This is a genomic window from Mycobacterium kyorinense, assembly GCF_001672775.1.
GTDB lineage: Bacteria > Actinomycetota > Actinomycetes > Mycobacteriales > Mycobacteriaceae > Mycobacterium > Mycobacterium kyorinense_A.
Genome location: NZ_LZKJ01000166.1, coordinates 1 through 57,206, shown reverse-complemented (window position 1 = coordinate 57,206; position 57,206 = coordinate 1). Strand labels below are relative to the sequence as shown.

Here is a 57,206-nt window from a genome sequence, read left to right as displayed (position 1 = left end):
AGCGACAGCCACCTGGCTGACGCTGGCCGTGTCGCTGGCGGCGGCCGCCGGCGCGGCGTTCGCGACGGTGGCGGCCGGTCAGCACATGGTGGTCACCTGGATCGGCGGCTGGTCCATGCAGGGCCACACCACAGTTGGAATTGCGCTCGCCGCGGACCCCCTGTCTGCGGGCCTGGCGACACTGGTGAGCCTGCTGATGGCCTGCGCGGCGCTCTACAGCCGGCTGGGGTTAGATGAGGCCGGTCCGCGCTTCGACGCGTTGATGCTGCTCTTCCTGGCCGCGATGAACGGCTTCGTGCTGGCAACCGACCTGTTCAACCTCTTCGTGTTTCTCGAGCTGATGGGCGCGGTGGCGTATGCGTTGACCGGCATCAAGATCGAAGACAAGTCGGCGATCCAGGGTGCGCTCAACTTCGGCATCATTCAATCGCTGTCGGCGTGCCTTTCGCTGGTGGGGATCGCGATTCTCTACGCGCAGACGGGCCAACTGGGCATGGCCCAGGCCGGGATGGCCCTGGCGCACGGGGCACCAACGACGGTCGCCGTCGCGGCCTTCGTGCTGATTCTCGCCGGTCTTCTGGTGAAGGCCGCCATTGTGCCGCTGCATTTCTGGTTGGCGGATGCGCACGCCGTCGCCCCCGCCGGGGTGTGTGTGCTGTTCTCCGGTGTCATGGTCGAACTCGGCCTGTACGGGATGTGGCGGGTGTATTGGGTGGTGTTCGCCGACGTGCTGCCGCGTAGTGCAGTGATGCACACGTTCATGGCGGTAGGCGTGCTGACTGCGGTGGTCGGTGCGGTGATGTGCCTGCTGCAACGCCATCTCAAGCGACTGCTGGCCTATTCGACGATCGGCCACATGGGCTTGTTTCTGGTGGCCGCCGCGACCCTGCGGCCCGACGCGGTCAGCGGCGCGGCAATCTACGTCGTGGGTCACGCCGGCGCGAAATCGGCGCTGTTTTTGATCGTGGGAATCTTGCTCGACCGCCACCAGACCGTCGACGAGCTGGAGTTGTCCGGCCGCGGACGCGGCCAGCATCTGTTGGCGGCGCTGTATTTGGTGGCGACGCTGGCGCTTGCCGGCCTGCCGCCGTTCGGTACCGCGCTGGGAAAGTCGTTGTGCGAGGACGCTGTTGGGGTCGGGTGGGGTTCGGTCCTGTTCCTGACGATTTCGGCGATGACCGGTGGTGCGGTGTTGCGCGCCGGAGTGCGGTGCTTCACGCGGTGGGGCGACGGCGCCGACGCGCCCCCCGACGCGTCGGAAGCAACCAAAGGCGAGGAGGAACCGGACACCGTGCTGGGTCGGATACCACCGAGCATGTATGTCCCGATCGGTGTGCTGTTGTCAGGCTGCCTCGCGGCTGGCGTCGTGCCCCGCGGCAGCGCGGCCGCAGACGCCGTCGGGCGACGATTCGTCGACACCGCCGGCTATGTCGCTGCGATCCTCGGACGCTCGACTGCCGGCGGGCCGACCGGCCCGGCGCCCGGCTGGTCGGCCACCGGTGTGACTCTCGCCTTCATCGGGGTACTGGCGACGGTCTGCGTGGCGGCTATCGCGTTGCGCGACAACAGCTCGGCACTGCAGCGGGCCACCGCGGCGGTGACCCGGCCGGCAGTCGTCGCACTGCGCAGAGCGCACTCCGGCCACGTCGGCGACTACGTCGCCTGGATGTTCGCGGCGCTGACCGTCTTGGCGGCGGTGCTGAGTGCGCAGTCGCGGTAGCTCACTCGCCAAAGCCTTCCGGCGACGATGCCAGCGGAACCGGGACGGGCGGGCCTGCGCCAAGGCGACTCGCGGCGAAAGCCGCTCCCTGGTCAATCATGCTTCCGTCATCTGCGTACGTTTTGTGGGCAGTGAAATTCATCCCGTCAGAGCAGACCGGGTCGTCGGTGGCGCACACCTTGATCGTCTTCCCCTGATACGCCGGACCGATGACAACCGGCGGCTCGCCGAGGAAGTTCATGGCCCGCACATTCGGCATTCCGAACAGAACGACCGAGGAGACGTGGTTGGCCACGGCGGGGTCCAGTGGTTTGGGGACGGTCGCCGGATCGACGCCGTCGGGGACTGCAGCCGAGGTGACGAAGCCCATCACGGCCGCGCCTTGGGAGTAACCGCCGAGCACCATCTTGGTCTGCGGGCAGGTGTTCGCGGTGGAGACGACGTGAGCACTGGCGTCTCTGATGCCGTCGACACCGGTGTCCCACTGCTCGCTGGCGGGGTAGTTGACGGGATATACGTCGAACGACCGTGCGCCGACCCGCTGGTGCAGGTTGTCGACGAACGCTTGCCCGACGGGGCCGACACCCGGGTCGTCCCCGGTGCCGCGGGCGAATACCACCTGTACATCGGGGCAGGGCTCGGCGGAGGCCGCCGGGAGGGCAGAGTCAGACAAGAACCAAGCGCTGAGGCCCCACCCGGCGAGTGCCGCGGGGCCGAGGAATCGGATGAGGTGACGTGCATTCATGGCGCGGGAGTTTCCCACCAAATCGCGCCCTCAAACCAGAAATTTCGGGCGCAATGCGCGTTCATTTCCGGGCTTTGGCCCGTAGCACGACACCGGCATGACGAGGACGGTTTCGGTTCTGTGTCAGCTCATCCGATTCGAGGAACCTGCGCTACGACGACGTCACGTCTGCGCCCCGCCGCCGGCTTCCAGCGTCCGCTGCATGTCGGGCTTCATGGCCGCCAACTGGCTACCCCAGTAACCCCAGCTGTGGACGCCGTTGCTGTCGATGTTGAACGTCGCGTTGTGTCCGCCGGCCGCTGTGTAGGCGTCTCGGAATGCATCATTGCTCTGCAGGATCACCTGCTCGATCACCTGACCGGGAACACTGCCCTCACCGATGTTTTCGCTAGGCGTGCCGTTGCCGCTGTAGATCCATAGCCGGGTGTTGTTACCGGCGAGCCGGCCGGCCTGCACGGTGGGGTCGTTGCGTTGCCAGCCGGGGCCACCGGCCGGTCCCCACATGTCCTCGGGGTTGAAGCCGCCTTCGTCGTTCATCGCGAACTTGATGAACGTCGGTCCGCTGCCCTGGGAGGGGTTCAGCAATGCCGAGAGTGAACCAGCGTAGGCGAACTGCCCGGGGTGGTAAGCCGCCAAGATCAACGCCGACGACCCGGACATCGAAACACCGACGACGGCGTTGCGGTTCGCCCGCACACCTCGACTCGAGAGGTAGCCGGGCAGCTCGTTGGTCAAGAAGGTTTCCCACTTGTAGGTCTGGCCATTCGCCGACCCGTACCAGTCGGAGTAGAAGCTGGAGCGCCCACCGACCGGCGCCACGACCGATATGCCCGAACCGGCGTAGTCGTTGAAGGCGTTGGTTTCGATATCCCAGCCGCTGCGGTCGTCCCGGGCGCGCAGCCCGTCAAGCAGGTAGACCGCCGGCGCTCCGCCGCCCTGAAACTCGACGGTGATGTCGTGGCCCATCGACGGTGACGGCACCGCAAGGAATTCGGGTGCAGCAGCTCGCGCGGTTGGCGGAGTCCCGACTAGCCCAATCAATCCCGGTAGTGCGGCGGCCGCAATTCCGGCGTTCATCAGTCGACGCATCCAGCGCCTGCTCTCCGCATCCATCTCTATCCTTCCGTCCGATCTGGGTCGTGTTTCAGCTCAACGAAATTCGCTCCCTGGTGTTGAGTGTGAAATCAGGGCGGCCTGAGGCGGCGGATTCCGCCAAGGATTCACACTCAAAGCCAAGGATTCACACCGACGCCAGTCAACAGTGCGCGCGACTAGGGGCCGGGAGAGTGCGATAACACGACTCATGGGCGTTCTTTTCCTAGCGCGGTGCCCCCGAGCGCCGTGATGAATAGTTGCCCGCGGTCTGAAAGACAGACAGCGACCTCTTTTTTCATAACAAAGAAGGGGCAATCTGTCTAGAAGGTTCTTCGGCACGCGGACTGTTGCCGCAGTGGGGTGAAGAGAAGCCCGCGGCTTTGCGGTGTCGGCGCTCGGTCAGCCACCGGTCGGGAATCGGCTCAACGCCCGCGGGATCGCTCCGTTCCGCTGCGTCGACCCGTTGCGCTGGGTCACCGCGAGCCGCGGCGTGTTATAGCTCGAGGGCGGCGAGAGCGCCCGAGAGTAGTAGCCGTTGGGTTGCAAGGCGCAACGCTCAGCGATTCGTACCGCGTGGTCGGCGAAGCGCTCATAGAGCCGACTTACCAGTGCCACGCCAACACCCGCGGCGACGTCGTAGGGCCATCGTGGGTCGATAAGTACGGCCAGCAACTGACGATGCAGTTCGCCGATCGCGCTTTCGCTCCGGCAAGCGCGCGGTGTGAGTTGTGGTTCGCGCGACAACAACACTTCTTGGGCAGTCCAGGCGAGCGCCACCGCTAATGCGCTCAGTTCGGCCACGCGTCCGCTCACCTCGGCGGGTACCGCATGACGGGGGTGGTGGCGGCGGGCGATTTCGGCCACGTTCACCGCCAGTTCGCCCATGCGTTCTGCATCTGCGGCGATCCGGATGGCGTTGACGGCCGCACGTAGTTCGGTGGCTGCCGGCGGCTGCAACGCAAGCAAGAGGAACGTGGTTTCCTCCGCGGTCGAACTCGTCGCGGCGATTTCCTTGTACCCGCCGATGACAGCTTCGGCCGTCCCCATGTCCGCCAGCAGCAATGCATGGGTGGCATGGTCCAACGCCTGAGCGGCCATGGCGCACATCTCGGCAAGTTGGGATCGAAGCGCCGTGGTCTCATACCCAACTGCGCTGTTCATAACCGTGAATCAGCCTGGGCGGCCCAAACTAAACCTCGCGGCCCCGCTTGTTACCGAAATGGGACATCGCTGTGCTGCCCGAGCAACTACCGGATGGCGGCGTGATCCTCGGCGATGCGCGACAGCAGCCTGCCGTATCTAACTGAACTGCGCACCAAGCAGATTCGACGGTACGCGGCTCAGTCGCCAAAGCCTCCGGTCCGAGACGCCGCCGGTGCCGACCCGCCGCCACTCGACTGCAGGCGGCTTGCCGCGAAGTCCGCTCCTTGATTGATCAGGTTGCCCTCGTCGACGTAGGTGTTGTGCGCGGCGAAGTTCATTCCGTCAGAGCAGACCGGGTCCTCCGGAACGCACAACTGGAGGGTCTTGGGCTGATACAACGGCCCGATCGTGAGGGGCGGTTCGTTGAGGAAGCTCATCGCGCGCACATTCGGGGTCCCGAACAGCACGACAGCGGCGACGTGGTTGGCGACGTCAGGCGACAGCGGTTTGGGCACCGTCGCCGGATCGACCCCGTCAGGCACCGTAGGCGAGGTGACGAAGCCCATCACGGCCGCGCCCTGAGAGTATCCGCCGAGCACCATTTTGGTGTTGGGGCAGGTGTTCGTCATCGATACGATGTGAGCGCCCGCGTCACGGACGCCGTCCACGCCGGTGGCCCACTCGTCGCTAGCGGGGTAGTTGACCGGATACACCCCTAGCGACTTCCCGCCGACGCGCTGGCCCAATGCATCGACGAATGCCTGACCGGTGGGACCGACGCCGGGCGGCTCACCTGTACCACGCGCAAACACCACCTCCGTATCGGGACATCCCGCGGCCGAGGCCGACGAAAGGGCCTGGCCAGAAAGGACGGTGGTGCTGAGACTGCATGCTGCGACCATTGCAGATCCGACGAGACGTGCCATCATGCCGCAGTAGGTGCCCATACGCTCACTTCCTTAAACGCAAACTTCCCGGCTCAGTTCATCCGCCGCGATTCCGGCCTGTCCGCGGCTGGTTGTCGGCACGCCTAGTGTAATGGGTGAGCTCTCGAATATGTTAAACCTCAGCTCTTTTCGATCCCGGTAGGAGCGCGGCGTGTCTGGTCAGCGGGTGAGCGGTTTGCAACGTGCTACGGGGATACCGACGAGCCGGAAGTCCTCGCTTGTATCGATCTGTGGGTCGACGCCTTTTTGGAACAGGATGATGATGTCGGAGCCGCCGAACTGGAAGTAGCCGAACTCTTCTCCTTTAGCCATGTGCTTGCCGGGGGTCGAGGTCAGCATCACCGACGAAACATGTGCCATCCCCACCGGGATTACCGCGACGATGCCGATGTCGCCTAAGTCGGACTGCGCGGTGTCGATGGTGACCACCCCGCGGGTCTGGGAGAACTCGTATCCGCTGGTGGAGCTGTCGCTGCCCTGCAGCTGATGCTCCTCGATGCCGACACGCATGAAGACTTTGCCGTTGATCCGGAAGGATTCTTTGACCAAGCCGCCGACTGGCAGGTGATAGCGGTGATAGGCCGTTACCGGGAGCATGTAGTGCACGAACGTGCCGTTGGCAAAGCTCTCGCTGTACTGACTGCCTTCGATGAGTTGTTTGATGTTGCCGTACTTTTCATTCTTGACGTTGGTGGCTGGAATGGCGGAGTCGTCGTCGATGTCGTAGAAACTCTTATACATGCAGTCGGCCGGCGAGGTGACGACCAAGTTGCTGGCCGGCTCGGCGATCGGGCGCAGCCCACCGTTGAGTTCGCGGGCGATGAATTGGTTGGCGGTCAACCAGCCGCTGGGTGCATTCGGCGCACCGTCGACCAGCGATTCGTGGATGCCGTACTGCGGCGCGTTGTCGATAAACGACTGCAAGGCTTCGGGGCTGAACGATTCCGGGCTGTCCAGAAAGTCACCCCATTCCCGGGCGAACTCGGTGACCCATTCCCGGAAGACGTCGGAGTTCTGCAGAATCTCGCCGTCGACCTTCTGCGAGAGCAAGAAGTAGAAATGCGCCTGCCGGTCGTCGACCTCTTGGGATTTCCCCTCTTGCTTCCACGCTTCCCCATCCGATTCGTGCGGCACCCACCGCACGAAGCGCTTGAGATAGTCCTCATACTGGCCGATGTCGGTGGGCCATTCCAGCGCCTCGAACAGCTCCGGGCTCAGGTCGGCTTCGGCCCATTGCCGGGCCGCCACCAATGATTGCTCGAGCCGAGCGGCGAGGCCTTCTTCTTTGTCGAGCGCGTCGTGCAGTTTTCGGATGATCGCGTCGGGTTCACTCATGTGCCTCTCCTTTTATTACCTCGACTGTCTCGGTCGCCTTGCACTCGTCGATGTCAGCCGCCCAGCGCCGGCCCGGCGATCGGAGGCAGGCCCATGGTCAGCGTGAGCAGCATTAGCAACAGCAAAAACCAACCCGCGCCCTGCCATGCCCACCAAGGCCTGCCCTCGCGCCACAACCGGAACGTCCGCACGAAGGCCCACACCCCTCCGCCGAACAGAATCACCGGTGCGCCGACTCCCAGCGCGATGCGTATTGCCGGCCCGCACGCCGTCGTGTCGGTATGCGTCGCGCCGTCGCAATTGGCAACCGACACAGCGGCGAGGACGAGGAACGCCACACCGACCGCCGCGATCACCAGAGCGAAAGTGACCGCCGGCCGAACGTTGCGGTCTTCGCGGCCGGGCTCGTCGGGGCGAGGCGGCAGCGGTGGTTCGGCCATTGTCACCGCTGCCGGTCGGAAAGCGTGTCGTCACCGGATTGCCGTGCGCAGTGCACGCAAACGCATGTTGCACAAATCGCCATGCCAGCCGAATCCCCGAATAACCGGGCCGGTAAACGCGGCCGTCGAGGTAGGCGCGGCGGCGATATGTCGTTTGCCCGCTGGGTCATCGCGCACTGCGCGCGCCGAAGCGAAGCCAGCTCAAAATGGCGAGTCGGTTAGAGCAAGGCTGATGAAGGCCACGACAAAACAACAAAGCGTGGTCAACGACGCGATACCCGCGCCAGCACATATGCACCATCGCGTGGCGCGACGCCGGCCGCGCTTGAACTTCGCCCGGCGTTCTTCCCGCATTACTTCGGTCGCGACCAGTGCGAAATTAACGTTCACTAGGTCGTCAGGACCTATCGACCTGCCCGCGGCAATTTCTTGAAGGTGTGCCGGCGGCATTTCGACGCCGACGGCAGCGAAGCGCTGGCTCATGCGCCGGGCTTGTCTGCAGCTGAGTACTTGATCCCGGGCATGTCGGCGGCGTGGCGGTGGTGGTCCCCATTCATCGACAAACGCGCTTGCACCGACGAGCGCTCGACGGTGTCGGCTGGCTGTGGCCATGTTTCACCTGCTTTGCAGCACGCTCAGTAAGGTCGGTGCGCTTGAATCTTGTGCCGACACAACCGCATTACCCCAAACGTCGAGGGGTAAACACGCAATGTCAGCGGCGTGTCGCCCGCGCGGAGTCGCGAACCTGCCGGCGTATGCAGGACCAATACCTCCCGCTCGGGGCGGTTAGCGGCCGGTTTGGTGGGCGCACCGTCGGGTACCTGTTGCCTATGGCGTTTGCACGGTACCAAAATGAGATTTACACGCAGGGGCAAAAGGGCGAAAACCCGTCGTTACCAATCACCTTCGCCGACTTGGAGGCTAACGCGTCCGCTGCGCTGCCCCAGTCGGTATGGGGATATGTCGTGGGCGGCGCCGGCGACGAGCACACCCAGCGCGCCAACTGTCAGGCATTCGAGCGCTGGGGCTTGATGCCGCGCATGCTCGTCGCGCCGACGGAACGTGACCTTGCGGTCGAAGTCTTCGGGGTGAAGTTTCCGGCTCCGGCGTTCATGGCGCCGATCGGCGTCATCGGAGTGTGCGCACAAGACGGGCATGGCGATTTGGCCTGCGCGCGAGCTGCGGCGCGGACCGGTATCCCGTTCATGGCGGGAACACTGTCAGCCGACCCGATGGAAGACGTCGCCGCCGCGATGGGCGATACCGCCGGATTTTTCCAGCTCTACACACCACCGGACCGCGAGATGGCCGCCAGCCTGGTACACCGCGCCGAGGCGGCTGGGTATAAGGGCATCGTCGTCACCCTCGATACCTGGGTGACCGGCTGGCGACCGCGCGACCTGAGCGCCGGCAACTACCCACAGGTGCCTAGTCGTTGTCTTGCCAACTACACCAGCGACCCGGTGTTCCTCGACAGCCTGAAACCCGGCGAGGACCCCACGGAGGCTGCGGTGGAGAAGCTTCCTATCTTCGGCGGGCCGTTCCGGTGGGAGGATCTGGACTGGCTGCGCTCAGAGACCAAGCTTCCGGTGATTCCGAAAGGCATCTGCCATCCTGACGACGCTCGACGCGCCAAAGACGCTGGCGTCGACGGCATCTACTGCTCCAACCACGGCGGCCGACAGGCCAACAGCGGCGTGCCGGCCCTCGACTGCCTGCCCGGAGTCCTCGAGGCCGTCGACGGGCTACCCGTGCTGTTCGACTCGGGAGTCCGCAGCGGGCCCGACATCATCAAGGCGCTCGCGATGGGCGCCGCCGCGGTCGGCATCGGCAGGCCCTACGCGTACGGCCTGGCGCTTGGCGGCGACGATGGCATCGTGCACGTGCTGCGCTCGTTGCTGGCCGAAGCCGACCTGCTGATGGCCGTCGACGGCTACCCGTCCCGCAAGGACCTCACACCCGAGGCGCTGCGGCAGGTCGGATAGCCAACCGTTATGTCGTGCTGGCCGTACCAGGTCGAGGAGCCTATCTGCCGTGAGCTCGTGCCAGTTAATCCTCCTTTGCGGCCCGCGTCAACGCTCGTTGCAGCGTCGGGTGGATGGGCAACAGCCAGCGCAGCCCGCAGGCGGCCGCGGTGCGCGCGACTATCGGCTTTTGGCTGACCAATCGGAGCGTCACACCGCGGCGCCGGCATCGTTCTGCCTCACGCGCCAGCACAGCGAACGCGCAGCAACCCATGAAGTCGAGCTCTCGAACGTCGACGACGACGGGTCCCGGTGGAGCGGCGGTTGCCGCCATCTCGGCGAGCAGGTAGCGCCAGTCGCCTTCATTGCTGGCATCTACTTCGCCGCTGACGGAGATGATCACCGCCGTACCGACGTGGCGGGTCTCCGCCCGCAGGGCGCGCGGCGCATCAGCGGGTTGTGTGCCCGAAATAGCTTGGGAGCGACAAAATTTGATCGTCGCAGCGCTCATGGATGCACTCCGAATCGTGCGCCGTAATCGGCGCATCGGCGGATGCCGGCCCTACGCTGCTGAAGACAGGGTGGTCAATACCCATTAGTAACCTCAACAGCTCGTTCTGTCCAGCGTTTTATGGGGATTTCCTGTGAAAGCCGGCTCAGGCCAGCGCGACCGCGCCGCGCGTTCTCAGCTGTGTCCTCAGAGAATTGGCCGACCGCCGGTGACGGCCACCCGCGCACCGGAGATATAGCTGGCGTCGTCGGAGGCCAATAGCACGTAGATCGACGCCAGCTCGGCGGGTTGACCAGCGCGCCCCAACGGCACGTTCTCGCCGAATGACTTCACCTTCTCGGCGGGCATGGTCGACGGGATAAGCGGCGTCCAGATCGGACCGGGAGCCACGCTGTTGACGCGAATCCCTTTGTCGCCCAACATTTGTGCCAGGCTCGCCGAGAAGTTGGCGATCGCGGCTTTCGTCGCCGCGTAGGGGGCCAGTGTGGGGTTAGGCGTGTCGGAGTTGACCGACGAGCTGCCGATGATCGAGGAGCCGGCGGGCATATGCGGCAACGCCGCCTTGGTGAGATAGAAGTAAGCGCCGACATTGAGCCGGAAGGTGTAGTCCCATTCCTCGTCGCTGACCTCATCGAGCGTTTCGTGCGTCATCTGATAAGCGGCGTTGTTGACCAGCACGTCAATGCCGCCGAACTCCTGGACCGCCCGATCCACCACGGCTCGGCAGTGCGCGGGATCGGACAGATCGCCGGGAACCAGGACGCATTTCCGGCCGGCGTCTTGCACATAGCGGGCGACGTCGCGAGCATCTTCGTCCTCGTTGAGGTAGGCGATCAACACGTCAGCGCCTTCTCTGGCGTAGGCGATCGCGACCGCCCGCCCGATCCCGCTGTCACCGCCGGTGATCACCGCCCGTTTACCGGTGAGCTTTCCGGAGCCGCGATAACTGTCTTCACCGCAATCAGGCACCGGGTCCATTCGTGCCTGTACACCAGGTACCGCTTGCTGCTGCTCGGGAAAACTCATCAGGTGCTCCTGCAAGTATCGAATCGGGTGATGGCGCAGGCGTTATCGCCCCGGCTACCCGGCCCAACCAGCGGCTAACCATTGATTCGGGGCGTTTACGGTGGCGTAAAAGATTGCTGTCAGGACAACATCATTCGCGTCGACCACGTTTGGCACCACCGCGGATGGGTATGGGGGACTGGGTGCGGTGACCTACCTGAGAACTCACCGCTCGAGCGGAAGGCTCGAACGACACGAAAGAGAGGAGATAGCGTGAAGTTCACCGCCACTACTGTGAAAACGGGAATCGGAGCCGCCGCAATTGCGGCCGCCAGTGTTTTCGGGGCGCCGATGGCCTCTGCTGCTCCGCCGAGCATCCAGGGATTCGGCACGAGCCAACAACTCGTCGACGGCCCGTTGGTCACCGATTACACGGTGAGCAATCTGCAGCCCAGCGACATGGTGATACCGGGCTACACCCCGAAGGGTCACCTGTACCAGGCGGACCTGACCGCAAAGTCGGACAGCGGGACTGTCACGCCGGTGGTCTCGGACTTCAACGCCCGGGCGGCCAACGGTGAAACCTACCGGGTGATCGACACGTCCCCGGTGCCGAACGGCATCAGCCCGGCGCCGATCGTTCAGGGTCAGCAATCCAGCGGCAAGGTCTACTTCGACGTGACCGGCGCGCCGCCCAACGGCGTCGTCTACAACGACGGCGTGCAGGATGTCCTGATCTGGACAAGCAACGCCTAACTGCCATAACAGGCAACACATCCTCCCCGCGTCAGCAATGACGCGGGGAGGTGTCGCTTTGTGACGCATTTTCGGGTCGGGCCGGATGGGGTACTAGAAGCGGTATGAGTGCAACCGATCACAGACCGGACGACGTTCGCGAACAAGCCTGCCAACAGGCCGAGCAAGCCCGCACGGCGATGGCAGACCGACGTGACGGGCAGCAGGGCGGGCTGAGCGGCTGGGTGGCCAGCCGGGCCGGCAGGTGGGATCTCAGCGGCCAGGACGAAGACACGCTGCAACGGCAGAAGTTCTTCTGGAATACGTTGGTCGACTACTGGTTCCGAATGGAAATCGACGGCTGGGAAAACATCCCCGAGCCACCGGTGTTATTGGTGGGCATCCACTCTGGCGCCCCGTTCGTGTGGGATGCCTGGACCGTCGGCTTGCAGTGGTGGCGGCGATTCGGCCCGGAGCGCACGCTGCATGGAACCGCGCACGATGCGTTGATGGCGATTCCCGGTTTCGGCCGCTACTTCCGTTCGATGGGTGTACTGCCCGCGGCACCGGACGCTATTGCGACGGCGCTGGCCGAAGGGCGCGACGTCGCGCTTTGGCCTGGCGGCGAAGTCGACTCCCTGCGGCCATGGAGTGAGCGCGACCGCGCCAACCTCGCTGGCCGAAAAGGCTTCGTGAAGATGGCAATTCGTGCTGGCGTGCCGATAGTGCCGATCGCCACGGTCGGCGGCGCGGACGCCATGCCGGTGCTGATCCGCGGCGACAAGCTCTCGCGGGTCTTGCGGTTGGACCGGCTGTTGCGGCTCAAAGTGTTCCCGGTGGCCGTCTCGCTGCCCTGGGGAATAGCGCCCGCCGCGCTGCCGCAGTTCCCGCTTCCCGCCAAGATCCGCACCCGCTTCATGCCCGCCGTCGAACTCGACCACGATGCCGAACGCGCCGACGACGACGACTATGTCGACAGTAAGTACCACGAAGTGCAGAACAGCATCCAACGCGGCATGGACGCCCTGGCGCGCAAGCGCGCCCTACCGCTGTTTGGTTGATCCCGGGCCCAGATAGCCGACAGGCCCGGTCCGTTGCGGACCGGGCCTGTCGATTGGATCGAGCTAATCCTGGTGCGATTGTTGGCGCTTTTCCGCGGCCTCAGCGCTGCCGCGTGCCGACTCGGCTTCGGCTTCCCGCTTGGCCGCATCGCGCTCAGCCTGAGCCTTGTCCTGCTGGGCCTTGCCCTCGCGGGCCATGTCGTCTTGGCCGAGAACGTTGCCTGCGGCTTCCTTGGCCTTGCCCTTCACGCCTTCGACAACGCCCCGAACGCCCTCTTCGGGCCCACTGTTCTTGTCGTCCGCCATGGAATCCTCCTAGTTGGCTGGTGTCACTGGCCGGTGTCTCGACCGGTTGCGGCGCGGCGCAGAGATTCGTTGGTCGCTTGCTCTCCCCGCCGCGTCTCGCGGATTCCCGGGGCACCGCGTGCTCAAACCTTCACGCCCGCCTCGCCCAGCCGCCGCACGGCACGGCCCGCCTTACCGCTGGTGACGCGTGGCGCGGACGCCGCTGTGACGCCGCACACCGGGGCGCCACCTGTTTCGTCGCCCCACGTCCGGGTATGTGGGAGCGATGATGAGATCGCTGTGGCTGGCTGACCGGAGCCGCCTAACTGCTCGAACAAGCCTGGGACCGCTGTCCGCCGACGTCGTGGTGGTGGGCGCCGGGATCACCGGGCTGATCACCGCGGTGCTGCTGGCCAGGGCCGGCAAGGACGTCGTGGTGCTGGAGGCCCGCAGCGCCGGCGCAGTGACCACCGGCAACACCACCGGGAAGGTCAGTCTGCTGCAGGGCACGATGTTGTCGCAGATCGTCGCCCGCCACGGTGCCGACCTGGCGCGCGACTACGTGCGCGGCAACCAAGAGGGCCAGGATTGGCTGCTGCGGTATTGCGAGGCCAACGGGGTTCCGGTTCAGCGGGAAGACGCCTACACCTATGCCCAATCGGCGGGAGAGGTGGCGTCGACGCGCGCGGAGTTGGCTGCGTGCCGGCTGGCAGGCCTCGACGTCGAATGGGACGACGACGCCGGCGCCCCATTCCCGTATCACGGCGGGGTACGGTTGGCCGACCAGGCGCAATTCGATCCAATGCCGTTGCTGGACAGCCTGATCGGCGAGTTGACCGAGCGGGGCGGCCGGCTCGTCGAAGGTGCGCGGGTGCATCGGCTGTCCCATCGCCGCGGTCGCCTGCGGCTGGGGGTGCGTACCTCTGATGGTGAGGTCGACGTCGACGCTGGGCAGTGCGTGCTGGCAACCGGTATGCCGATTCTGGATCGCGGCGGCTTCTTTGCTCGCGTGAAACCCACCAGGTCCTACGGCATGGCGTTCGACGTTCCAGGCACTATCACCCGGCCGATGTTCATCTCCGCGGGTTCACCGACAAGGTCGGTGCGCTACGCACCGGTCAACAGCGGCGAGCGACTCGTCGTCGCCGGCGCCAGCCACATTGTGGGCCGCAAGAGCCCGACCGCCGAATTGGACGAATTGTCGTCATGGGTGCGCGATCACTACCCGGGTGCCGAGATGACCCATCAATGGTCGGCCCAGGACTACACTCCCGCCGACCACCTGCCGTATGTCGGCCCCATCCTTCCCGGCGACGAAAAAGTCTTCACGGCAACGGGGTTCAATAAGTGGGGGCTTGCCGCGGGTGCGGCGGCGGCGCTTTTGCTCAGCGCGCGGATCCTCGGCGGCCGCATGGACTGGGGGCGCGCGTTCGCGGCGTGGAGCCCGCACGAGGTCACCGGCATTCCTACGGCCATGCAGGCCAACCTCGAGGTCGCATTCCACCTCGCCAAAGGGTGGGTGGCACCGATAACCCGGCTCGGCCGTGCCGCTCCAGAAGAAGGCGGGGTGGTCAGCGGCCCGCCGTGGAATTTGGAGGCCCGTTGCACCATTGACGGTGTGCAGCACCGGGTTTCGCCGGTATGTCCACATTTGGGTGGCATCGTGAACTGGAATGACGTCAGCAAGTCGTGGGAGTGTCCGCTGCACGGGTCACGCTTCGCGCCCGACGGAACGTTGCTGGAAGGACCGGCCACCCGGGGGTTGACAGCGTCGTCGTGAGCGCCGCCGCAAGGCCATGTTTGACGGTCAAAGTGCGGGGGAAGTATCTCCCGCATGCCGACTGCCTCGGCAGCAACGTTTTGCTATGACATGTGCACGGCGTTCGTTCGTATAAGGCCCGCATCGCCAACTCGTGCCGGTCAACGCTGACGGCCGCGGTCTGTCGGGTAGGCATTGGCGGGCAGTCACGATCTGCGCCGACTTGAGGCCGGTCGCTCGCCCACGTGACCGCCGACGAACCCCGCTTGGACAGCATCGATGCCGCTGGTCTGCCGGTGGCCACCGCCCGGGATCCCTACGTCGCAGCCCAGGACGCCGACGCCATCGTGGTACTTACGCAGTGGCCGGAATTCAGCGAGCTGGACTGGGAAACCGTTTCTCGCAGTGGCTGCACGGCAGCCGCAACTCGACATTAAGCTTTCACCTCGGACATGCGGGGGTGGGCATGAGGCAGGATGGAAAGTGCCGTGTCCGGGCGCACCGGAATGGCGCTCTTACGCGAGGAGTCTGATGACAGAACCGGAGCCGACGAGCACCAGGGGCGTAGACGCGTTTTTGCCGGATAATGGCTATTCCGCCACCCAATCGGATAATCGGCCCAAGTACTCGCGGGTGCTGCTCAAGCTCGGCGGTGAAATGTTCGGCGGGGGACAGGTCGGGCTGGATCCCGACGTGGTGGCCCAGGTGGCCCGCCAGATCGCCGAAGTGGTCCGCAGTGGCGTGCAGGTCGCGGTCGTGATCGGCGGCGGCAACTTCTTTCGCGGCGCGCAACTTCAACAACGCGGCATGGAGCGCAGCCGCTCGGACTATATGGGCATGCTCGGCACCGTCATGAATAGCCTTGCGCTGCAAGACTTCTTAGAGAAGGAAGGCATCGCGACCCGAGTCCAGACCGCGATCACGATGGGGCAGGTGGCGGAGCCCTACATTCCGCTGCGGGCGCGACGGCACCTGGAGAAGGGTCGGGTGGTGATCTTCGGTGCCGGCATGGGGTTGCCGTATTTCTCCACCGACACCACCGCAGCGCAGCGGGCGCTGGAGATCGGCGCCGAGGTGGTGCTGATGGCCAAGGCCGTCGACGGGGTGTTCGCCGACGACCCGCGGACCAACCCCGACGCCGAACTGCTCACCGCGATCAGCCACCGCGAAGTGATCGACCGCGGGCTGCGGGTGGCCGATGCCACCGCGTTCAGCCTGTGTATGGACAATGGCATGCCGATCTTGGTGTTCAACCTGCTGACCGACGGCAATATCGCCCGCGCGGTCGCGGGTGAGAAGATCGGAACGCTGGTCACCACCTAAGGAGCGGCGAAACAATGATTGACGAGGCGCTCTTCGACGCCGAAGAGAAGATGGAAAAAGCCGTGTCGGTGGCGCGGGACGATCTGTCGACCATCCGGACCGGGCGGGCCAATCCGGGCATGTTCTCCCGGATCGTCATCGACTATTACGGCACCAATACCCCGATCACCCAACTGGCCAGTATCAACGTCCCCGAAGCACGCCTGGTCGTCATCAAGCCGTACGAAAACAATCAGCTACATGCCATCGAGACCGCGATCCGCAACTCCGACCTCGGCGTGAACCCCACCAACGATGGCAACGTCATTCGGGTGGCGGTGCCGCAGTTGACCGAGGAACGTCGTCGCGAACTGGTCAAGCAGGCCAAGCACAAAGGCGAGGAAGGCCGCGTTTCAGTACGCAACATCCGGCGCAAGGCCATGGAGGAACTGCACCGCATCCGCAAAGACGGAGAGGCCGGCGAGGACGAGGTCGGCCGGGCCGAAAAGGACCTGGACAAGACCACCCACCAGTACGTCACCCAGATCGACGAACTGGTCAAACACAAAGAAGGCGAGCTGCTGGAGGTCTAGCGGCCGCTCAGCAACGATGTCCGTGGCAGGCACTGATACCGGTACAGGCACCCCGGCCGAGGAATCGCTGCCGGAACCGCCGCCGAACACGTCGCGGGCCGGCCGCAATCTGCCGGTGGCGATTTTGGTCGGCGCGGTCCTGGGCGGGGCCGTCATCGCCAGTTTGCTGTACGCGCGCTGCGCGTTCGTCGGGATACTCGCCGCCGGTGTGCTGCTCGGCACGCTCGAAGTGGTGCGGCGGCTCAGGGCCGCCGGCTACGTCATCCCGGTGCTCCCGCTGGTGCTCGGTGGCCAGGCCACCGTGTGGCTGACCTGGCCATACGGCGTGCGCGGCGCGCTGGCCGGCTTCGGTGGCACCGTCGTGGTCTGCATGATCTGGCGGCTGCTGAGCCGCCAGGGTCGCCGGGCCGCGCAGGGTCCGGACGCCGCTCCGGCGAATTACCTGCGCGATGTCTCGGCGACGGTTTTCCTGGCCGCCTGGGTGCCGCTGTTCGCCTCGTTTGCGGCGTTGCTGGTCTATCACCAAGACGGCCCCGCCAAGGCGTTCTCGCTGGCAGTCGGTGTGGTGTCCTCCGATGTCGGCGGTTACGCCGCGGGCGTGTTGTTCGGCAAGCACACGATGGTCCCGGCGATCAGCCCGAAGAAATCCTGGGAGGGACTGGTCGGCTCCCTGCTGCTGGGGACCACCGCGACCGCGCTCACTGTGGTCTACCTGGTCGGCAAACCGCCGTGGATCGGCGTGTTGCTCGGTTTGACCGTGGTGGTCACCGCGACCCTCGGTGATCTGGTGGAATCACAGGTCAAGCGGGATCTGGGGATCAAGGACATGGGCAGCCTGCTGCCCGGCCACGGCGGCGTGCTGGACCGATTCGACGGATTTTTGCCGTCGGCGGTGGCCGCGTGGGTCGTGCTGACACTGGTGCCCTGATACTGGACTCATCATGGTGCGACAACTGGTGTTCGCGTCGCGCGGCGCACTGCCGCCGCGGCATCTGGCCGACCTCGACGAGGCGGGCCGCGCCGCGGCCGTCGCGGAGCTGGGGCTGCCGGCTTTTCGGGCCAAACAGCTTGCACACCAGTACTACGCCCGGTTGAGCGCCGACCCGCGGCAGATGAGCGATTTGCCGGCCGCGGCCCGCGACCGGATCGCCGAGGCGCTGTTTCCCACGCTGCTGACCCCGGCCCGTGATGTCGCCTGCGACGACGGCCAGACACGCAAGACGCTCTGGCGTGCCATCGACGGCACCACATTCGAATCGGTGCTGATGCGCTACCCGCAGCGCAACACCGTGTGCATCTCGTCGCAGGCCGGCTGCGGCATGGCGTGTCCGTTCTGCGCGACCGGGCAGGGCGGGCTGAAGCGGAACCTGTCGACCGCCGAGATCCTCGAGCAGGTGCGGGCCGCGGCCGTCGCACTGCGCGACGACTGGGGCGACCGGTTGTCCAACGTCGTGTTCATGGGCATGGGCGAGCCGCTGGCCAACTACGCGCGGGTGGTTGCCGCGGTGCGCGCCATCACCGCCGGCTTCGGAATCTCGGCCCGCTCGGTGACGGTGTCGACGGTCGGCTTGGCCCCGGCTATCCGCAAGCTGGCCGACGAGCGGCTCGGGGTGACGCTGGCGCTGTCGCTGCACGCGCCCGACGACGAGTTGCGCGACACGCTGGTGCCGGTCAACAACCGGTGGAAGGTCGGGGAGGCGCTGGACGCCGCCCGCTACTACGCCGACGTGACCGGTCGACGGGTCTCGATCGAATATGCGCTGATCCGCGACGTCAACGATCAGCCATGGCGGGCCGACCTGTTGGGCAAGCTGCTGCACCGCGCGCTCGGACCGCTGGCACACGTGAACGTCATTCCGCTCAACCCGACACCCGGGAGCGAGTGGGACGCCAGCCCGAAAGCGGCCGAACGCGAATTCGTCCGGCGGGTCCGCGGCCAGGGTGTGTCGTGCACCGTACGCGATACCCGCGGCCGCGAGATCGCCGCCGCCTGCGGTCAGTTGGCCGCCGACGGCTAAGCGGGTAGAGCGTGCCTGGTCGCCCGTCGAACGTGAAGCTGGGTTCACGCTCGACCGCCAACGTGAACCCAGCTTCACGCTCGGCGCCAAAAGCGAAACGGCTCGCCGCCGACGGCTAAGCGGCCGCTACCGCAGCCAGCCGCGGCGGCGGCCCCACCAGTCGCGTACGACGGCGAACAACACCAGGGCCGCGAAGCTGATCAGAAACCAGTCTTCGATATGGCCGACGTGATTGCCCCGCAGCATCAGCAGCAGGAAGCCGACGATGCACAACCCGACGACGTGCCAGGTGCGGTTGTTGATCTTGCTCCAGCCCCAGGCTGCGGACGGCACATCGGCGGTGTACACCCCGGCGTTGCGCTCCACCTCAGTACTGACCACCACGTCACCTCCGGTTGGGATTGCCAGTGCCCCGACATTCTGGCATACCCGAGTCAGGGCGTGGGCGGGGGCGGCGGAGGCATGAGCACCGTGTCGATCATGTAGACCTGCGCATTTGCTGTGCTGATACCTCCACAGGTCACGCCTGCGTCGTTGACCTTGAGGTTGTCGCTGGTGCCCGTGACAGTCAGCGTCGCGTTGTTGTCCAGCGTCTGATGTACGCCGTCGGCCTGTGCCGGCGTCAGCTGCCCGTTGACCAGGTGATAGGTCAGGATGCCGTTCAAAAACGCCGCGTCGGTCTTGAGCCGGTCCATGGTCGCAGCGTCGAGTTTCTCGAACGCCTTGTCGGTCGGGGCGAACAACGTGTACTCGCCCTTGTTGAGGGTGTCCACCAGGTTGACCTGCGGGTTGAGTTTGCCGGAGACCGCTTGGGTCAAGGTGGTGAGCTGCGGGTTGTTCGACGCGGCCACGGCCACCGGATCCTTGCTCATCCCGGAAACCGAACCGGGCCCGGTGGGCACCTGCTGCTCGTATTCGGCGCAGCCGGGACCGACCGGATTGCCGGCCGGAGTCGGGCTTCCGGTCGTCGTGGGCGCCGAGGTGGTGATGAGCACGGTCGTGGTCACGGTGGCCGGTCCGGACTGCGCCGGCTGGTGGACTTCGGTCGTGGTACAGCCCGACAGTCCCATCACTGCGATCGCCGCGAAACCGGCCGCGGCAAGTGCTTTGTGCTGCATAGCGTCCATGGCTGCCATCTCCCGTTTGTGTGGCCATTCGGTGTTCGTCGCCCTTCCCGCTTTGGCCTCGAGTTAAACGGTGTTGGCGTCCAGACGTGGGAACTCGCCGACCGCGCGGCACAATAAGTGGGTGACGAGCCGCCGCAAGGTTCTGGTGCTGGGCAGTACCGGCTCCATCGGTACCCAGGCGCTGGATGTCATCGCGGCCAACCCGGATCGTTTCGAATTGGTCGGGCTGGCCGCCGGCGGCGCCAATCCGCAGCTGCTTGCCCGGCAGCGCGCCGAGACCGGGGTCACCAAGATCGCCGTCGCCGACGAGCGCGCCGCCCAGACCCTCGGTGAGGTCAGCTATTGCGGGCCGGAGGCGGCCACCCGGTTGGTCGAGGACACCGAGGCCGACGTCGTGCTCAACGCGCTGGTGGGAGCGCTGGGATTGCGGCCCACGCTGGCGGCGCTGGATTCCGGTGCCCGGCTGGCGCTGGCCAACAAGGAATCGCTGATCGCCGGCGGGCCGCTGGTGCTGCAGGCGGCGCAACCGGGCCAGATCGTGCCCGTCGACTCCGAGCACTCCGCGCTGGCCCAGTGCCTGCGCGGCGGCACCCCCGACGAGGTCGCCAAACTCGTGCTCACCGCTTCCGGCGGGCCCTTCCGCGGCTGGTCGGCCGCCGACCTCGAGCACGTCACGCCCGAGCAGGCCGGCGCGCATCCCACCTGGTCGATGGGGCCGATGAACACGCTGAACTCGGCGTCGCTGGTGAACAAGGGGCTGGAGCTCATCGAAACCCACCTGCTGTTCGGGGTGCCCTACGACCACATCGACGTGGTCGTGCACCCGCAATCGATCGTGCATTCGATGGTCACCTTCACCGACGGCTCGACGATCGCGCAGGCCAGCCCACCGGATATGAAGCTGCCGATCGCGCTGGCGCTCAACTGGCCGGAGCGGGTGGCCGGCGTGGCCGCGGCCTGCGACTTCTCCACCGCGTCGAGCTGGGACTTCGAGCCGCTGGACAACCAGGTGTTTCCCGCCGTCGAGCTCGCCCGGCGGGCCGGCCAAGCTGGGGGCTGCATGACGGCGGTCTACAACGCCGCCAACGAAGAAGCGGCGGGCGCCTTCCTGGCCGGCCGGATCGGTTTTCCGGCGATCGTGCGCACAATCGCCGACGTGTTGCACGCCGCAGGCCAATGGGCCGCATTACCCGCTACCGTGGATGACGTACTCGACGCGCAACGCTGGGCCCGCGAGGAGGCCCGACGCGGGATTGAGCGATCCACACAGGAGGTCCTGGGCACCCGATGATGTTCGCTGTCGGCATCGTGCTGTTCGCGCTCGCCATCCTGATCTCGGTGGCGCTGCACGAATGCGGGCACATGTGGGTGGCGCGCGCCACCGGGATGAAGGTGCGCCGCTACTTCGTCGGCTTCGGTACGACGTTGTGGTCGACGCGGCGCGGCGAGACCGAATACGGCATCAAGGCCATCCCGGCGGGTGGGTTCTGCGACATCGCCGGGATGACCTCGGTGGAAGAGCTGCTGCCCGACGAGCATGACCGCGCCATGTACAAGCAGAAGACCTGGAAGCGCACCGCGGTGTTGTTGGCCGGTCCCGGGATGAACTTCCTGATCGGCCTGGTGTTGATCTATGGCATCGCCGTCGCCTGGGGGCTGCCGAACCTGCATCCCGACGACCGTGCCGTTGTCGGTGAAACCGCCTGCGTCGCACCGGAACTCACTAAAGGAGAGCTGGGCAAGTGCACCGGCCCCGGACCGGCGGCGATCGCCGGAATCAAATCCGGTGACGTGATCACCAAGGTGGGCGCCACCGACGTGCACAGCTTCGGCGAGCTCGTCGACGCGGTGCAGAAACTCACCGGCCCCACTGCGTTCGTCATCGAGCGGGACGGCACCAAGTTCACGCTCATGGTCGACGTCACCCGGACCCAGCGGTTCGCCAAGCCCGGCGACGACAAGCCCAGCCCGGTGGGCGCCATCGGCATCAGCGCCGCCCAATTCGGGCCGACGCACTACAACGCGCTGACGGCCATCCCGGGCACCGTCACCTTCACCGGTGATCTGGCCGTCGAGCTGGGCAAGTCGCTGGCCAAGATCCCGACCAAAGTCGGGGCGTTGGTGCACTCGATCGGCGGCGGTGAGCGGGACCCAGAGACGCCGATCAGCGTGGTCGGGGCATCGATCATCGGCGGCGACACCGTCGACCATGGGTTGTGGGTGGCGTTCTGGTTCTTCCTGGCGCAGTTCAACTTCGTGCTGGGTGCCATCAACCTGGTGCCGCTGCTGCCGTTCGACGGCGGGCACGTCGCGATAGCGGTGTTCGAGAAGCTGCGCAACATGGTCCGCTCGGCGCGCGGCATCCTGCCCGCGGCGCCGGTCAATTACCTCAAGCTCATGCCCGCCACCTATGTCATCTTGGTGGTGGTGGTCGGCTACATGCTGCTGACCGTGACCGCCGACCTGGTCAACCCGATCAGGTTGTTCCAGTAGGAGATTCACCGATGGCCACCGGCCAAAACATTGGACTGGGGATGCCGGCACCGCCGGCACCCACGTTGGCGCCGCGGCGCAAGACCCGTCAGCTCAAGGTGGGCGACGTCGGCATCGGCAGCGATCATCCGATCGCCGTGCAGTCGATGACCACGACGAAAACCCATGACGTCAACGCCACGTTGCAGCAGATCGCCGAGCTGACCACCGCCGGCTGCGACATCGTTCGGGTGGCCTGTCCGCGCCAGGAGGATGCCGACGCGCTCGCCGAGATCGCCCGGCACAGCCAGATTCCGGTGATCGCCGACATCCACTTCCAGCCCAAGTACATCTTCGCCGCGATCGACGCCGGTTGTGCGGCGGTGCGGGTTAATCCCGGCAACATCAAGGAATTCGACGGCCGGGTCGCCGAGGTCGCCAACGCCGCCGGCAACGCCGGGATCCCGATCCGCATCGGCGTCAACGCGGGCTCGCTGGACAAGCGGTTCATGGACAAGTACGGCAAGGCCACCCCGGAGGCGCTGGTGGAATCGGCGCTGTGGGAGGCGTCGCTGTTCGAGGAGCACGGCTTCGGCGACATCAAGATCAGCGTCAAGCACAACGACCCCGTCGTGATGGTGCGGGCCTACGAACAGCTGGCCGCCCAATGCGACTACCCGTTGCACCTCGGCGTCACCGAGGCCGGCCCGGCGTTCCAGGGCACCATCAAATCCGCGGTCGCATTCGGCGCGCTGCTCTCCCAGGGCATCGGCGACACCATTCGGGTGTCACTGTCGGCGCCACCGGTCGAAGAGGTCAAGGTCGGCAACCAGATCCTGGAGTCGCTCAATCTGCGGCCGCGCTCGCTGGAGATCGTGTCGTGCCCGTCCTGCGGGCGCGCGCAGGTCGACGTCTACACCTTGGCCAACGAGGTCAGCGCCGGGCTCGACGGGCTCGACGTGCCGCTGCGGGTGGCCGTCATGGGCTGCGTCGTCAACGGCCCGGGGGAGGCCCGCGAGGCCGACCTGGGTGTGGCATCGGGTAACGGCAAGGGCCAGATCTTCGTTCGTGGCGAAGTGATCAAGACCGTGCCCGAAGCGCAGATCGTCGAGACGCTGATCGAAGAGGCCATGCGACTGGCCGCCGAAGGCGGCGCGCCGTCGGGTCCGGACGCAACTGCGAGCGGTTCCCCGGTTGTGACCGTAAGCTGAGGGGGCCCGTTCGGGCTACCTGATCGCAGAAAGAGTCAGTATGTCGGCTCCGCCCATCCATCGCTTGGTCGACGAGCGGCGGGTGTCGGTGGTGCGGGATGCCGCCGCGGTGCGCCGCGTCCTCGACCACGACCCCGTCGGGTCGTGCATGGTCGCCGCGCGCGTCGCCGACCACGGCATCGAGCCGAGTGCGATCGGCGGCGAACTGTGGACTCGACGGGGCGCCGACGAGTCGCTGTGCTACGCCGGCCCCAATCTGATCCCGTTGCGGGGCGGCCCTGCCGACTTGGCGGCGTTTGCCGACGAGGCGATGGGCGGTTCGCGACGATGCTCGTCGCTGGTGGGCCGGGCCGAATTGGTGATGCCGATGTGGCAGCGGCTCGAGCCGGTTTGGGGTCCGGCCCGCGACGTGCGTGCCCATCAGCCGTTGATGGCGTTGAACGCGATGCCGGCCTGCGCGATCGACCCCGGCGTGCGTCAGGTGAAGCTTCCCGAGCTCGACGCGTACCTGGCGGCGGCCATCGACATGTTCATCGGCGAGGTCGGGGTCGACCCGCGGCTGGGCGACGGCGGTCGCGGCTATCGCCGCCGGGTGGCCAGCCTGATCAGCCAGGGCCGCGCGTGGGCCCGCTTCGAGCACGGCGAGGTTGTCTTCAAGGCCGAAGTCGGGTCGCAGTCACCGCATGTCGGCCAGATTCAAGGGGTGTGGGTGCATCCCGATCGGCGCGGTCGGGGGTTGGGGACAGCCGGCACCGCGACGCTGGCGGCGGTGATCGTCGGCACCGGGCGAATCGCCAGCCTGTACGTCAACAACTTCAATACGGTGGCCCGCGCTGCCTACAGCCGCGTCGGCTTCACCGAAGTCGGCGCCTTCGCGACCATCCTGCTGGACTGACTCCTTCCTGCGGCCCCGTTGGCTTCCGCCGCCACGCTGGCGTGACGCTCGGCGGCGGTCACGGATTGGCCTCGGTGCGCCTCCGACCGTCCACGGACTCAGTTTCATAACATTTGCCTCAATGGCAACAAAAACCACATTTGCATCGCATGCCGCGTGCCTGCTGCTGCTCGCGATCACCGCCCTGCCCGCCTGCACGCCGCGCCCCGACGGCCCGGGTCCAGCCGCCGAGCGATTCTTCGCCGCCTTGTCCACCGGCGACACCGCGGCCGCCGCCGAGCTCAGCGATGACCCGAGCGATGCCCGCGAGGCGCTCAATGCGGCCTGGGCCGGCTTGCAGGCCACCCACCTGGACACCCAGATCCTGGGCACGCGCTACACCGAGGACACCGGCACGGTGGCCTACCGATTCACCTGGCAGCTACCGAAAAACCGGGCCTGGACCTACGACGGTCAACTGAAGATGGCCCGCGACGAGGGCCGCTGGCTGGTCCGGTGGACCACCACCGGGCTGCACCCGCGGCTCGGTGAGCATCAGACGTTCGCGCTGCGGGCCGACCCGCCGCGACGTGCCGGCGTCAACGAACTCGGCGGTACCGACGTGCTGGTGCCCGGCTATCTCTACCGCTACACGCTGGACGCCGGCCGGGCCGGCGCGCAACTCATTCAGACCTCTCGGGCGGTCGTCGACGCCCTGCACCCCTTTGACGACGCGCTGAACGACCCGCAGCTACTCGCCGAACAAGCCAGCTCGTCGGCCACGCCGCTGGACCTGATCACGCTGCGCGCCGACGACAACAACGCCGTCGCTCCGGCGATCGGAAACCTGCCCGGGGTGGTGATCACCCCCCAGGCCGAGCTGCTGCCGACCGACGAGCACTTCGCGCCGGCGCTGATCAGCCAGGTGAAGCAGGCCGTGGTCGGCCAACTCGACGGCCAGCCCGGCTGGCGGGTGGTCAGCGTCAACCAGAACGGCGTGGACGTCGCGGTGCTGCACGAGGTCGAACCCTCACCGGCGCCGTCGATCTCGATCAGCCTGGACCGCTCCGTGCAGAACGCAGCCCAGCATGCCGTCGACAACCAAACCCGTCAGGCGATGATCGTGGTGATCAAGCCCTCGACCGGCGAGATCTTGGCGGTTGCCCAGAACGCCGCCGCCGACGCCGACGGCCCGATCGCCACCAGCGGCCTGTATCCGCCCGGGTCGACGTTCAAGATGGTCACCGCAGGCGCGGCGATCGAACGCGACATGGCCAGCCCCAACACGCTGCTGGGCTGTCCGGGCACGATCGACATCGGGCACCGCACCGTGCCCAACTACGGCGGATTCGATTTGGGTGTGGTGCCGATGTCGCGGGCCTTCGCCAGTTCCTGCAACACCACGTTCGCCGAGCTGGCCAGCCGGATGCCGCCTCGAGCCTTGACACAAGCGGCCGCCAAGTACGGCGTCGGCCTGGACTATCAGGTGGACGGGATCACCACGGTGACCGGTTCGGTGCCCCCGACGGTGGATCTGGCCGAGCGCACCGAAGACGGCTTCGGCCAGGGCAAGGTGCTGGCCAGCCCGTTCGGCATGGCGTTGGTCGCCGCGACGGTGGCCGCCGGGAAGACGCCGGTGCCGCGGCTCATCGAGGGGCGGGACACGACGGTGGCCGGCGAGAACGCGCCGGTGAGCCCCAAGATGCTCGACGGCCTGCGGCCGATGATGCGGCTGGTGGTGACCAACGGCACCGCGACCGACATCTCCGACTGCGGCGCGGTGTTCGGGAAGACGGGGGAGGCCGAATTCCCGGGCGGATCGCATTCCTGGTTCGCCGGGTATCGCGGTGATATGGCATTTGCGGCGCTGATCGTCGGGGGCGGCAGCTCGGAGTACGCGGTCCGGATGACCAAGTTCATGCTGGGCCAGCTGCCGGGCGACTACCTGGCTTGACGGCCGGCCGGCGGAGCGGTCCGCGGCAGCATCGGCGGCGGTACATTGAAACAGCTATGACCCGGCCTGACGAACTGACCGAACTGCGGGTATCGGATGCCGACCGCAACGGCACGCTGCGTCGGCTGCACAACGCGGTCGCGCTGGGGCTGATCGACATCGGCGAATTCGAGGAACGCTCGTCGCAGGTGTCCTACGCCCGGACCCGCACCGAGCTGGACAGCCTGGTCAGCGACCTGCCCGGGCCCGGCGCGATCGTTACCTCGGCAGCCGACCGGGTCGAACTCCGCGGCTGGCTCGGCTCGCTCAAGCGGCACGGCGAATGGATGGTGCCGACCCGGCTGGCGTTGGTGCGCCGGGTGGGCTCCTGCGAGTTGGACCTCGTGCACGCCCGCTTCGCCGGCCCGGTCGTGGTCATCGAACTCGACATGAAATTCGGATCGGTCGAAATCCGGTTGCCCGAGGGCGCCAGCGCCTCGATCGACGACGTCGAGGTGTACGCCGGTAGCGCCAGCGACCGCCGCAAGACCGCGCCCGCCGAAGGGACACCTCATGTGGTGTTGACCGGCCGCGTGGTCTGCGGCTCGGTGGTCATCAAGGGACCGCGCCGGTCCTTGCTGCGCCGGCGCTAACGCCGGAAAAGCGTCGCGCCGGCGCGCGTCAGCCGGCCCCATCCGCGCGGCCGGCGGATCAGCGTGAGTACCAGCGGAACCGCGTTGAAGTAGGAAACTCGCTCGGCGATCAGTCCGTCGGTGAATGCGAAGCGATCGACGGCGCCCCACGCGATCGGCTTGCCGCCGTAGGTTCCGCTCAACGTGAATTCGATGAACACCTCGGCTTGGCCGTGGCCGATGGTGTGTACGTCGGCGTGCAGGTCGGGGATCAGCGCGAACAGCCGCTGGAACGCCGACCGGCAGGCCCGCTTGCCGCGCAGGGTGCCCATCATCGGCTGGACCAGCACGATGTCGTCGCTCCACAAGGCCTCGTGTTTGGCCAGGTCCGGGGTGCGCCAGGTGTCGGCGAACCGCTGGGCGAACTGTGCGGTGAACTCTGCGTCAACGTCGTCGATGGTCATGGTCGTGCAATGTAACGCCATCCGCCGACTACCCTGGCGACATGCCTGTTCGCACCGCACTTTCCCCTGGCGTGCTGTCTCCGACGCTGCCGGTGCCGCCGTCGGTTACTCGCCCCGAATACGTCGGTAAAGCCACCGCGCGCGAGGGCAGCGAACCCTGGGTGCAAACTCCCGAGGTCATCGAGAAGATGCGCATTGCGGGCCGGATCGCGGCCGGCGCGCTGGCCGAGGCCGGCAAGGCCGTTGCGCCCGGCGTGACCACTGACAAGCTGGACCGGGTCGCGCACGACTACATGGTCGACCACGGCGCCTATCCGTCGACCCTGGGCTACAAGGGTTTCCCCAAGTCGTGCTGCACGTCGCTGAATGAGGTGATCTGCCACGGTATCCCCGACTCGACGGTGATCGAGGACGGCGACATCGTCAACATCGACGTCACCGCCTACATCGACGGCGTGCACGGCGACACCAACGCCACGTTTCTGGCCGGCGACGTCTCCGAAGAGCACCGACTGCTCGTCGAGCGCACCCACGAGGCCACGATGCGCGCGATCAAAGCCGTCAAACCGGGCCGGGCATTGTCCGTGGTGGGGCGCGTCATCGAATCGTATGCAAACCGGTTCGGCTACAACGTGGTTCGCGATTTCACCGGCCACGGTATCGGCACCACCTTTCACAACGGCCTGGTGGTGCTGCACTACGACCAGCCGGCGGTCACCACGATCCTCGAGCCGGGGATGACGTTCACCATCGAGCCGATGATCAACCTCGGCGCCCTCGACTACGAAATCTGGGACGACGGCTGGACGGTGGTCACCAAAGACCGCAAGTGGACCGCGCAGTTCGAGCACACCCTGCTGGTCACCGACGCCGGCGCCGAAATCCTGACGCTGCCGTGACGTTTCTGCCGCGAGTGTGCGGTTTGATACGCCCTACACGGCGTGTCGCGGATGACACCGCACAGTCGCCGCCGGCCACGTGAGTGGGGCGCTGCTGGTCGCGGGCACCAGCTCCGACGCCGGGAAATCGGTGGTGGTGGCCGGGCTGTGCCGGCTGTTGGCCCGCAAGGGCATCCGGGTGGCGCCGTTCAAGGCGCAGAACATGTCCAACAACTCCGCGGTCACCGTCGAAAACGGCGAGATCGGTCGGGCGCAGGCCGTGCAGGCCCGCGCCGCAGGCTTGCCGCCCAGCGTCCGGTTCAACCCCATCCTGCTCAAGCCCGGCAGCGACCGCAGTTCACAGCTGGTGGTGCGCGGTCAGGTCGCCGGCTCGGTCAGCGGCAGCGACTACTGGACCCAGCGCAATGAGTTGGCCGCTGTGGTGGCCGACGAATTGGCAAGCCTGCGCGCCGAATTCGACGCAGTGATCTGCGAGGGCGCCGGATCGCCCGCGGAAATCAACCTGCGCGAAAACGATCTGGTCAACCTGGGGTTGGCCCGGGCCGCGCACCTGCCGGTGATCCTGGTCGGCGACATCGATCGCGGCGGGTTGCTGGCCCACTTGTTCGGCACCGTCGCCATACTCGATGCGCCGGACCAGGCACTGATCGCCGGGTTCATCGTCAATAAGTTCCGCGGCGACCTCACGCTGCTGGAACCCGGTCTGCGGCAACTGGCCGACCTCACCGGGCGTCCGACCTACGGCGTGCTGCCCTACGCCGACGAACTCTGGATGGACTCGGAAGACTCCGTCTCGGTGATGGATCACCGGGTGATGGGCTTACCGCAACCGCCGCGCGGGCGGGACCGGCTTCGGATCGGCGCGCTGCGGCTGCCGCGGATCTCCAACTCCACCGACGTCGAAGCGCTGGGCTGCGAGCCGGGAGTGGTGGTGCGCTGGGTCAGCGAACCTGCCGACCTGAGCGACGTTGACGTGATCGTGGTGCCGGGCAGCAAAGCCACCGTGGACGATTTGCGCTGGCTACGCACTCGCGGGCTGGACCGGGCCGTCGCAGCGCATGCGGAATCCGGCCGGCCGGTGCTGGGCATCTGCGGCGGTTTCCAAATGCTGTGCCGCTCGATCGACGATCGGGTGGAAAGCCGGTCCGGTCGCGTCGACGGGCTGGGCCTGCTCGACGCCGACATCGTGTTCGACGCCGACAAGGTGTTGCGCCGGTGGCAGGGCGCGCTGAGCGGCTACGAGATCCACCACGGCCGGGTGGTTCGCTGCACCGAAGCGGACTGGTTCGACGCGGACGGAACACCGCAAGGTTACCGACGCGACCATGTGTACGGCACCCACTGGCACGGCCTGTTCGACAACGACGAATTTCGGCGAAAGTGGTTGACCGCGGCGGCCGCCGCCGCCCGCCGGGATGGTTTCGTTGTGGCTGACGATGTGGATGTGACGGCGCGCCGCGACGGTCAGCTGGACCTGATGGCCGACTTGTTGGACGTCAACGTCGACCTCGATGCAATCATCGCTCTGCTCGACACCGGTCCGCCGCCGCGCCCGAGGATCGTTGCGGGCCTGCGTGATTAGCGGCCATCGTCAAAACTGCGCTAGCGCAAGCGTTCTCCTGGCGCGGCGACCGTGGTTGGAATCTATTAGACATCAGTTCACCTGATATCCATCTGAGAGACAGTGCAGAAACGCCACGCACGGCGGGCAATGGCTGTAGCTTGCGAAAGTGCCCTCGACGATGATGACCACCATCGACGGATTCCCGATCGAGGTCAATATTGCGGGCCCGGAACGGGGCTCGGTCGTTGTGGTGCTCGGCGCGGCGCAGCGGCCACTGGCCGCCTACGACCCGCTCTGTGAACGCCTGCACACCGCGTCGCTGCGGACACTGGTCATCGGCCCCGACCAACGGCTGACCGCCAAGTCCGTGGTCGGCATTCTCGATGTGCTCGATATCGACTGGGGTGTGTTGGTGGGCGATCGCATTGGCGGCGAACTGGCTTGGGAGCTTGCGGCGACCAGACTGGACCGCTTCACCGGTCTTGTCGTCATCGATCGCGGGCATCCGCGGGCACCCGACCTCGCCGGGGTCGTCCGGGACCGCGACTGTCCGCCGGTGGAAATCAACACCACCGCGCTGGTCAGCACGCCCGCCGCGCAGGCGGTGGCCCGCGCCAGCCAGCGGTTCGTCTACGGCGATTACCGCGTGGTGGAGCTGCTGGGTCGCCGCAATGCGCAGGATTCCGTTGCGCAGCTGGCCGCCGAGATCGTCTTGCGCACCAGCACCTGGTGATCGGCCGGGGCCGCGGCGTCGGCCTACGGTGGTGTCGTGCAAAGGTCGCGACCTCCGATGATCGGCATGACCACGTATCTGGATCAAGCCCAGACCGGCATTTGGGACGTTCCGGCCAGTTTTTTGCCGGCCGCCTACTTCCAGGGCGTCACCCGAGCCGGCGGCGTGGCGATGTTGCTGCCGCCCCAGCCGGTGGACGCCGACATCGCCGAGCGGGTGCTCGACGGTCTCGACGGCCTGGTGATCACCGGCGGCAAGGACGTCGACCCCGCCGCGTACGGCCAACACCCGCATCCGTCCACCGACGAGCCCGGCCGGGAACGCGACGCCTGGGAGTTCACCTTGCTGCGTGGAGCGCTGCGGCGTGCGCTGCCGGTGCTGGGTATCTGCCGGGGCGCGCAGGTGCTCAACGTCGCGCTCGGCGGAACGCTGCATCAGCACCTGCCCGACGTCATCGGCCACAGCGGCCATCGGGCCGGCAACGCCGTGTTCAGCACGCTGACGGTCCGCACCGTGGCGGGCACCCGGCTGGCGGGCTTGCTGGGCGAGTCGGCCGACGTGCGCTGTTATCACCACCAGGCCATCGCCGACGTCGGCGAAGGACTGATCGTCAGCGCGTGGGACGTCGACGGCGTGATCGAGGCGCTGGAGTTACCCGGCGATGATTTCGTCGTCGCCGTGCAGTGGCATCCCGAGGAAAGCCTGGATGATCTGCAGCTGTTCACCGCGATTGTCGACGCGGCGCGCGCGTATGCGAGCGTGAACAGATGAACGCGCCGATGAGCAAGCGGCTGGCCGGCAAAATCGCCGTGGTTACCGGCGCCGCCGGCGGGATCGGCCTGGCCACCGCGCAGCGGCTGCACGCTGAGGGGGCCACGATCGTCGTCGGCGACATCGATCAGCAGGCCGGCGCGCAGGCCGCCGACGACTTGGCCGGTTTGTTTGTGCCAGTGGATGTTTCCGACGAGGCCGCGGTCAACGCACTGTTCGACACTGCAGCGGCAACCTACGGCTCGGTCGACATCGCGATCAACAACGCCGGCATCTCACCGCCTGAGGACGAGCTGATCGAGAACACCGAGCTGCCAGTATGGCAGCGGGTGCAAGACGTCAACCTGAAATCGGTCTACCTGTGCTGCCGGGCGGCGTTGCGGCACATGGTGCCCGCGGGACACGGGTCGATCGTCAATGTCGCCTCGTTCGTCGCGGTGATGGGCTCGGCGACGTCGCAGATCTCCTACACCGCCTCCAAGGGCGGCGTGGTGGCGATGTCGCGTGAGCTCGGGGTGCAGTTCGCCCGCCAGGGGATCCGAGTCAACGCGCTGTGCCCCGGCCCGGTCAACACTCCGCTGCTGCAGGAGCTTTTCGCCAAGGATCCTGACCGCGCCGCGCGCCGGTTGGTGCACGTGCCGATGGGCCGTTTCGCCGAAGCGACCGAAATCGCCGCCGCTGCGGCATTCCTGGCCAGCGACGACGCGTCGTTCATCACGGCCTCGGCGTTTCTGGTCGACGGCGGCATCAGCGCCGCCTACGTCACCCCGGTGTAGTCGGCGCGAACAGCCGTTCGCGGTGTCGACCGCGACATAGCTGTAGCTGGCGATGAAATCTTGCATCGAGATCGTCTCCTGAAAGGTTGGGTTCATCCGGCTGACGGCGAACGCGGAATCACGGTGGGACGCAGGTCGTAGTGCGGCGTTGCACCGCCAGCTGAGCGCCCGGCCATCTGCGTGATCGGCATCAACGGCATGCCGGACAGTCCGCTCGTCCCGGGCATCCCGACGCCGGCGCCCGGCAATGCCGCGGCCGCCGGGCTCGTCGTTGGACCCGTCCAGAGCTGCGGCACAGACAGCGGGCCGATGGCGGCGGCCCTGCCCAGGCTCGCCGCGACGGTAGACCCGCTGCCGCCCAGTGCCGTGGTGGCCGAGCCGATGGCAGTTGGCCCCGAACCGGCCCAGCCGCCCAGAGCCGAGGTGGCGGCGGTAACGGCCGCCGGGGTGGCGACGGCCGACGCGGTGCCGGTTTTCGCGAACCCGAGACCTCGCATCAAAAACGTCAGGGGATACGTCGCGAGTCTGGCGGGCACGGTAAGTGAACTCAGCAGCGACAGCGAATGCAGCGACGACGACGTTGCCGCCGACGACGGCGAGGCCAGTCCCGCCAGCGTGTGCGGCGTGCTGGATATCAGCTGTGGCGCTGTCGACATCACCGTTTCCGCATGGGTCCCCACCGAACTGCCCGCAACCTGGGCGGCGGCTCGAATGTCGGCCGGACCGCTGGTGGTCGGCGGCGGAACGACCTCAATTGCGCGGCCGCCGCTGACGAACCGGCGTAGCCGTACATGGCGGCCGCATCCTGAGCCCACATCGCGTCGTACTGAGCCTCGGTCGCGGCGATCGCCGGCGCATTTTGTCCCAGGACATTGGTGGCCAGCAGCGTCATCAGCTGAGCGCGGTTGGCGGCAATAAGCGGCGGTGGCACCGTCATCGCGAACGCGGTTTCATAGGCGCCGACGGCCGCCCGGGCGTGATTGGCGGTTTCTTCGGCCTGGGCAGCGGTGGCCTGCAGCCACCCCCCGTAGGGTGCGGCCGCGGCCGCCATCGCCGCTGACGACGGGCCGGACCATGAGGCGGCGGTCAGCCCGGAGATCACCGAAGAGTAGGCGACCGACGCCGAGCCGAGCTCGGCGGCCAGTTCGTCCCAGGCCGACGCCGCGGCCAGCATCGGTCCGGGCCCGGGCCCGGAATACATTCGGGCGGAGTTGATTTCGGGTGGCAGCATTCCGTAGTCCATCGCTATGCACCTCCGTGAAGCGCTGCGATCGGATCGGCGGTAATGGTTGGTTTGCTGATGGCTAACGACAGCGAAGACATAGACTTCTCCTGAAAAAGAACGGACATTGTGAGGGAAAGACCCATCGGCCACTGCGGTGTTCGTTGCGCGGACGTGCCGCTGCGCGGCTCAGCGCTGATTTGCGGGATGCGACGCCGATGTCAGCGTCGAAAGCTGATACACCGCGGGTGGCGTGGGTCGGCGCTCATCGGCCGCCATGACATGGGCTGACGGCTCGGCGCCGAACCGGTCACTGCCGCGTGATGCAGAACTGGGTTAGGAGATCTTGTCCGGAATGATCGGGTGCGGGGGCACGGGCGCACGTGCCGCCCGGCCAGGACCACACGATCGGCGCTGAGAGCGGCGAGGTCTGCGACGCCGGTATCACCCGCAACGGGGCCGGTGGGCGATCGCGGTGCAGTCCGGCCGATTTGAACGCCGTATGACTTGTCGGTGCAGTGGCGTGCTCCAGCTGCGCGTGGTCACCGTGGGCGGCGCTCGATGCGGTGGCCGACGGCGGAGTGTCTGGCACGGCGCGCTCGAACCGCAGCAACCAGCATCCAAGGACAGCGACCAGCACGCAGACCACCGCGACAATGGCGATGGCCGGCTGCGACGGTGAAGGTCGGCGCGCGACGCTGAATTTCACAGTGTCTCAACTGTAACAGCGCGCAGACGGTGCAGCAGCGCTGCGAACTGGCGGCGCTACCCGGCGGCGGGCGGGTGGGCCATCACGCTCGGGCGGAATCCGTAGCGGGGCGCCGAGCCATTCAGCCCGTGTCCGCTCGCACCTGCCAGCGGCATACCGCCCAGGAGGCTCCCCGGACCGCCTGTCGCACCGCCCGGCGGGAGCCCTGGGCGATGCTCGGCAACGCGGCGGCCCCGGAGGTGATCGGTGACATGGCCGTCCAACTCGACGGCACCGACAATGGTCCGATCGAGCCTGCCTGACCCAGACCGGCCGCTACGCCGCCGAGACCGCCGAGCCCACCCACCGGACCTGCCAATGCGCCGCCGAGACCTTCGGCGGCAGCCGCCCCTCCAGCCGCGGCCGCCCCCTCGGCCGTTTCCGCGGCCCCACCGAGGCCCGCCATGGCAGCGAAGTCGGTCATAGTGCCCAAGTAGTTTCCCGGCATGTAGAACCCGGACGAAAAGATGGTGTTCCAGAAATTGTCGTTCAGCCCCAGGCCCTCCGAGCCAAACAGGCCATCCGGGAACAACGAGCCCAGAAAACCCGAGCCCAACGTCGACGACCCGGGGGAGGAGAGCCCCTGCAGCGTCTGCGGGATGGTGGTCGTCAACTGCGAAAGCGCCGTCTGAGTGCCTGCGACAGTCGCCGGTCCGGTGGCTTGAGTTACCGCCGCAGCCTGCAGGACCGGACCGGCGGTCGTCGTGGTCACCGGCGGTTCGGTGAACGGCGCCAACGCCGACGCGGCCGCCGACGATCCCGCATAGCCGTACATCGCCGCGGCGTCCTGCGCCCACATCTCGGCGTAGTGCGCCTCGGTCGCCGCGATCGCCGGAGTGTTCTGGCCGAGGAAGTTGGTCGCGACCAACGACGCCAACAGGGCGCGATTGGCCGCGATCACCGGCGGGGGCACCGTCATGGCGAACGCGACTTCGTAAGCGCCGGCAGCAGCCTTGGCCTGAATGGCCGTCAGTTGAGCCTGCGCGGCGGCGCTGCCCATCCACGTCACATAGGGAGCAGCGGCCGCGGCCATCGAGGCCGACGCCGGACCACGCCATTGACCCGTAGACAGATTGGTCACCACCGATCCGTAATCCGCCGTCGCGGAAGCCAATTCAGCGGAGAGATTATCCCACGTCATGGCGGCGGCCAGCAGTGGCCCGGCGCCGGCTCCGGCATACATGCGCGCAGAATTGATTTCTGGCGGTAGCGCTGCGAAATCCATTGCACTGCTCCTCAACTCGTGGTGATGACGTTAGCTGCCTCGGTGGTCGCATACGATCCCGAGCTGGCCGTCAGCATTGTCACGAACGCGTGGTGGATGGCGGCGGCTTGCGCGCTGACCAGTTGGTACATCTGAGCGTGCGCCGCGAATTGTGCTGCGGTCAGCGCTGATACCTCGTCGGCAGCGGCCGGAATCAGCGCAGTGGTCGGTGCCACCGCTGCGGCGTTCTGAGCGCTCACCACCGAGCCGACAGATTGCAGATTCACCGCCGCGGTAGACAGTGCTTCGGGTACGATGTTGACGAATGACATGGACTGCTCCTTCGGAATATCAGATCGCCCCGGTGGACAAATCCACACCTGGGCGCGTGCAGACAACACACGTCCGTATTTGCGCAGACGTGCCTGAGAAATGGTCCGGCGCACGCATTTCGGCGCACGGCACCGTGGCTGGACCGGATCGAAACGTTAACGGTCATTCGGGTGTCGCGGGCTCGGGTCGTGCCCGAGCTGGAAATCACAGTTCAGCCCAGAGTGAGGGCGAAGCTGCACTGATCGTGGGGTCGGTGGTCACCCGCTCCTGGCCCGGCGGTGAACGCGGCCTGATATCAACCCAAGCCGGCTTCTCGACGCGTTTCAGCCGACGCGTTCGGCCTGCACAGTCCACTTCTCCTCGATGCGCCCGTAACGCCAGATTGCCAGGGCCACAACCCACGTCGCCGCGAACAGCCCCACGATGACAAAGCCCACGGCGTTGAGGTTCAGGCCGCCGACCCAAGTCCAGAACGGGCCGCCCCAGCCGAATTGATCGGCGAATAGCCCGAGTAGTTCGACGCTGCCGATCAGCAGGGCAACCGCTACGGACAGCCCGGTGATAGTGATGTTGTAGTACACCTTGCGGACCGGATTGGAAAATGCCCAGCCGTAGGCGAAGTTCATGAACGACCCATCGATGGTGTCCAACAAGCACATTCCAGCGGTGAACAGCACCGGCAGACACAAGATGGCATACCAGGGCAGGCCGGCCGCGGCGCTGGTGCCGGCCAGCACCAGCAGCGCGACCTCGGTGGCGGTGTCGAAACCCAGCCCGAACAACAAGCCGACCGGATACATATGCCAGGACGCGGTAATCGATTTGGTGAAGCGACCGAGGAATCGGTTGAGCAATCCGCGGTTGTTCAGCTGTTCTTCCAGTTCGTCCTCGTCGTAGACGCCGCGGCGCATCTGCGCGAACACCCGCAGGATTCCGACCAGGATGACCACGTTGATGGCAGCGATCAGATACAAAAACACGCCCGAGACGGTGGTGCCGATCAGGCCGGTGTAGTGATGCAGCGCCGAGGAATCCTGCTGGACGGGCCCGACGATCGCTTTGATGCCCAGCGCCAACAGCATCGCGAGCCCGAACACGACAGAGGAGTGGCCCAGCGAGAAGAAGAAGCCGACGGCCAGTGGGCGCTGCCCGTCGTTCATCAGCTTGCGGGTGGTGTTGTCGATCGCGGCGATGTGGTCGGCGTCGAAGGCGTGCCGCAGTCCCAGGGTGTAGGCCGTCAGGCCGATGCCGATCCCGAACGCCTTGTCGCCGACCGAAAAGTGCGCCGGCTCGACGACGAGCACCAACGTGCACCACCCGATCACGTGCAGCGCAAGGATGACCGCGAACATGGCGCACAGACGTAGCCACTCGTCTGGCGTCAAGGCGTTTCGCAACCTCGACCACGACGATTGTTGCTGGCCGAATGCAGCGCCGGCCATGTCGTGTCCTCTCCGCGCGAGAAGAAAACCCCGGCCGCTGACGACGTTAATCCTTCGGCAAGCGTCATGCAGACGATTTGCAGTAATAATGCAAATCATTTGCAAGTGGAATATTGTGGAAGCTTGTCGAATTTCGTGGCAACCGCGCAGTTGCTTCCGCGCTTAACGGCGGTAGGTGATCAACGGAATCGCTAGTTCGGCAGCCGTCGCAGCGCCGTGGAATCCGACCAGCTGTGCCACTTCCGGCGGTTCGAAGCCGGTGGCCAGCACCGCCGTATCGCCGGTGCAGGTGACGACGACATCGCCGATCCGGTCCAGATGATCGCGGTGCACGGGTCCGAACATGCCTGCCGCAACGGCATCCTCGCGGCTGCGCACGTCGGCGCGCCCGGAAAGTAACTCGCTCCATGCGGCGATGACGTCCGGTGCTGCGCCGTTGACGGTATGCAGGTAGCGCACCCGCGGATCGCCGGCGGCCACCTGTACGCCGGCAGCTAGGTGCGCGTCGGTTCCCAGATCGATTCGGGCGCCCGCGGGGACGTTCAGGCCGCCATGGTCGGCCGTCACTAGCAGCGCCGCATCCGCGGGCAGCGCCTCGACCAGTCGGGTGAGCAGCGCGTCGACGTAACCGGCGGCGCCGTGCCACTCCGGCGACCCGATTCCGAACACATGCGCCGCGGTGTCGAGGGCGGCGGTGTAGCCGTAGACCAGGCCCGGGCTTGCCGCGAGCTCGTCGGCCACCCGCTGCGCGTAGTCGTCGCCCGGGTTCGCCGGACGGAAGTCCGCGCCGCGGTAGGCCGCTTCGGTGAGGCCGCTGCCGATGAATGCGGCCGGCAGCACCGCCCGCGCGCTGATGCCCGCCGCGGCCAGCCGTTCGAACCACGTCGGAACGGGCTGCCACCGGGCGGGCGATGGGCTGTCGCGCCAAACGATATGGTGCAGCACTCGATCGGTGCCCGGCAGCTTGACGGTGAAACCCAAAACACCGTGCCGGCCCGGCGGGACCCCGGTGCCCAGGGAAACCAGGCTCGTGGGTGTCGTCGACGGGAATGTGCACGACAGTTCCTGCAGCCGTCCCACCTCGCCGGCCAGAGTCGACGCGAGCAGCGGAGCGCTCCCCGCCAGCTCCGGCAGCAGATGCCAGCCCATCCCGTCGACGAGGATGACCGCGACGCGGCGCACGTCGCCGACCGTTTCGGTGATCCCCAGCGCGTCGACGGCTTCCGGCGCTGACAGCAGCGCAGCAGCGGCGGGCAGCACGTCGCAAATGGAACCCCGCGGCGATCGCAAGCGCGGCGAAGCCGGGCGCAGCGGGTCGTCGCAAATGGAACCCCGCGGCAAGTTCGGCACGACGCTCAGTCTGGCAGCTTCCGGAACCCCCGATCCTGTTCATTGGCGCGATTCGGCCATCGGGTGCGCGCATACTGAAGAAGTGACCAAGCCATCCGCCCTGGATCCGACGGTCACCGAGCGGATCGGCGAGTTGCTGCGCGCACATGGGCTGCGGCGGATGGCGTCCCGGATCGCGGTGTTGGCCGTGCTCGAGCCGGTTCACGGTCATTTGTCGGTAGCCGAGATCGACCAACGGCTACGCGAATGTCTGCCCGCCGGTGAACAGCCGCCAGACCTGGCGACGATTTACCGCACGGTGACCACCCTGGTCGAGCAGGGCGTATTGCACGCTTTGACCCTCGAGGGCGGGGTCACCACCTACGGCCTGGCCGAGGATCCGCACCATCACGCCGTGTGCACCCGGTGCGGCTCGATCATCGAAGTGCCCGCCCAGCAGTTGAGCTCGGCGCTCGAGCATGCGATGGAAGGCAGTTCGTTCAGCCTGTCCGAACGCGCCGGTCTGACCTTGCACGGCCTGTGCCCGGCGTGCCAGTCCGGCGACCGGACGGGGTCAGCTCAGTCCGAGTAGGGCGTTTTCCACCACCTCGGGCAGCGCCGGGTGAATCCAGTACTGGCCGCGAGCCATCTGATCGGCCGTCAGTCCGAAACTCATTGCCTGGATCAGTGGCTGAATGATCGAGGATGCTTGATGGCCCATGATGTGGGCGCCCAGTAGCCGCCCGCTGCCGCATTCGGCGACGAGCTTGACAATGCCGGTGGTGTCCTCCATCGCCCAGCCGTAGGCCACATCGCCGTAGTCCTGCACCTTGACCGACACGTCGAAACCCTTTGCCACCGCTTGATTCTCGGTAAAGCCCACACTGGCGATCTGCGGATCGGTGAACACCGCCGAAGGCACGTAGCGATGGTCGGTGGCCATCATCGCCTCGGTGTCATCCCAGTCGCAGAGCAGATTGTGTTGCACGACGCGCGCCTCGTGGTTGGCCACATGCTTGAGCTCATACGGGGAGGAAACATCCCCGAGCGCGAAAACGTTACGGGCCGAGGTCCGTTGGAATTCGTCGACCACAATGCGGCTGTGCGCAACGTCGATCCCGGCCTGCTCCGCGTCGAGCAGATCGCCATTGGGTATCCGGCCGGTGGCGACCAGCACCGCGTCGGCGCTCAGCGTGGAGTCGTCGTCGAGTTCGAGCACAATGCCTGAGCGGTCACGACTGGCGTCGACGACGTTGCGATGGGTGCGTAGTTCCCATTTGGTCGAGGCGATGCGGGTGAAGCGCTCGCACAGCGTGTCGTCCAAGTGCCGCAGCAGCGTGCCGCCCCGGATCACGAGTGTGATCCGGACGCCGAGCGCGGAGAAGATGTGTGCGAATTCGGCTGCCACGAAACCGCCGCCGATGATCACCAGGTGCTCGGGCAACTCGGCGATGCGCATGATCGTGTCGCTGGTGTGGTATTCGACGCCGCACTCGAGCACGGCCGGCGGCGCAACCGGCCGCGATCCCGCGGCGATCACCACTTGGTCGGCGGTGAACTCGTCGCCGTCGTCGGTGCGCAGCAGGTAACGCCCGTCGGGCTGAACCGGGCCGAAACGCGTGTGGCGCCCATACACGTCGACATTGGGGGAGGCCCGCCGATAATCCTCGCCGCTGATCCCGATCGGGTCGATGCGCCCGAAAATGCGTGAGACGATGTCGTCCCACCGCACACCGTCGATGTGCGCGTCGACACCGTAACGCGCTGCGCCGCGGATGGTTTGGGCAACCTCGGCGGCGTAGACGAACATCTTGGTCGGGATACATCCTACGTTGAGGCAGGTGCCACCGAAGACGCCCTGTTCGCAGATCGCCACTCGTTTGCCGGCATAACGTTCGTCGAGAACGCTGTTGCCCGAACCGGTTCCGATGATCGCGAGGTCGTAGGTTTCCATGTCGTCATCCGTTCTGTGACGGTACCGGTTCGGCGGCGCCGAGGTAGTGGTCGAGCCAGCTGTCCAGCTGGCGGTAGGCCGCCTGGCGAGGCTGCGGCATGGACAGGAACACGTCGTGTTTGGCGTCGGTAATCGGGACGATGCTGCTGCGGTTACCGATGCAGCCGGCCCACCGGGCGATGTGGCTGACGTCGAGCACCGCGTCGCCGCATTGCAGAGCCGCCGGGTCGGCGGTTTCGGCGACGCTGTGGTCTGAGCGCAGGATCAAGTTGGGCACACCGACGTCGAGCCCGCGGTGCAGCCGGGCCTGTCCGCGGCGGACCGCGTGCAGCCACCCGAAGGTGATCGGGAAGCCCCCCAGCGGCTTCCACTGCAGGTCGTAGTCGAACTCGCCGTGATAGCTGGTGTGCAGGCTGGCGCCGTAGCCGCCTTGGCCCGGCCCGCGGGCCACCCGGGTTTTGCTGACCCGCGCGATGGCTGCGATCAGCGCAGAGGTCACCGCCCAGCGCAGCACCGCGGCGCCGGGCAAGTCGAGCAAGGGGCTGTTGAGCACCAGGCCACCGACACCGGCGCGGACGGTGGCGCCCCGCCGGCGCAGCCGGTCCAGCCACAGCGACACGATGAGCCCGCCGGCGGAATGCCCGCACACCAGCACCCGAGCGGCGTCGGTGTCCTCGCGGATGACGCCCAGGGCGTGGTCAAGTTCGGCGTCGTAGCACCTCAGGTCGGTGGTGAAGTGCGGGGTTTGGCCCGGCCGCCACGAACGTCCGCATTTACGTAGGTCGAGGGCGTAGAACGCGAAGCCGCGGTCGGCGAAGTGATCGGCCAGCGCAGTGTTGAAGAAGTAGTCGGTGTAGCCGTGCATGGCCAGCACAGCGTGCGGCACGGCAGCGGCCTCGCCGCGTCGGATCAGCGTCGCGACGACGTCTCCCTCGCCGTCAGGATCACCGCCCAGCGGGATCGTGCGCTGCCAGTAACCGGGCAGGACATCGCGCTGCCAGCCAGTCACGTTCGCCAGCTTAAGACCTGCGGTCTCGATTACCCGGCTGGCCCGCAGCCGTGCCGGGATAGCCTGAGGACCGGTACAGCCGCTCCACGACGAAGGACAAACCTCCGGTGTCCGACTCCGCTACAACCGCGAAGGCCGACGTCGTGCTGGTGGGAGCGGGCATCATGAGCGCCACCGTGGGCGCGCTGCTGCGGCGGCTCGAACCGGGTTGGTCGATCACCCTGGTCGAACGGCTCGACGCCGCCGCCGCCGAAAGCAGCGGCTCGTGGAACAACGCCGGCACCGGCCACGCCGGGCTCTGCGAACTCTTCTACACCCCCGATCGAGACGGCTCGATCGACGTCAGCAAAGCGGTGCGCGTCAACGAGCAGTTCCAGGTCACCCGCCAGTTCCTGGCCTACGCGGTGGAAAACGGCATCCTCACCGACGTGCGCGGTTTCCTCAACCCGGTTCCGCACGTCAGCTTTGTGCAGGGCGCCGACGAAGTCGACTACCTGCGACGGCGCCGGCAAGCGCTGTCGGACAACCCGCTGTTCGCGCGCACCGAGTTGATCGAGGATGCGCACGAGTTCGCCCGCCGGTTGCCGCTGATGGCCGCTGGGCGCGACTTCAGCCGGCCAGTGGGGCTGAACTGGGCCGCCGACGGCGCCGATATCGACTTCGGTGCCCTGACGCGACAGCTCATCGGTTATGCGGTGCAGGCCGGCACCACCGCCCTGTTCGGGCATGAGGTGCGAAATCTCTCCCGACGACGCCAGGGCGGTTGGTCGCTGACGATCCGCAACCGCCGCACCGGCCAAAGCCGCAAGCTCCACGCGAAATTCGTGTTCGTCGGGGCCGGCGGCGAGGCGCTGCGGCTGCTCCAGCGGTCCGGGATCAAGGAGGCGAAGGGCTTCGGCGGCTTTCCCATCGGCGGGCGGTTTTTGCGCAGCGCCAACCCCGCCCTGGTCGAGGGCCACCGCGCCAAGGTGTACGGCATGCCCGCGTCCGGCGCGCCCGGTGTGACGGCGCCGCATCTGGACGTGCGGATCGTCAACGGCAAACCGTGGCTGCTGTTCGGGCCGTTCGCGGATTGGTCGACGAAGTTCCTCAAGCACGGCCGTGTCTCCGACCTGGCGCGGTCGGTCAAGCCGGACAACCTGTTGTCGATGGTCGGCGCCGGGTTGGGGAACCGGAAACTGGTCAACTACCTGCTCGGGCAGGTGCAGCTCACCCACCCCGCCCGCGTGGATGCGCTGCGCCAGTTCGCGCCCAGCGCAGTCGATTCCGACTGGCAGACCGTGGCGGCCGGCCAACGGGTGCAGGTGATCCGCCGCGGAAAGCTCGAGTTCGACACCACGGTGTTGACGGCCTCCGACGGCAGCATCGCCGGCCTGTTGGGCGCCTCGCCGGGCGCCTCGACAGCCGTGTCGGCGATGCTCGATGTGCTGCAGCGCTGCTTTCCCGACCGCTACCAGTCGTGGCTGCCGACGCTCAAACAGATGGTGCCCTCGCTGGGCACCGCGCTGTCACGCGAGCCGGCGCTGTTTGACGAGGTGTGGGCATGGGGCACAAAGGTGTTGGAGCTATGACCGCCGCGCTGCGCCGAGCGTGGGCCAAAGACCTTGACGCGCTGACCCTCTACGAACTGCTCAAGCTACGGGTGGAAGTCTTCGTCGTCGAGCAGGCCTGCCCCTATCCCGAACTGGACGGGCGAGACCTGCGCGCCGAAACCCGGCATTTCTGGCTGGAAGAGCCCGACGGCACGGTGATCTGTACGCTGCGGCTGATGGAGGAGCACGCCGGCGGGCACAAGGCGTTCCGGATCGGCCGGTTGTGCACCAAGCGCAACGTCCGCGGGCAAGGTCACACCACCCGGCTGCTGCAAGCCGCGTTGGCGGAGGTAGGCGACTACCCGTGCCGTATCGACGCCCAGGCCTACCTCGCCGAGATGTACGCCCAGCACGGCTTCGTCCGCGACGGCGATGACTTCGTCGAGGACGGTATTCCGCATGTGCCGATGCTCAGGCCGGGTGGGCCGTGAAGCCCTACCCGTTCAGCGCGATCGTCGGCCATGAGCAGCTGCGGCTGGCGTTGATCCTGTGCGCGGTGCGCCCCGAGATCGGCGGGGTGCTGATCCGCGGCGAAAAGGGCACCGCGAAGTCCACCGCCGTGCGAGGTCTCGGCGCGCTGCTGTCAGCCGCCGCGACGGAGGGCACCGACGCCCGGCTGGTGGAACTGCCGATCGGCGCGACCGAGGACCGGGTGATCGGCTCGCTGGATCTGCAGCGGGTGCTGCGCGACGGCGAGCACGCGTTTTCGCCCGGGCTGCTGGCCCGCGCCCACGGCGGTGTGCTCTACGTCGACGAGGTCAACCTGCTGCATGACCACCTGGTCGACCTGCTGCTCGACGCCGCCGCGATGGGACGGGTGCACATCGAACGCGACGGGATCTCACACTCCCACGAGGCCCGGTTCGTGTTGATCGGCACGATGAACCCAGAAGAGGGTGAGTTGCGCCCACAACTGCTGGACCGCTTCGGGCTGACGGTCGACGTGCACGCCTCGCGTGATGTCGACGTGCGGGTGCAGGTCATCCAACAGCGGATGGCATACGAGGCCGACCCGGACGGATTCGCCGACCGGTATGCCGCCGCCGATGCCGAGCTGGCCCGCCGGATCGCCGCTGCCCGCCGACTGCTCGACGACGTCGTACTGCCGGACAACGAGTTGCGCCGCATCGCGGCGCTGTGCGCGGCGTTCGACGTCGACGGGATGCGCGCCGATCTGGTGGTGGCCCGCACCGCCGTCGCCCACGCCGCCTGGCGGGGCAGCCGCGACGTCGACGAGCAGGACATCCGGGTGGCCGCCGAGCTGGCGTTGCCGCACCGGCGGCGCCGCGACCCGTTCGACGATCCCGGCATCGACCCTGGACAACTCGACGAAGCGCTACAGCAAGCCGGCGATCCGGATCCCGATCCCGATCCGCCGGGCGGCGGGCAGAGCGCCAGCGACGAAGCCCCACAACGGAATTCACCAAGCCAACCGTCTACGCCGAAGCCCAGCGCGCCACCGTCGGCGACCTTCCGGACCCGCGCCCTGACCGTGCCGGGCGTGGGTGCGGGCGCGCCGGGCCGCCGATCGCGTGCCCGCAACACCTCCGGCGCCGTGGTGGCCGCCACCGACGACGTCGCCGCTGGCCACGGTCTGCACCTGTTCGCCACCGTGTTGGCCGCCGCTGAGCATGCTGACGGCGGGAATCGGCTTCGGCTACGGCCCGATGATGTGCGCCGTGCGGTCCGGGAGGGCCGCGAAGGCAACCTGGTGATCTTCGTCGTCGACGCCTCGGGTTCGATGGCCGCCCGCGATCGGTTGGCGGCGGTCAGCGGGGCGACCTTGTCGCTGCTGCGCGACGCCTATCAGCGGCGCGACAAGGTCGCCGTGATCACGTTCCGCCACCAGGGGGCGCAGCTGCTATTGCCGCCGACGACGTCGGCGCACATCGCCGCGCGCCGGCTGGCCCGGTTCGACACCGGCGGCAAGACGCCGCTGGCCGAAGGGCTGCTGGCCGCCCGCGAGCTGGTGCTTCGCGAGAAGGTTCGCGATCGGGCGCGCCGCCCGCTGGTGGTGGTGCTCACCGACGGGCGGGCCACGTCGGGCGTAGATCCGTTGGGCCGCAGCCGCGCTGCGGCCGCACTGCTGGTCGCCGAAGGCGCCGCCGCGGTAGTGGTGGACTGCGAGACGTCGTTTGTGCGGCTGGGACTGGCCGAGCGGCTGGCGGTCCAATTGGGCGCGCCCACACTGCGATTGGAGCAGCTGCGGGCCGACTATCTGACCCAGGCCGTGCGCGGCGCCGCCTGAGCTCGAGGGTGAACTAGTCATGCCACAGGGCCGCCCACTTCAGATTCCCGACGACGGGCTGACCACGCGGGCCCGGCGCAACACGCCGGTGCTGGCCGTGCACACCGGAGCGGGTAAGGGAAAGTCGACCGCCGCATTCGGAATGGCGTTGCGGGCGTGGAATTCCGGGCTCAACGTCGCGGTGTTCCAATTCGTCAAGAGCGCCAAATGGAAGGTCGGCGAGGAGGCGGCATTTCGCGAGCTGGGCCGGTTGCACGACGAGCGCGGCGTCGGTGGAGCCGTGGAATGGCACAAAATGGGCGCCGGCTGGTCGTGGTCGCGGAAGGCCGGCAGCGACGACGATCACGCCGCGGCGGCCGCCGACGGTTGGGCCGAGATCACCCGTCGGCTGGCGCAACAGCGACACGACTTCTACGTGCTCGACGAGTTCACGTATCCGCTGAAGTGGGGGTGGGTCGACGTCGACGAGGTGGTCGATGTCCTGCTGTCGCGGCCGGGCCACCAACATGTGGTGATCACCGGCCGCGACGCCCCGCCGAGGCTGGTCGACGCGGCTGACCTGGTCACCGAAATGACCAAGATCAGGCACCCGATGGATGCTGGGCGCAAGGGCCAGAAGGGCATCGAGTGGTAAGGCCGCCCCCCGTCTCGCGCGAGCGTGCGTGTCCCCGGTCGACACGCCGGCTAGAAACCCGTATTTGCGCACGCTCGCGGCGTTGGCGACCGGCGTGAGCACGCCTGCCGTCGTCATCGCCGCTCCGTCCTCGGGAAGCGGAAAGACCACCGTCGCAACGGGTCTGATCGGTGCACTGCGGCAAGCGGGCCATGTCGTCGCGCCCTTCAAAGTAGGCCCCGACTTCATCGACCCCGGCTACCACGCCATGGCAGCCGGACGTCCGGGCCGCAACCTGGACCCGGTTTTGGTGGGCGAGCAGCTCGTCGGCCCGCTCTACGGCCATGGCGCCGCCGACGCCGACATCGCGGTCGTCGAAGGCGTGATGGGGCTTTTCGACGGGCGCATCGAGGCGTCGGCGACCGTGCCGCCCACCGGATCTACCGCCCATGTCGCCGGCCTGCTGAAAGCCCCGGTTGTCTTAGTGGTCGACGCCCGGGGACAAAGCCATAGCGTTGCGGCTCTGCTGCATGGCTTTTCGACGTTCGACAGTGGTGTCCGCATCGCCGGTGTGGTGCTGAACCGGGTCGGCTCGCCCAGACATGAACAGGTGCTGCGGCAGGCCTGCGAACATGCCGGCATTCCGGTGCTGGGCGCGATTCCGCGTCGTGACGAAATCGAAGTACCCACACGGTATCTGGGCCTGGTTACCGCGGCCGAATACGGCCGTCGGGCCCGGGCCGCGGTCGAGGCGATGACGGCCATGATCGCCCGCTATGTCGATATCGGTGCCGTCGTCGCAGCCGCCGCTACGGCGGTCACCGATCCGCCGTGGGATCCGGCGGCCGCGGTGGGCGAAGCGGTCACCGGAGCGGTCACCGAGCCGGTCACCGTCGCGTTGGCCAGCGGCAAGGCATTCAGTTTCGGCTACGCCGAACACGCCGAGCTCCTCCGCGCCGCCGGTGCCGCGGTCGTCGAATTCGATCCGCTGGTCGATTCGTTGCCCGACAACACCGACGCGGTGCTGTTGCCCGGCGGCTTCCCTGAGCAGTTCGCCGCCGAACTGTCGGCCAACGAACTCGCCCGCCGCCAGATCGGCGTACTGGCCGCCGCCGGGGCGCCGGTGCATGCCGAATGCGCCGGGTTGGTGTACCTGGTTTCCGAACTCGACGGCTACCCGATGTGCGGAGTCCTGGCCGCGTCGGCCCGGTTCACCGAGCAACTGACCTTGGGGTATCACGACGCGGTCGCCGTCGCCGATTCGCCGCTCTACGGCACCGGCCAGCGTGTGACAGGACACGAATTCCACCGCAGCGCAGTCACATTCGTCGACGCCTATCAACCGGCATGGGTGTACCACGGGCCCGCCACGGACACCGTGCGCGACGGTGCCGTCCACGGCGGGGTGCATGCGGCATACCTGCACACCCACCCTGCTGCGAATCCAGCGGCCGTGGCACGCTTCGTGACCCACGCCAGCAGCAGCTGAGCTGGCCAGCGGCGACCCGCTGCGCCCGGCGTCGCCGCGCTTGCGATCGCCACGGAATCTCATGGCGGCGACCCGCTGCGCCCGGCGTCGCCGCGCTTGCGATCGCCTAAAATCGCCCGGTGACCGAGAACGCCTATCTGGTCGGCTTGCGGCTGTCCGGCAAGAAGGTCGTCGTGGTCGGCGGCGGCACGGTTGCTCAGCGTCGGCTTCCGCTCCTGGTCGCCAGCGGGGCCGACGTGCATGTCATCACCCGCAGCGCCACCCGTGCCGTCGAGGCGATGCCGCGAATCACCTTGGCGCTGCGCGAGTATCGCGACGGTGACCTCGACGGCGCCTGGTATGCGATCGCGGCCACCGACGACCCGGCTGTCAATGCCGCGGTGGTCGACGAAGCAGATCGCCGACAAATCTTCTGCGTCCGCGCCGATATCGCCGTCGAGGGCAGCGCGGTCACTCCGGCGACATTCGACTACGCGGGGCTGGCGGTAGGCGTGCTGGCCGGCGGCGAGCACCGTCGCTCGGCAGCAATCCGCTCGGCGATCCGGGAGGCGCTGCAGCGTGGGCTGGTCACCGCCGAAAGCGACGACGTCGTGCGCGGCGGGGTGGCGCTGGTCGGCGGCGGACCCGGCGACCCGGAACTGATCACCGTCCGCGGCCGCCGACTGCTGGCCCAAGCCGACGTGGTGGTCGCTGACCGGCTGGCCCCGCCGGAATTACTTGCCGAACTGCCTCCGCATGTGGAGGTGATCGACGCCGCCAAGATCCCGTATGGCCGGGCCATGGCGCAGGACGCCATCAACGCGGTGATGGTCGAGCGCGCGAAGGCCGGACAGTTCGTGGTGCGGCTCAAAGGCGGGGACCCGTTCGTGTTCGCGCGGGGCTACGAGGAAGTGTTGGCGTGTACCGACGCCGGAATTCCGGTCACCGTGGTGCCCGGTGTGACGAGTGCCATAGCGGTGCCGGCATTGGCGGGCGTTCCGGTCACCCATCGCGCGGTCAACCACGAGTTTGTCGTGGTCAGCGGCCATATCGCGCCCGGCCATCCCGAATCGTTAGTGAATTGGGACGCGTTGGCGGCAATGTCGGGCACCATCGTTTTGCTGATGGCGGTGGAACGGATCGAACTTTTCACCGAAGCGCTACTCAAAGGCGGCCGACCAGCAGATACGCCGGTCCTGGTGGTTCAGCACGGGACGACGGCCGCCCAACGCACGTTGCGGGCCACCCTGGCCGACGCGCCCGAAGTGATCCGCGCGGAGGAGATCCGACCACCGGCGATCATCGTGATCGGGGCCGTCGCAGCTTTCGGCACTTAAGCGCTTCTTAAGATTACTGTAGGGTAGCTCCTTATGACTGCTCTTAACGACGCAGAGCGGGAAATCGGCAGCTGGACTACTGATTGCCCGGAATCCGCCGTTCCGGCGCCCGTCAAAGAGGCTTCTGTGGACCGTACGAGCAGGTATCACCCGACGTGGCTACCGTCGCCCCGATTTTTTGCCGCAGTGATCGCGATCGGCGGCATGCAGCTGATGGCAACCATGGACGGGACCATCGCGATCGTGGCGCTGCCCCGGATTCAGAACGAACTGAGCTTGTCCGACGCCGGCCGCAGCTGGGTGATCACCGCCTATGTGCTGACGTTCGGCGGGTTGATGCTGCTCGGCGGACGGCTCGGCGACACGATCGGGCGTAAGCGCACGTTCATCGTCGGCGTCACCCTGTTCACGATCGCCTCGGCGCTGTGCGGAATCGCCTGGGACGAAGCCACGCTGGTGATCGCCCGGCTGCTGCAGGGGGTGGGCGCCGCAATTGCTTCCCCGACCGGTTTGGCACTGATCGCTACCACCTTCCCGAAGGGACCGGCGCGCAACGCGGCGACGGCGGTGTTCGGCGCGATGACCGGGGTCGGTTCGGTGATGGGCTTGGTGGTCGGCGGGGCGCTGACCGAGGTCTCGTGGCGGCTGGCGTTCATGGTGAACGTGCCGATCGGGCTGGTGATGATCTACCTTGCCCGCACCACGCTGCGGGAAACGATCAAGGAGCGGATGAAGCTCGACGCCACCGGGGCGTTCCTGGCCACGTTGATCTGTACCGCCGCGGTGTTCGCGTTCTCGATGGGACCGGAGAAGGGCTGGATCTCCCTCACGACGATCGGTTCGGGACTGGTGGCGCTGGGGGCTTTCATCGCGTTCGCCATCATCGAGCGCACAGCCGAAAACCCCATCGTGCCGTTCGACCTTTTCCTGGACCGAAACCGGCTGGCCACGTTTGCGGCCATCTTCATGGGGGGTGGCGTGCTGTTCACCCTGACCGTGCTGATCGCTTTGTACGTGCAGGACATCATGGGCTACAGCGCGTTGCGCGCAGGGGTTGGCTTCATCCCGTTCGCCATCGCCATGGGCATCGGCATGGGCGCGTCCTCGCAGCTGGTGTCGTGGTTTCCGCCGCGTGTCGTGGTGATCAGTGGCGGTGCCCTGTTGGTGGGCGCGATGTTGTACGGCTCGACGCTCAACGCCAACATCCCGTACTTCCCGAACTTGGTCATCCCGATTGTGGTCGGCGGCATCGGTATCGGCATGATCATCGTCCCGCTGGCACTTTCGGCAATCGCCGGCGTCGGCTTCGACAAGATCGGGCCCACCTCGGCGATCGTGCTGATGCTGCAGAACCTCGGTGGTCCGGTGGTGCTGGCCGTGATCCAGGCCGTGATCACGTCGCGCACGCTGTATCTGGGCGGCACCAACGGCCCGGTGAAAAACATGAACGCCGCGCAACTGCATGCGCTCGACCAGGGTTACACCTACGGCCTGCTGTGGGTGGCCGGGGTGGCCGTCGTGGTCGGCGGGGTTGCGCTGATGATCGGCTACACCGCCAAGCAGGTTGCGCACGCGCAGGAAGTCCAGCAGGCGCTCGACGCCGGCGAGCTGTAGCGGCCACGGTTCAGCGGCGCTGAGAGGCGCCTGCGTTAGGCTGGCGTCTCATGTCTACGCCGGGCGGTCCTGCACCGACGGCCCGACAGTTGTCCTCCAGCGTGCTGGGTATCGCGATCATCGCGATCACCGGCATGCAGCTGATGTCGACACTGGACGGCACCATCGTCGTGGTGGCCTTGCCGCGCATGCAGGCCGAACTCGACCTTTCCGACGCCGGGAAGAGCTGGGTGATCACCGCGTATGTGTTGACCTTCGGCGGGCTGTTGCTGCTGGGCGGCCGGGTGGGCGACGCCATCGGCCGTAAGCGGGCTTTCATCTCCGGGGTCGGTGTGTTCACGCTGGCGTCGTTGGCCTGCGGGCTGGCCACCGAGGAATCGTTTCTGGTGGTGGCGCGTGCTGTGCAGGGCATGGGCGCCGCGGTGGCCGCGCCGACCGGTTTGGCGCTGATCGCCACGACCTATGCCGTCGGCCCCGCCCGCAACCACGCAATGGCCATCTCGGCGGCCATGCAGGGCGCCGGTTCGGTGCTGGGCCTGGTGCTCGGCGGCGCACTGACCGTGGTGTCCTGGCGGCTGGCGTTCTTGATCAACATTCCGATCGGAATCGCCATCATCGCCATCGCGGTCACCCAGCTGGCCGAGACCCGCCACGAGCGGTTGACACTCGACATCACCGGCGCGGCGCTGGCCACGCTGGGCTGCATGTCCGCGGTGCTGATCTTCACCCAGGGGCCGCAGCGCGGCTGGACGGATCCGTGGGTGATCGGGGCGGCGGTCGCGACCGTGCTGCTGGCGCTCGGGTTCCTGATTGTCGAGCGCACCGCCGAGCACCCACTGGTGCCGCTGTCGCTGTTCAGCGAGCGCAACCGGGTGATGACCTTCTTTTCGCTGTTCATGGCCGGCGGGGTATTGCTGACCCTCACCGTGATGATCGGGCTGTATGTGCAGGACGTGATGGGGTATTCGGCGCTGCGCGCCGGGCTGAGTTTCATCCCGTTCGCCGTGGCGCTGGGCGCCGGGAACGTGGTGGCGGCCCGGTTAGCGCCGCATTTCGCGCCGCGCTGGCTGATCATCTGCGGGGGAGTCGGGGTGTGGGGTGCCATGCTGTACGGCTCGACGTTGACACGCAACATCCCCTATGTCCCGAACCTGTTGGTGCCCATCGTGATCGGCGGATTCGGGATCGGCGTCATCTCCGTCGTGCTGCCGCTGTGCGCGGTCGCCGACGTGCGGCCCCGCGACATCGGGCCGGTGTCGGCGATCACCCTGATGGTCCAGGATCTCGGCGGCCCGCTGGTGCTGGTGGTGATCCAGGCGGTGCAGGTGTCGCGCACGCTGTATCTCGGAGGCACCACCGGGCGGGTGGCTGACATGACGCCGGCCCAGATCGACGCGCTGGACCACGGATACACCTACTCGCTGCTGTGGGTGGCCGCCGTCGCGGTGCTGGTGGGCGCCGGCGCGCTGGGCATCGGCTTCTCGGCCCGTCAGATCGCGCGTGCCCAACACAACCGCGAAGCCGTGGAGGCCGGTCAACTGTAGGCGTCACGAATAAGAAGCCAGGGTTGTGATGAGCCAAGGATCACAGCCCTGGCTGCAGTTTGGCGGTTCGATGCGCGCCGCAGGCGGGCGGTACCCCCAGCGCCCGGCTTCGCCGCGCTGGCAATCGCCGCATAGGCTTGCCCGCTGTGATCACCCGGATGTCCGAGCTGTTCTTGCGCACGCTGCGCGACGACCCCGCCGATGCCGAGGTCGCCAGCCACAAGCTGCTGATCCGGGCCGGCTACATCCGGCCGATCGCGCCCGGCCTGTACAGCTGGCTGCCGCTTGGCCTGCGTGTGCTGCGCAAGATCGAAGGGGTCGTGCGCGACGAGATGAATGCCATTGGCGGGCAGGAGATCCTGTTTCCCGCGTTGCTTCCGCGCGCCCCCTACGAAACGACCAACCGCTGGACCGAATACGGCGACACCATTTTTCGGCTGCAGGACCGCCGACGCAACGACTACCTACTGGCCCCAACACACGAAGAGTTGTTCACCTTGACGGTGAAAGGTGAATACAGCTCCTACAAAGACTTCCCGCTGGTGCTCTACCAAATCCAGACCAAATACCGCGACGAGGCGCGACCGCGGGCCGGCATCCTGCGCGGCCGGGAGTTCGTCATGAAGGACTCCTATTCCTTCGACGTCGACGACGCCGGGCTCAAGGCTGCCTACCACGCGCACCGCGAGGCCTACCAGCGCATGTTCGACCGGCTCCAGGTGCGCTACGTGATCGTGTCGGCGGTCTCCGGTGCGATGGGCGGGTCTGCTTCCGAGGAGTTCCTGGCCGAAAGCCCGATCGGCGAGGACACCTTCGTGCGCTGCCCAGAGTCGGGATACGCCGCCAACGTCGAGGCGGTCGTCACCGCGCGCCCCGAGTCCCGGCCGGTCGACGGGCTGCCCGAGCCGGTCGTACACGACACCGGCGACACCCCCACGATCGCGACGCTGGTGGAGTGGGCCAACGGCGCCGGCCTGGGCCGCAGTGTCACCGCCGCCGACACGCTGAAGAACGTGTTGCTCAAGGTGCGCACACCCGGCGGCGAGTGGGAATTGCTGGGCATCGGAGTGCCGGGCGACCGCGAGGTCGACGACAAGCGCCTGGCCGCCGCCCTCGACCCGGCCGACTACCAACTGCTCGGCGACGACGATTTCGCCAAATACCCGTTCCTGGTCAAGGGCTACATCGGCCCGAAGGCATTGCAGGACAACGGTGTTCGTTATCTTGTCGACCCGCGGGTGGTGGACGGCACCAGCTGGATCACCGGCGCCGACCAGCCCGGCCGCCACGTCGTCGGCCTAGTGGCCGGGCGCGACTTCACCGCCGACGGCACGATCGAGGCCGCCGAGGTTCGTGACGGCGACCCGTCACCGGACGGCGCCGGGGCGTTGGTCAGCGCCCGCGGCATCGAGATCGGTCACATCTTTCAGCTCGGCCGCAAATACACCGACGCCTTCACCGCCGACGTGCTCGGCGAGGACGGCAAGCCCGTCCGGCTGACCATGGGCTCCTATGGCGTCGGGGTGTCGCGGCTGGTGGCCGTCATCGCCGAGCAACACCACGACGAGCTGGGTCTGCGCTGGCCGTCGTCCGTCTCGCCTTTCGACGTGCATCTGGTGATCGCCAACAAAGACGCCGAAGCCCGCGCCGGAGCCACGGCGCTGGCCGGCGACTTGGACCGGTTGGGTCTGGACGTGCTGCTCGACGACCGTCAGGCGTCGCCCGGAGTGAAGTTCAAAGACGCCGAACTGCTCGGCGTGCCGTGGATCGTGGTGGTGGGCCGCGGCTGGGCCGACGGGGTCGTCGAGCTGCGCGACCGGTTCAGCGGCCAGGTGCGCGAGTTGACCGCCGGCGCCGGCCTGGCCACCGAGATCACCACCGCCGTCGCCGGCTAGACCAGCGGTCGCCGCGCTAGTCGCCGCCCCCCGGGAACGCGCTGGTGATCGGCCACACGCCGGCAATCCGATTCCAGCGCGCGGCCAGCACGGCGCTCTGGGTCAGGGCTTTTACCCCGAACCCGCGGTCGGGCTCGGCCTGGGCCTGCTCGACCACCGCTCGCCAGGCCACCTCGGTGTCCTTCTCCATCCGGGCTGCCAGCCGGGCCGCGTCGTTCTCGTTGTTCACCGGCATGGGCAGCTGGTAGCCGGCCGCGGCAACCGGGGCGGTGACGTCGTGGTCCGTCAGCATCGCGATCACCTGGTCGCGGCGCTCGCGGTGCTCAGTCATCGATGCAGCCACCAGCTTGTTGACATCCGGCGTGCAGCGAGCCGAGACGATGCCGTAGCCGTAAATGACCGCGTGCTCGGTGGTGAGCGCAGCGCACAGCGCATCGGTGTAAGCCGTGGGTTCAGGGGAGGTCACGGTGCGGTGCCTCCGAACACCAGCGCGACGGTGTATGCCGCGGTGCAGGCCGCAGCGATCGAAGCGAGCAGTCCCGCCCGATACCCCGCCGACGTGGTTGCCAGCTTCTCCGCGCTGGCCGCCGATGCGCGCAACGAACCAATGACCTCGGAGAGCGTGGGCGGCGGTCCCGGTGGGGCAGTGGTGGACGTCGGGGACGTCGTCGCTTGGCTGGACGTGCTCGTCGTTATGCCGGCAACCCGGTCGATCTCGGTGGCCAACGACTGCGCGTGCTGGGAACGTTCGGCGGCGACCTGTTGCAGCGCGGCTGCAACGGCGCCCGACTCGGCGGTGGCTGCCGCCGCGGCCAGTTCGCTGTCGTGGCGGGCCAGCGTCAACTCTGCTTCCAGTTCGTCGACCGGAGGAGGCTGGTCCGGTTGCGGACTGCAGGCCGACGCAGTGATGCCCAATACCGCGAGAGCGGCGCCGCCGGCCAGCACACGTCGCCGCGTGACGACTGGCACTGTCGGTGGCACAGCAACATCCTGCCATTGGCCTACCGGGCCCTCGCGGTGACCGGCTCAGACCGGATTCCTGGCGTATCGTTGGTGACTGGTTCCCCGGGACCGGCGATGGTCGTGCGCCCGGAGAAGCAGCCGGAGCCGCCCCGCCGGCGACATCAGTCGCCGATCGGACAACTCAAGATGAGGAGCTCGCCGTGGCCACCGGGCTACCGTCGCACACGCAGGTGATCGAGCTGCTCGATGGTGAGTTCGCGCGCGCAGGCTTCGAGATCGAAGACGTGGTGATCGACACCCGGGCGCGGCCACCGCGGATCACCGTGATCGCCGACGGCGACACCGCACTCGATCTGGACACCATCGCCGCCTTGTCCCGCGGCGCCTCGACGTTGCTGGACGGGGTGGAAGGCATCCACGGCCAGTACGTGCTGGAAGTCAGCTCACCCGGGGTGGACCGGCCGTTGACCAGCGAGAAGCATTTCCGTCGCGCCCGCGGCCGCAAAGTCGACGTGGCTCTCTCCGACGGATCGCAGCTGGTCGGACGGGTGGGAGAGACCTCCGGCGACGCGGTCACATTGGTCGTCCGTGACGACCGGCAGCGCGACTGGACCGTGCGGGTGATCCCGCTCGATGAAATCGTGAAAGCGGTTGTCCAAGTGGAGTTTTCGTCGCCAAGCAAACGTGAGTTGGAGCTGGCGACGCTCGGTCGGGGTGGGGAAACGGAGGCCGAATGAACATCGACATGGCCGCGCTGCATGCGATCGAAGCGGACAAAGGCATTTCGGTGGATGTGGTGGTCGAAACCATCAAATCCGCGCTGCTCACCGCCTACCGGCACACCGAAGGACATCAGCAAGAGGCGCATATCGACATCGACCGCAAAACCGGTGTTGTGCGGGTGATCGCGCGCGAGGTCGACGAGGACGGCAACGTGTTGTCCGAATGGGACGACACTCCAGAGGGTTTCGGCCGGATCGCGGCGACCACCGCCCGGCAGGTGATCCTGCAACGGCTGCGCGACGCGGAGAACGAGCGCAATTACGGAGAGTTCTCCACCCGGGAAGGCGAGATCGTCGGTGGTGTGATCCAGCGCGACAGCCGGGCCAACGCCCGCGGCCTGGTCGTCGTCCGGATGGGCAGTGAAACCAAGGGCTCCGAGGGGGTGATCCCGGCGGCCGAACAGGTTCCGGGGGAGACCTACGAACACGGCGACCGGTTGCGCTGCTATGTCGTGGGCGTGACCCGCGGCGCTCGCGAACCGCTGATCACGCTGTCGCGCACCCATCCCAACCTGGTGCGCAAACTGTTCTCGCTGGAGGTACCCGAGATCGCCGACGGCTCGGTGGAGATCGTCGCGGTCGCCCGGGAAGCCGGTCACCGCTCGAAGATCGCGGTCGCATCCCGGGTTCCCGGCCTCAACGCCAAAGGCGCCTGCATCGGCCCGATGGGTCAGCGGGTGCGCAATGTCATGAGCGAGTTGTCCGGCGAGAAGATCGACATCATCGACTACGACGAGGACCCGTCCCGTTTCGTCGCCAACGCACTGTCGCCGGCGAAGGTGGTGTCGGTCACGGTGATCGATCAGACGGCCCGCGCCGCTCGGGTGGTCGTGCCCGATTTCCAGCTGTCGCTGGCCATCGGCAAAGAGGGCCAGAACGCGCGGTTGGCGGCCCGGCTCACCGGGTGGCGGATCGACATTCGCGGCGATTCACCGGGGTCTCCGGCGGACCAGCCCGACCACGCCGCCGGCCACGGGATGGCGCACGGCCGCTAGCCGGCGACGGCGCCAGCCCGGGCGGTTCTCACCGGCCCGGTGAAGGTAAACTAAGCCGTGATCCAGCGCGAGACTTCGGCCTCGGCGCATCGACGCATCGACGGACCGGTGCGGACGTGTGTCGGCTGCCGAAAGCGAGAGTTGGCTGTCGAACTGCTTCGAGTGGTAGCCGCGTCGACCGGGAACGGCAAATACGCCGTGATCGTTGATGCAGCAGGTAACCTGCCGGGGCGGGGTGCGTGGTTGCATCCCGTACCGCAGTGCGCGAACCAAGCGATCCGGCGGCGGGCTTTCAGTCGAGCGCTGCGCATCGCCGGTTCACCGGACACCTCCGCGGTGGTCGAGCATCTCAATGCGCTCGGCTCACCCGGCAACAGAACAGGTAGCAAAGAACATGAGCACACCGTGAAGTCCCGATGACCATGCGTCATAGCTAACCCGAGGCGCGGCCCACCACCGCTGTCGCCTCATGGACAGGAGATGTAGTGGCAGGTAAGGCCCGCGTACACGAGTTGGCCAAGGAACTCGGTGTTACCAGCAAGGAAGTTCTCGCCCGGCTGAGCGAACAGGGCGAATTCGTCAAATCCGCATCGTCGACGGTGGAAGCACCCGTCGCGCGCCGGCTGCGGGAGTCGTTCGGCGGCGGCAAACCCGCGCCCGACAAGACCGCAGAAAAAGCTGCCGGCAACGGCGCGCCGGCAAAGGCCCCCGCGAAGGCCGCCGCCGAGAAAGTCGACGGCCGCAAGCCAGCGCCACCGGCGGCCGCTGAGACGCCCGCCCCCCCGGCCCCGCCTGCAGCC

General features: G+C 67.1%; 54 protein-coding genes and 3 pseudogenes (1 of these 57 running past the window's edge). 35 read left to right on the top strand and 22 right to left on the bottom strand.

All coding sequences use genetic code 11. The annotated features are described in order from the left end of the window. Nucleotides 1-1,720, top strand: partial view of a complex I subunit 5 family protein gene (locus tag A5707_RS18120; protein WP_197495365.1) — the 3' portion only. Its footprint begins 95 nt before the window's first position; 1,720 of the gene's 1,815 nt are visible here — the last part of the coding sequence; its start codon lies off the left edge, out of view; its stop codon occupies nucleotides 1,718-1,720. Between the two features lies 1 nt (nucleotide 1,721). Here the strand turns inward: A5707_RS18120 and A5707_RS18115 are convergent, their stop codons facing one another. The 6 genes and pseudogenes from A5707_RS18115 to A5707_RS18090 form a co-directional block, all read right to left on the bottom strand. Further along, complete coding sequence (locus A5707_RS18115) at nucleotides 1,722-2,465, bottom strand: cutinase family protein (RefSeq protein WP_065015822.1); 744 nt, start codon at nucleotides 2,463-2,465, stop codon at nucleotides 1,722-1,724. Between the two features lie 162 nt (nucleotides 2,466-2,627). Beyond that, nucleotides 2,628-3,578: an esterase family protein gene (locus A5707_RS18110; protein WP_082969538.1), complete on the bottom strand. Its 951-nt coding sequence runs from the start codon at nucleotides 3,576-3,578 to the stop codon at nucleotides 2,628-2,630. A gap of 546 nt (nucleotides 3,579-4,124) precedes the next feature. Then, nucleotides 4,125-4,667, bottom strand: a pseudogene (locus A5707_RS18105) (phosphate signaling complex PhoU family protein); the annotation flags it as partial. Nucleotides 4,668-4,900: 233 nt separating this feature from the next. Further along, nucleotides 4,901-5,650 (bottom strand): cutinase family protein, encoded by a 750-nt coding sequence (locus tag A5707_RS18100; RefSeq protein WP_082969536.1) that lies wholly within the window; start codon nucleotides 5,648-5,650, stop codon nucleotides 4,901-4,903. Between the two features lie 159 nt (nucleotides 5,651-5,809). After that, nucleotides 5,810-6,985: a phosphatidylserine decarboxylase gene (locus A5707_RS18095; protein WP_065015819.1), complete on the bottom strand. Its 1,176-nt coding sequence runs from the start codon at nucleotides 6,983-6,985 to the stop codon at nucleotides 5,810-5,812. Nucleotides 6,986-7,038: 53 nt separating this feature from the next. Then, nucleotides 7,039-7,425, bottom strand: coding sequence for a hypothetical protein (locus tag A5707_RS18090; protein WP_065015818.1), 387 nt, complete (start codon nucleotides 7,423-7,425; stop codon nucleotides 7,039-7,041). Between the two features lie 830 nt (nucleotides 7,426-8,255). Between A5707_RS18090 and A5707_RS18080 the strand changes: the two genes are divergently transcribed. Then, nucleotides 8,256-9,410 (top strand): alpha-hydroxy-acid oxidizing protein, encoded by a 1,155-nt coding sequence (locus A5707_RS18080; protein ID WP_065015816.1) that lies wholly within the window; start codon nucleotides 8,256-8,258, stop codon nucleotides 9,408-9,410. 64 nt (nucleotides 9,411-9,474) lie between these two features. On the opposite strand, the gene A5707_RS18075 is transcribed toward A5707_RS18080, so the two are convergent. After that, nucleotides 9,475-9,900: an anti-sigma factor antagonist gene (locus tag A5707_RS18075; protein WP_065015815.1), complete on the bottom strand. Its 426-nt coding sequence runs from the start codon at nucleotides 9,898-9,900 to the stop codon at nucleotides 9,475-9,477. A gap of 186 nt (nucleotides 9,901-10,086) precedes the next feature. Beyond that, nucleotides 10,087-10,926: a glucose 1-dehydrogenase gene (locus tag A5707_RS18070; protein WP_065015814.1), complete on the bottom strand. Its 840-nt coding sequence runs from the start codon at nucleotides 10,924-10,926 to the stop codon at nucleotides 10,087-10,089. A gap of 330 nt (nucleotides 10,927-11,256) precedes the next feature. Between A5707_RS18070 and A5707_RS18065 the strand changes: the two genes are divergently transcribed. Together A5707_RS18065 and A5707_RS18060 are read left to right on the top strand one after the other, a co-directional pair. After that, the gene (locus tag A5707_RS18065; protein ID WP_197495368.1) at nucleotides 11,257-11,661 is read left to right on the top strand and encodes an MPT63 family protein; all 405 of its coding nucleotides are present in this window, start codon (nucleotides 11,257-11,259) and stop codon (nucleotides 11,659-11,661) included. Nucleotides 11,662-11,765: 104 nt separating this feature from the next. Then, nucleotides 11,766-12,701 (top strand): lysophospholipid acyltransferase family protein, encoded by a 936-nt coding sequence (locus A5707_RS18060; RefSeq protein ID WP_065015812.1) that lies wholly within the window; start codon nucleotides 11,766-11,768, stop codon nucleotides 12,699-12,701. A gap of 63 nt (nucleotides 12,702-12,764) precedes the next feature. On the opposite strand, the gene A5707_RS18055 is transcribed toward A5707_RS18060, so the two are convergent. After that, on the bottom strand, nucleotides 12,765-13,007 hold the full coding sequence (locus tag A5707_RS18055) for a general stress protein CsbD (protein WP_065015811.1): 243 nt from the start codon (nucleotides 13,005-13,007) through the stop codon (nucleotides 12,765-12,767). Between the two features lie 268 nt (nucleotides 13,008-13,275). On the opposite strand from A5707_RS18055, the gene A5707_RS18050 reads away from it, so the two are divergent. The 6 genes from A5707_RS18050 (at nucleotide 13,276) to rlmN (ending at nucleotide 18,658) form a co-directional block, all read left to right on the top strand. Continuing rightward, the gene (locus A5707_RS18050; RefSeq protein WP_065015810.1) at nucleotides 13,276-14,766 is read left to right on the top strand and encodes an FAD-dependent oxidoreductase; all 1,491 of its coding nucleotides are present in this window, start codon (nucleotides 13,276-13,278) and stop codon (nucleotides 14,764-14,766) included. A gap of 224 nt (nucleotides 14,767-14,990) precedes the next feature. Then, nucleotides 14,991-15,182: a UDP binding domain-containing protein gene (locus tag A5707_RS18045; RefSeq protein WP_065015809.1), complete on the top strand. Its 192-nt coding sequence runs from the start codon at nucleotides 14,991-14,993 to the stop codon at nucleotides 15,180-15,182. Nucleotides 15,183-15,276: 94 nt separating this feature from the next. Next, nucleotides 15,277-16,068 (top strand): UMP kinase, encoded by a 792-nt coding sequence (gene pyrH, locus A5707_RS18040; protein WP_082969534.1) that lies wholly within the window; start codon nucleotides 15,277-15,279, stop codon nucleotides 16,066-16,068. Nucleotides 16,069-16,082: 14 nt separating this feature from the next. Further along, a complete protein-coding gene (gene frr, locus A5707_RS18035) occupies nucleotides 16,083-16,640 on the top strand; it encodes a ribosome recycling factor (RefSeq protein WP_065015808.1) in 558 nt (185 codons plus the stop codon). A gap of 22 nt (nucleotides 16,641-16,662) precedes the next feature. Next, the gene (locus A5707_RS18030) at nucleotides 16,663-17,568 is read left to right on the top strand and encodes a phosphatidate cytidylyltransferase (protein ID WP_232000746.1); all 906 of its coding nucleotides are present in this window, start codon (nucleotides 16,663-16,665) and stop codon (nucleotides 17,566-17,568) included. Nucleotides 17,569-17,581: 13 nt separating this feature from the next. After that, entirely contained in the window at nucleotides 17,582-18,658 is a 1,077-nt protein-coding gene (gene rlmN, locus A5707_RS18025) for a 23S rRNA (adenine(2503)-C(2))-methyltransferase RlmN (protein WP_065015806.1), read from the top strand. 126 nt (nucleotides 18,659-18,784) lie between these two features. On the opposite strand, the gene A5707_RS18020 is transcribed toward rlmN, so the two are convergent. Both A5707_RS18020 and A5707_RS18015 read right to left on the bottom strand, forming a co-directional pair. Further along, on the bottom strand, nucleotides 18,785-19,039 hold the full coding sequence (locus A5707_RS18020; protein WP_065015879.1) for a DUF2631 domain-containing protein: 255 nt from the start codon (nucleotides 19,037-19,039) through the stop codon (nucleotides 18,785-18,787). Nucleotides 19,040-19,092: 53 nt separating this feature from the next. Beyond that, nucleotides 19,093-19,785 carry a fasciclin domain-containing protein gene (locus tag A5707_RS18015; RefSeq protein ID WP_065015880.1) on the bottom strand — a complete coding sequence of 231 codons (693 nt, stop codon included), beginning with the start codon at nucleotides 19,783-19,785 and terminating at the stop codon, nucleotides 19,093-19,095. 121 nt (nucleotides 19,786-19,906) lie between these two features. Here A5707_RS18015 and dxr point away from each other — a divergent pair, with 121 nt between their 5' ends. From dxr to A5707_RS17985, 6 genes are all read left to right on the top strand, one after another. Next, on the top strand, nucleotides 19,907-21,076 hold the full coding sequence (dxr, locus tag A5707_RS18010; RefSeq protein WP_197495364.1) for a 1-deoxy-D-xylulose-5-phosphate reductoisomerase: 1,170 nt from the start codon (nucleotides 19,907-19,909) through the stop codon (nucleotides 21,074-21,076). Then, nucleotides 21,073-22,278: a M50 family metallopeptidase gene (locus A5707_RS18005; RefSeq protein ID WP_065015805.1), complete on the top strand. Its 1,206-nt coding sequence runs from the start codon at nucleotides 21,073-21,075 to the stop codon at nucleotides 22,276-22,278. The genes dxr and A5707_RS18005 overlap by 4 nt, the downstream gene beginning before the upstream one ends. Before the next feature lie 11 nt (nucleotides 22,279-22,289). After that, nucleotides 22,290-23,468, top strand: coding sequence for a flavodoxin-dependent (E)-4-hydroxy-3-methylbut-2-enyl-diphosphate synthase (gene ispG / locus A5707_RS18000; RefSeq protein ID WP_065015804.1), 1,179 nt, complete (start codon nucleotides 22,290-22,292; stop codon nucleotides 23,466-23,468). Between the two features lie 40 nt (nucleotides 23,469-23,508). Then, nucleotides 23,509-24,363, top strand: a complete 855-nt coding sequence (locus tag A5707_RS17995; RefSeq protein ID WP_065015803.1) for a GNAT family N-acetyltransferase — start codon at nucleotides 23,509-23,511, stop codon at nucleotides 24,361-24,363. A gap of 121 nt (nucleotides 24,364-24,484) precedes the next feature. Continuing rightward, nucleotides 24,485-26,296, top strand: a complete 1,812-nt coding sequence (locus A5707_RS17990; protein WP_065015802.1) for a penicillin-binding transpeptidase domain-containing protein — start codon at nucleotides 24,485-24,487, stop codon at nucleotides 26,294-26,296. Nucleotides 26,297-26,352: 56 nt separating this feature from the next. Next, nucleotides 26,353-26,928, top strand: coding sequence for a DUF1707 SHOCT-like domain-containing protein (locus A5707_RS17985; RefSeq protein WP_065015801.1), 576 nt, complete (start codon nucleotides 26,353-26,355; stop codon nucleotides 26,926-26,928). Here A5707_RS17985 and A5707_RS17980 read toward each other — a convergent pair. Then, on the bottom strand, nucleotides 26,925-27,371 hold the full coding sequence (locus A5707_RS17980) for a nuclear transport factor 2 family protein (RefSeq protein WP_197495363.1): 447 nt from the start codon (nucleotides 27,369-27,371) through the stop codon (nucleotides 26,925-26,927). The genes A5707_RS17985 and A5707_RS17980 overlap by 4 nt on opposite strands. Before the next feature lie 41 nt (nucleotides 27,372-27,412). Here A5707_RS17980 and map point away from each other — a divergent pair, with 41 nt between their 5' ends. From map to A5707_RS17955, 5 genes are all read left to right on the top strand, one after another. Further along, nucleotides 27,413-28,270 (top strand): type I methionyl aminopeptidase, encoded by an 858-nt coding sequence (gene map, locus A5707_RS17975; protein WP_065015799.1) that lies wholly within the window; start codon nucleotides 27,413-27,415, stop codon nucleotides 28,268-28,270. Between the two features lie 79 nt (nucleotides 28,271-28,349). After that, nucleotides 28,350-29,852, top strand: coding sequence for a cobyric acid synthase (locus A5707_RS17970; protein WP_065015798.1), 1,503 nt, complete (start codon nucleotides 28,350-28,352; stop codon nucleotides 29,850-29,852). A gap of 163 nt (nucleotides 29,853-30,015) precedes the next feature. Further along, nucleotides 30,016-30,567: an alpha/beta fold hydrolase gene (locus tag A5707_RS17965; RefSeq protein WP_065015877.1), complete on the top strand. Its 552-nt coding sequence runs from the start codon at nucleotides 30,016-30,018 to the stop codon at nucleotides 30,565-30,567. 57 nt (nucleotides 30,568-30,624) lie between these two features. Next, entirely contained in the window at nucleotides 30,625-31,338 is a 714-nt protein-coding gene (locus tag A5707_RS17960) for a gamma-glutamyl-gamma-aminobutyrate hydrolase family protein (protein ID WP_065015797.1), read from the top strand. An 8-nt stretch (nucleotides 31,339-31,346) separates the two neighbouring features. After that, a complete protein-coding gene (locus tag A5707_RS17955) occupies nucleotides 31,347-32,114 on the top strand; it encodes a 3-oxoacyl-ACP reductase (RefSeq protein ID WP_419866443.1) in 768 nt (255 codons plus the stop codon). Nucleotides 32,115-32,206: 92 nt separating this feature from the next. Here A5707_RS17955 and A5707_RS24215 read toward each other — a convergent pair. From A5707_RS24215 to A5707_RS17925, 6 genes and pseudogenes are all read right to left on the bottom strand, one after another. Further along, a pseudogene (locus tag A5707_RS24215) lies at nucleotides 32,207-33,357 on the bottom strand (PPE family protein). Between the two features lie 289 nt (nucleotides 33,358-33,646). Continuing rightward, nucleotides 33,647-34,045 (bottom strand): hypothetical protein, encoded by a 399-nt coding sequence (locus A5707_RS17945; protein ID WP_065015795.1) that lies wholly within the window; start codon nucleotides 34,043-34,045, stop codon nucleotides 33,647-33,649. 56 nt (nucleotides 34,046-34,101) lie between these two features. After that, nucleotides 34,102-35,309, bottom strand: a pseudogene (locus tag A5707_RS17940) (PPE family protein). A gap of 11 nt (nucleotides 35,310-35,320) precedes the next feature. Further along, a complete protein-coding gene (locus A5707_RS17935; RefSeq protein ID WP_065015794.1) occupies nucleotides 35,321-35,620 on the bottom strand; it encodes a PE family protein in 300 nt (99 codons plus the stop codon). 324 nt (nucleotides 35,621-35,944) lie between these two features. Next, a complete protein-coding gene (locus tag A5707_RS17930; protein WP_065015793.1) occupies nucleotides 35,945-37,063 on the bottom strand; it encodes a HoxN/HupN/NixA family nickel/cobalt transporter in 1,119 nt (372 codons plus the stop codon). A gap of 162 nt (nucleotides 37,064-37,225) precedes the next feature. Further along, on the bottom strand, nucleotides 37,226-38,323 hold the full coding sequence (locus tag A5707_RS17925) for an alkaline phosphatase family protein (RefSeq protein WP_232000745.1): 1,098 nt from the start codon (nucleotides 38,321-38,323) through the stop codon (nucleotides 37,226-37,228). Nucleotides 38,324-38,495: 172 nt separating this feature from the next. Between A5707_RS17925 and A5707_RS17920 the strand changes: the two genes are divergently transcribed. Further along, nucleotides 38,496-38,984, top strand: coding sequence for a Fur family transcriptional regulator (locus A5707_RS17920; RefSeq protein WP_065015876.1), 489 nt, complete (start codon nucleotides 38,496-38,498; stop codon nucleotides 38,982-38,984). On the opposite strand, the gene mtr is transcribed toward A5707_RS17920, so the two are convergent. After that, entirely contained in the window at nucleotides 38,967-40,346 is a 1,380-nt protein-coding gene (mtr, locus tag A5707_RS17915) for a mycothione reductase (protein ID WP_065015791.1), read from the bottom strand. The genes A5707_RS17920 and mtr overlap by 18 nt on opposite strands. Before the next feature lie 4 nt (nucleotides 40,347-40,350). Continuing rightward, complete coding sequence (locus tag A5707_RS17910; protein WP_065015790.1) at nucleotides 40,351-41,355, bottom strand: alpha/beta hydrolase; 1,005 nt, start codon at nucleotides 41,353-41,355, stop codon at nucleotides 40,351-40,353. Nucleotides 41,356-41,462: 107 nt separating this feature from the next. On the opposite strand from A5707_RS17910, the gene mqo reads away from it, so the two are divergent. From mqo to A5707_RS17865, 9 genes are all read left to right on the top strand, one after another. Then, nucleotides 41,463-42,926, top strand: a complete 1,464-nt coding sequence (mqo, locus tag A5707_RS17905; RefSeq protein ID WP_065015789.1) for a malate dehydrogenase (quinone) — start codon at nucleotides 41,463-41,465, stop codon at nucleotides 42,924-42,926. After that, complete coding sequence (locus A5707_RS17900) at nucleotides 42,923-43,378, top strand: GNAT family N-acetyltransferase (protein WP_065015788.1); 456 nt, start codon at nucleotides 42,923-42,925, stop codon at nucleotides 43,376-43,378. The genes mqo and A5707_RS17900 overlap by 4 nt, the downstream gene beginning before the upstream one ends. Further along, a complete protein-coding gene (locus tag A5707_RS17895; protein ID WP_065015787.1) occupies nucleotides 43,375-45,195 on the top strand; it encodes a VWA domain-containing protein in 1,821 nt (606 codons plus the stop codon). Before A5707_RS17900 ends, A5707_RS17895 begins: the two co-directional genes overlap by 4 nt. A 19-nt stretch (nucleotides 45,196-45,214) precedes the next feature. Next, nucleotides 45,215-45,829: a cob(I)yrinic acid a,c-diamide adenosyltransferase gene (cobO, locus tag A5707_RS17890; protein WP_065015786.1), complete on the top strand. Its 615-nt coding sequence runs from the start codon at nucleotides 45,215-45,217 to the stop codon at nucleotides 45,827-45,829. A gap of 94 nt (nucleotides 45,830-45,923) precedes the next feature. After that, on the top strand, nucleotides 45,924-47,297 hold the full coding sequence (locus tag A5707_RS17885) for a cobyrinate a,c-diamide synthase (RefSeq protein WP_065015875.1): 1,374 nt from the start codon (nucleotides 45,924-45,926) through the stop codon (nucleotides 47,295-47,297). 119 nt (nucleotides 47,298-47,416) lie between these two features. After that, a complete protein-coding gene (gene cobA / locus A5707_RS17880) occupies nucleotides 47,417-48,613 on the top strand; it encodes a uroporphyrinogen-III C-methyltransferase (RefSeq protein ID WP_065015785.1) in 1,197 nt (398 codons plus the stop codon). A 33-nt stretch (nucleotides 48,614-48,646) separates the two neighbouring features. Then, nucleotides 48,647-50,227, top strand: a complete 1,581-nt coding sequence (locus A5707_RS17875; protein ID WP_065015784.1) for an MFS transporter — start codon at nucleotides 48,647-48,649, stop codon at nucleotides 50,225-50,227. A gap of 50 nt (nucleotides 50,228-50,277) precedes the next feature. Next, nucleotides 50,278-51,771 carry an MFS transporter gene (locus A5707_RS17870; RefSeq protein WP_065015783.1) on the top strand — a complete coding sequence of 498 codons (1,494 nt, stop codon included), beginning with the start codon at nucleotides 50,278-50,280 and terminating at the stop codon, nucleotides 51,769-51,771. 146 nt (nucleotides 51,772-51,917) lie between these two features. Continuing rightward, a complete protein-coding gene (locus A5707_RS17865) occupies nucleotides 51,918-53,666 on the top strand; it encodes a proline--tRNA ligase (protein ID WP_065015782.1) in 1,749 nt (582 codons plus the stop codon). A gap of 16 nt (nucleotides 53,667-53,682) precedes the next feature. Here A5707_RS17865 and A5707_RS17860 read toward each other — a convergent pair whose 3' ends face one another. Beyond that, nucleotides 53,683-54,132 (bottom strand): ferritin-like domain-containing protein, encoded by a 450-nt coding sequence (locus tag A5707_RS17860; protein ID WP_065015781.1) that lies wholly within the window; start codon nucleotides 54,130-54,132, stop codon nucleotides 53,683-53,685. Continuing rightward, nucleotides 54,129-54,647, bottom strand: coding sequence for a hypothetical protein (locus A5707_RS17855; RefSeq protein ID WP_065015780.1), 519 nt, complete (start codon nucleotides 54,645-54,647; stop codon nucleotides 54,129-54,131). The genes A5707_RS17860 and A5707_RS17855 overlap by 4 nt, the downstream gene beginning before the upstream one ends. Nucleotides 54,648-54,829: 182 nt before the next feature. Between A5707_RS17855 and rimP the strand changes: the two genes are divergently transcribed. From rimP to A5707_RS17835, 4 genes are all read left to right on the top strand, one after another. Beyond that, entirely contained in the window at nucleotides 54,830-55,366 is a 537-nt protein-coding gene (rimP, locus tag A5707_RS17850) for a ribosome maturation factor RimP (RefSeq protein WP_065015779.1), read from the top strand. Continuing rightward, nucleotides 55,363-56,406 carry a transcription termination factor NusA gene (gene nusA / locus A5707_RS17845; protein WP_065015778.1) on the top strand — a complete coding sequence of 348 codons (1,044 nt, stop codon included), beginning with the start codon at nucleotides 55,363-55,365 and terminating at the stop codon, nucleotides 56,404-56,406. Before rimP ends, nusA begins: the two co-directional genes overlap by 4 nt. 141 nt (nucleotides 56,407-56,547) lie before the next feature. After that, complete coding sequence (locus tag A5707_RS17840) at nucleotides 56,548-56,826, top strand: YlxR family protein (protein ID WP_419866440.1); 279 nt, start codon at nucleotides 56,548-56,550, stop codon at nucleotides 56,824-56,826. A 65-nt stretch (nucleotides 56,827-56,891) separates the two neighbouring features. Then, the coding region (locus tag A5707_RS17835; protein ID WP_197495361.1) for a translation initiation factor IF-2 N-terminal domain-containing protein at nucleotides 56,892-57,206 on the top strand (315 nt) is incomplete at its 3' end.

What these genes read in the sequence shown, in the direction of transcription:
- frr (WP_065015808.1), top strand. Translation starts at nt 16,083, where the DNA reads ATGATTGACGAGGCGCTCTTCGACGCCGAAGAGAAGATGGAAAAAGCC.
- A5707_RS18060 (WP_065015812.1), top strand. Translation starts at nt 11,766, where the DNA reads ATGAGTGCAACCGATCACAGACCGGACGACGTTCGCGAACAAGCCTGC.
- A5707_RS18075 (WP_065015815.1), bottom strand. Translation starts at nt 9,900, where the DNA reads ATGAGCGCTGCGACGATCAAATTTTGTCGCTCCCAAGCTATTTCGGGC.
- A5707_RS18080 (WP_065015816.1), top strand. Translation starts at nt 8,256, where the DNA reads ATGGCGTTTGCACGGTACCAAAATGAGATTTACACGCAGGGGCAAAAG.
- A5707_RS17985 (WP_065015801.1), top strand. Translation starts at nt 26,353, where the DNA reads ATGACCCGGCCTGACGAACTGACCGAACTGCGGGTATCGGATGCCGAC.
- cobO (WP_065015786.1), top strand. Translation starts at nt 45,215, where the DNA reads ATGCCACAGGGCCGCCCACTTCAGATTCCCGACGACGGGCTGACCACG.
- A5707_RS17900 (WP_065015788.1), top strand. Translation starts at nt 42,923, where the DNA reads ATGACCGCCGCGCTGCGCCGAGCGTGGGCCAAAGACCTTGACGCGCTG.
- A5707_RS18015 (WP_065015880.1), bottom strand. Translation starts at nt 19,785, where the DNA reads ATGGACGCTATGCAGCACAAAGCACTTGCCGCGGCCGGTTTCGCGGCG.
- A5707_RS18115 (WP_065015822.1), bottom strand. Translation starts at nt 2,465, where the DNA reads ATGAATGCACGTCACCTCATCCGATTCCTCGGCCCCGCGGCACTCGCC.
- A5707_RS17965 (WP_065015877.1), top strand. Translation starts at nt 30,016, where the DNA reads ATGACCACCATCGACGGATTCCCGATCGAGGTCAATATTGCGGGCCCG.
- A5707_RS18095 (WP_065015819.1), bottom strand. Translation starts at nt 6,985, where the DNA reads ATGAGTGAACCCGACGCGATCATCCGAAAACTGCACGACGCGCTCGAC.
- A5707_RS17930 (WP_065015793.1), bottom strand. Translation starts at nt 37,063, where the DNA reads ATGGCCGGCGCTGCATTCGGCCAGCAACAATCGTCGTGGTCGAGGTTG.
- A5707_RS17960 (WP_065015797.1), top strand. Translation starts at nt 30,625, where the DNA reads ATGATCGGCATGACCACGTATCTGGATCAAGCCCAGACCGGCATTTGG.
- A5707_RS17980 (WP_197495363.1), bottom strand. Translation starts at nt 27,371, where the DNA reads ATGACCATCGACGACGTTGACGCAGAGTTCACCGCACAGTTCGCCCAG.
- A5707_RS17935 (WP_065015794.1), bottom strand. Translation starts at nt 35,620, where the DNA reads ATGTCATTCGTCAACATCGTACCCGAAGCACTGTCTACCGCGGCGGTG.
- ispG (WP_065015804.1), top strand. Translation starts at nt 22,290, where the DNA reads ATGGCCACCGGCCAAAACATTGGACTGGGGATGCCGGCACCGCCGGCA.
- A5707_RS18050 (WP_065015810.1), top strand. Translation starts at nt 13,276, where the DNA reads ATGAGATCGCTGTGGCTGGCTGACCGGAGCCGCCTAACTGCTCGAACA.
- nusA (WP_065015778.1), top strand. Translation starts at nt 55,363, where the DNA reads ATGAACATCGACATGGCCGCGCTGCATGCGATCGAAGCGGACAAAGGC.
- A5707_RS17875 (WP_065015784.1), top strand. Translation starts at nt 48,647, where the DNA reads ATGACTGCTCTTAACGACGCAGAGCGGGAAATCGGCAGCTGGACTACT.
- A5707_RS18090 (WP_065015818.1), bottom strand. Translation starts at nt 7,425, where the DNA reads ATGGCCGAACCACCGCTGCCGCCTCGCCCCGACGAGCCCGGCCGCGAA.
- pyrH (WP_082969534.1), top strand. Translation starts at nt 15,277, where the DNA reads ATGACAGAACCGGAGCCGACGAGCACCAGGGGCGTAGACGCGTTTTTG.
- A5707_RS17990 (WP_065015802.1), top strand. Translation starts at nt 24,485, where the DNA reads ATGGCAACAAAAACCACATTTGCATCGCATGCCGCGTGCCTGCTGCTG.
- map (WP_065015799.1), top strand. Translation starts at nt 27,413, where the DNA reads ATGCCTGTTCGCACCGCACTTTCCCCTGGCGTGCTGTCTCCGACGCTG.
- A5707_RS18110 (WP_082969538.1), bottom strand. Translation starts at nt 3,578, where the DNA reads ATGGATGCGGAGAGCAGGCGCTGGATGCGTCGACTGATGAACGCCGGA.
- A5707_RS18065 (WP_197495368.1), top strand. Translation starts at nt 11,257, where the DNA reads ATGGCCTCTGCTGCTCCGCCGAGCATCCAGGGATTCGGCACGAGCCAA.
- mtr (WP_065015791.1), bottom strand. Translation starts at nt 40,346, where the DNA reads ATGGAAACCTACGACCTCGCGATCATCGGAACCGGTTCGGGCAACAGC.
- A5707_RS18055 (WP_065015811.1), bottom strand. Translation starts at nt 13,007, where the DNA reads ATGGCGGACGACAAGAACAGTGGGCCCGAAGAGGGCGTTCGGGGCGTT.
- rlmN (WP_065015806.1), top strand. Translation starts at nt 17,582, where the DNA reads ATGGTGCGACAACTGGTGTTCGCGTCGCGCGGCGCACTGCCGCCGCGG.
- A5707_RS17870 (WP_065015783.1), top strand. Translation starts at nt 50,278, where the DNA reads ATGTCTACGCCGGGCGGTCCTGCACCGACGGCCCGACAGTTGTCCTCC.
- A5707_RS18005 (WP_065015805.1), top strand. Translation starts at nt 21,073, where the DNA reads ATGATGTTCGCTGTCGGCATCGTGCTGTTCGCGCTCGCCATCCTGATC.
- A5707_RS17995 (WP_065015803.1), top strand. Translation starts at nt 23,509, where the DNA reads ATGTCGGCTCCGCCCATCCATCGCTTGGTCGACGAGCGGCGGGTGTCG.
- A5707_RS18070 (WP_065015814.1), bottom strand. Translation starts at nt 10,926, where the DNA reads ATGAGTTTTCCCGAGCAGCAGCAAGCGGTACCTGGTGTACAGGCACGA.
- A5707_RS17955 (WP_419866443.1), top strand. Translation starts at nt 31,347, where the DNA reads ATGAGCAAGCGGCTGGCCGGCAAAATCGCCGTGGTTACCGGCGCCGCC.
- A5707_RS18100 (WP_082969536.1), bottom strand. Translation starts at nt 5,650, where the DNA reads ATGGGCACCTACTGCGGCATGATGGCACGTCTCGTCGGATCTGCAATG.